This window comes from Corynebacterium gottingense (genome assembly GCF_002285125.1).
GTDB lineage: Bacteria > Actinomycetota > Actinomycetes > Mycobacteriales > Mycobacteriaceae > Corynebacterium > Corynebacterium gottingense.
The window spans coordinates 227,588-281,067 of sequence record NZ_NSGN01000003.1 but is presented as its reverse complement, the minus strand read 5'-3'; the positions used below and the strand labels follow the sequence as shown (position 1 = coordinate 281,067).

At 67.3% G+C, this 53,480-nt stretch carries 60 protein-coding genes (1 of these 60 cut by a window edge); 46 read left to right on the top strand and 14 right to left on the bottom strand.

Annotation, left to right across the window (positions count from 1 at the left end; genetic code table 11):
- A partial coding sequence (locus tag CKJ82_RS04915) for an ATP-binding protein (RefSeq protein ID WP_165765385.1) occupies window positions 1-197 on the top strand: 197 nt, incomplete at its 5' end.
- Between the two features lie 170 nt (window positions 198-367).
- Here CKJ82_RS04915 and CKJ82_RS11775 read toward each other — a convergent pair.
- The 6 genes from CKJ82_RS11775 to CKJ82_RS12015 all read right to left on the bottom strand — a co-directional run bounded on the left by CKJ82_RS11775 (window position 368) and on the right by CKJ82_RS12015 (window position 5,952).
- Window positions 368-523 carry a hypothetical protein gene (locus tag CKJ82_RS11775; protein WP_165765384.1) on the bottom strand — a complete coding sequence of 52 codons (156 nt, stop codon included), beginning with the start codon at window positions 521-523 and terminating at the stop codon, window positions 368-370.
- Between the two features lie 216 nt (window positions 524-739).
- Complete coding sequence (locus CKJ82_RS04910) at window positions 740-2,365, bottom strand: GTPase (RefSeq protein WP_095537245.1); 1,626 nt, start codon at window positions 2,363-2,365, stop codon at window positions 740-742.
- The gene (locus CKJ82_RS04905) at window positions 2,352-4,241 is read right to left on the bottom strand and encodes a GTPase family protein (protein WP_240510688.1); all 1,890 of its coding nucleotides are present in this window, start codon (window positions 4,239-4,241) and stop codon (window positions 2,352-2,354) included. The genes CKJ82_RS04910 and CKJ82_RS04905 overlap by 14 nt, the downstream gene beginning before the upstream one ends.
- 58 nt (window positions 4,242-4,299) lie before the next feature.
- The gene (locus CKJ82_RS04900; RefSeq protein WP_165765383.1) at window positions 4,300-4,764 is read right to left on the bottom strand and encodes a carboxymuconolactone decarboxylase family protein; all 465 of its coding nucleotides are present in this window, start codon (window positions 4,762-4,764) and stop codon (window positions 4,300-4,302) included.
- Between the two features lie 8 nt (window positions 4,765-4,772).
- Entirely contained in the window at window positions 4,773-5,615 is an 843-nt protein-coding gene (gene fdhD / locus CKJ82_RS04895) for a formate dehydrogenase accessory sulfurtransferase FdhD (protein WP_095537243.1), read from the bottom strand.
- On the bottom strand, window positions 5,602-5,952 hold the full coding sequence (locus tag CKJ82_RS12015; protein WP_240510687.1) for a DUF6457 domain-containing protein: 351 nt from the start codon (window positions 5,950-5,952) through the stop codon (window positions 5,602-5,604). Before CKJ82_RS12015 ends, fdhD begins: the two co-directional genes overlap by 14 nt.
- A 151-nt stretch (window positions 5,953-6,103) precedes the next feature.
- Between CKJ82_RS12015 and CKJ82_RS04885 the strand changes: the two genes are divergently transcribed.
- The 7 genes from CKJ82_RS04885 (at window position 6,104) to rplO (ending at window position 9,795) form a co-directional block, all read left to right on the top strand.
- Window positions 6,104-6,820: a DUF2786 domain-containing protein gene (locus CKJ82_RS04885; protein ID WP_095537242.1), complete on the top strand. Its 717-nt coding sequence runs from the start codon at window positions 6,104-6,106 to the stop codon at window positions 6,818-6,820.
- 302 nt (window positions 6,821-7,122) lie between these two features.
- Window positions 7,123-7,521, top strand: a complete 399-nt coding sequence (gene rpsH / locus CKJ82_RS04880) for a 30S ribosomal protein S8 (protein ID WP_095277910.1) — start codon at window positions 7,123-7,125, stop codon at window positions 7,519-7,521.
- An 18-nt stretch (window positions 7,522-7,539) separates the two neighbouring features.
- Window positions 7,540-8,076, top strand: a complete 537-nt coding sequence (gene rplF, locus CKJ82_RS04875; RefSeq protein ID WP_095535298.1) for a 50S ribosomal protein L6 — start codon at window positions 7,540-7,542, stop codon at window positions 8,074-8,076.
- A gap of 2 nt (window positions 8,077-8,078) precedes the next feature.
- A complete protein-coding gene (gene rplR, locus CKJ82_RS04870) occupies window positions 8,079-8,483 on the top strand; it encodes a 50S ribosomal protein L18 (RefSeq protein ID WP_095277905.1) in 405 nt (134 codons plus the stop codon).
- A gap of 40 nt (window positions 8,484-8,523) precedes the next feature.
- Window positions 8,524-9,147 (top strand): 30S ribosomal protein S5, encoded by a 624-nt coding sequence (gene rpsE / locus CKJ82_RS04865; protein ID WP_095277903.1) that lies wholly within the window; start codon window positions 8,524-8,526, stop codon window positions 9,145-9,147.
- Between the two features lie 5 nt (window positions 9,148-9,152).
- On the top strand, window positions 9,153-9,338 hold the full coding sequence (rpmD, locus tag CKJ82_RS04860; protein WP_095277900.1) for a 50S ribosomal protein L30: 186 nt from the start codon (window positions 9,153-9,155) through the stop codon (window positions 9,336-9,338).
- 7 nt (window positions 9,339-9,345) lie between these two features.
- Entirely contained in the window at window positions 9,346-9,795 is a 450-nt protein-coding gene (gene rplO, locus CKJ82_RS04855; protein ID WP_095537241.1) for a 50S ribosomal protein L15, read from the top strand.
- 321 nt (window positions 9,796-10,116) lie between these two features.
- Here rplO and CKJ82_RS04850 read toward each other — a convergent pair whose 3' ends face one another.
- The 3 genes from CKJ82_RS04850 to CKJ82_RS04840 are packed head-to-tail and all read right to left on the bottom strand — an operon-like array spanning window position 10,117 to window position 12,685.
- Complete coding sequence (locus tag CKJ82_RS04850; RefSeq protein WP_095537240.1) at window positions 10,117-10,803, bottom strand: methionine ABC transporter permease; 687 nt, start codon at window positions 10,801-10,803, stop codon at window positions 10,117-10,119.
- Between the two features lie 2 nt (window positions 10,804-10,805).
- Window positions 10,806-11,852 carry a methionine ABC transporter ATP-binding protein gene (locus CKJ82_RS04845; protein ID WP_095537239.1) on the bottom strand — a complete coding sequence of 349 codons (1,047 nt, stop codon included), beginning with the start codon at window positions 11,850-11,852 and terminating at the stop codon, window positions 10,806-10,808.
- On the bottom strand, window positions 11,849-12,685 hold the full coding sequence (locus tag CKJ82_RS04840) for a MetQ/NlpA family ABC transporter substrate-binding protein (protein ID WP_095537238.1): 837 nt from the start codon (window positions 12,683-12,685) through the stop codon (window positions 11,849-11,851). Before CKJ82_RS04840 ends, CKJ82_RS04845 begins: the two co-directional genes overlap by 4 nt.
- A gap of 364 nt (window positions 12,686-13,049) precedes the next feature.
- On the opposite strand from CKJ82_RS04840, the gene secY reads away from it, so the two are divergent.
- From secY to eccB, 13 genes are all read left to right on the top strand, one after another.
- The gene (gene secY / locus CKJ82_RS04835; RefSeq protein WP_095277887.1) at window positions 13,050-14,378 is read left to right on the top strand and encodes a preprotein translocase subunit SecY; all 1,329 of its coding nucleotides are present in this window, start codon (window positions 13,050-13,052) and stop codon (window positions 14,376-14,378) included.
- On the top strand, window positions 14,378-14,929 hold the full coding sequence (locus CKJ82_RS04830; protein WP_095535304.1) for an adenylate kinase: 552 nt from the start codon (window positions 14,378-14,380) through the stop codon (window positions 14,927-14,929). The genes secY and CKJ82_RS04830 overlap by 1 nt, the downstream gene beginning before the upstream one ends.
- A gap of 96 nt (window positions 14,930-15,025) precedes the next feature.
- On the top strand, window positions 15,026-15,817 hold the full coding sequence (gene map, locus CKJ82_RS04825) for a type I methionyl aminopeptidase (protein WP_095535305.1): 792 nt from the start codon (window positions 15,026-15,028) through the stop codon (window positions 15,815-15,817).
- A 59-nt stretch (window positions 15,818-15,876) separates the two neighbouring features.
- The gene (locus tag CKJ82_RS04820; RefSeq protein ID WP_205691379.1) at window positions 15,877-16,755 is read left to right on the top strand and encodes a L,D-transpeptidase; all 879 of its coding nucleotides are present in this window, start codon (window positions 15,877-15,879) and stop codon (window positions 16,753-16,755) included.
- 183 nt (window positions 16,756-16,938) lie between these two features.
- Window positions 16,939-17,157 carry a translation initiation factor IF-1 gene (gene infA, locus CKJ82_RS04815; protein ID WP_095277878.1) on the top strand — a complete coding sequence of 73 codons (219 nt, stop codon included), beginning with the start codon at window positions 16,939-16,941 and terminating at the stop codon, window positions 17,155-17,157.
- A gap of 179 nt (window positions 17,158-17,336) precedes the next feature.
- Window positions 17,337-17,705 (top strand): 30S ribosomal protein S13, encoded by a 369-nt coding sequence (gene rpsM, locus CKJ82_RS04810; protein WP_038588440.1) that lies wholly within the window; start codon window positions 17,337-17,339, stop codon window positions 17,703-17,705.
- A 3-nt stretch (window positions 17,706-17,708) separates the two neighbouring features.
- The gene (gene rpsK, locus CKJ82_RS04805; RefSeq protein ID WP_095277876.1) at window positions 17,709-18,110 is read left to right on the top strand and encodes a 30S ribosomal protein S11; all 402 of its coding nucleotides are present in this window, start codon (window positions 17,709-17,711) and stop codon (window positions 18,108-18,110) included.
- Between the two features lie 27 nt (window positions 18,111-18,137).
- Window positions 18,138-18,743 carry a 30S ribosomal protein S4 gene (gene rpsD / locus CKJ82_RS04800; RefSeq protein WP_095277872.1) on the top strand — a complete coding sequence of 202 codons (606 nt, stop codon included), beginning with the start codon at window positions 18,138-18,140 and terminating at the stop codon, window positions 18,741-18,743.
- 114 nt (window positions 18,744-18,857) lie between these two features.
- Window positions 18,858-19,871: a DNA-directed RNA polymerase subunit alpha gene (locus tag CKJ82_RS04795; RefSeq protein WP_095537237.1), complete on the top strand. Its 1,014-nt coding sequence runs from the start codon at window positions 18,858-18,860 to the stop codon at window positions 19,869-19,871.
- A 66-nt stretch (window positions 19,872-19,937) separates the two neighbouring features.
- Window positions 19,938-20,414, top strand: coding sequence for a 50S ribosomal protein L17 (rplQ, locus tag CKJ82_RS04790; protein ID WP_095277866.1), 477 nt, complete (start codon window positions 19,938-19,940; stop codon window positions 20,412-20,414).
- Window positions 20,415-20,717: 303 nt separating this feature from the next.
- Entirely contained in the window at window positions 20,718-21,569 is an 852-nt protein-coding gene (truA, locus tag CKJ82_RS04785; RefSeq protein ID WP_240510686.1) for a tRNA pseudouridine(38-40) synthase TruA, read from the top strand.
- A 50-nt stretch (window positions 21,570-21,619) separates the two neighbouring features.
- Window positions 21,620-23,791: a DUF6541 family protein gene (locus CKJ82_RS04780; RefSeq protein ID WP_095537236.1), complete on the top strand. Its 2,172-nt coding sequence runs from the start codon at window positions 21,620-21,622 to the stop codon at window positions 23,789-23,791.
- A gap of 57 nt (window positions 23,792-23,848) precedes the next feature.
- On the top strand, window positions 23,849-25,126 hold the full coding sequence (gene eccB, locus CKJ82_RS04775; protein ID WP_095537235.1) for a type VII secretion protein EccB: 1,278 nt from the start codon (window positions 23,849-23,851) through the stop codon (window positions 25,124-25,126).
- Between the two features lie 80 nt (window positions 25,127-25,206).
- On the opposite strand, the gene CKJ82_RS04770 is transcribed toward eccB, so the two are convergent.
- Together CKJ82_RS04770 and eccD are read right to left on the bottom strand one after the other, a co-directional pair.
- Window positions 25,207-26,400 carry a S8 family serine peptidase gene (locus CKJ82_RS04770; protein ID WP_240510685.1) on the bottom strand — a complete coding sequence of 398 codons (1,194 nt, stop codon included), beginning with the start codon at window positions 26,398-26,400 and terminating at the stop codon, window positions 25,207-25,209.
- Between the two features lie 3 nt (window positions 26,401-26,403).
- The gene (gene eccD / locus CKJ82_RS04765) at window positions 26,404-27,723 is read right to left on the bottom strand and encodes a type VII secretion integral membrane protein EccD (RefSeq protein WP_165765382.1); all 1,320 of its coding nucleotides are present in this window, start codon (window positions 27,721-27,723) and stop codon (window positions 26,404-26,406) included.
- 152 nt (window positions 27,724-27,875) lie between these two features.
- Here eccD and eccCa point away from each other — a divergent pair, with 152 nt between their 5' ends.
- From eccCa to CKJ82_RS04715, 10 genes are all read left to right on the top strand, one after another.
- The gene (eccCa, locus tag CKJ82_RS12090) at window positions 27,876-31,535 is read left to right on the top strand and encodes a type VII secretion protein EccCa (RefSeq protein WP_095537233.1); all 3,660 of its coding nucleotides are present in this window, start codon (window positions 27,876-27,878) and stop codon (window positions 31,533-31,535) included.
- Window positions 31,532-32,566: a type VII secretion-associated protein gene (locus tag CKJ82_RS04755; RefSeq protein ID WP_095537232.1), complete on the top strand. Its 1,035-nt coding sequence runs from the start codon at window positions 31,532-31,534 to the stop codon at window positions 32,564-32,566. Before eccCa ends, CKJ82_RS04755 begins: the two co-directional genes overlap by 4 nt.
- Before the next feature lie 113 nt (window positions 32,567-32,679).
- Window positions 32,680-32,997 (top strand): WXG100 family type VII secretion target, encoded by a 318-nt coding sequence (locus CKJ82_RS04750; protein WP_095277829.1) that lies wholly within the window; start codon window positions 32,680-32,682, stop codon window positions 32,995-32,997.
- Between the two features lie 36 nt (window positions 32,998-33,033).
- On the top strand, window positions 33,034-33,318 hold the full coding sequence (locus CKJ82_RS04745) for a WXG100 family type VII secretion target (protein ID WP_095277827.1): 285 nt from the start codon (window positions 33,034-33,036) through the stop codon (window positions 33,316-33,318).
- 252 nt (window positions 33,319-33,570) lie between these two features.
- Window positions 33,571-34,014, top strand: a complete 444-nt coding sequence (gene rplM / locus CKJ82_RS04740) for a 50S ribosomal protein L13 (protein WP_038588493.1) — start codon at window positions 33,571-33,573, stop codon at window positions 34,012-34,014.
- A complete protein-coding gene (gene rpsI, locus CKJ82_RS04735) occupies window positions 34,014-34,562 on the top strand; it encodes a 30S ribosomal protein S9 (protein WP_095277824.1) in 549 nt (182 codons plus the stop codon). Before rplM ends, rpsI begins: the two co-directional genes overlap by 1 nt.
- A gap of 130 nt (window positions 34,563-34,692) precedes the next feature.
- Window positions 34,693-36,036 carry a phosphoglucosamine mutase gene (glmM, locus tag CKJ82_RS04730; RefSeq protein ID WP_095537231.1) on the top strand — a complete coding sequence of 448 codons (1,344 nt, stop codon included), beginning with the start codon at window positions 34,693-34,695 and terminating at the stop codon, window positions 36,034-36,036.
- 167 nt (window positions 36,037-36,203) lie between these two features.
- On the top strand, window positions 36,204-36,536 hold the full coding sequence (locus CKJ82_RS04725) for a hypothetical protein (protein WP_095537230.1): 333 nt from the start codon (window positions 36,204-36,206) through the stop codon (window positions 36,534-36,536).
- On the top strand, window positions 36,533-38,146 hold the full coding sequence (locus CKJ82_RS11770) for a hypothetical protein (protein ID WP_165765381.1): 1,614 nt from the start codon (window positions 36,533-36,535) through the stop codon (window positions 38,144-38,146). Before CKJ82_RS04725 ends, CKJ82_RS11770 begins: the two co-directional genes overlap by 4 nt.
- A complete protein-coding gene (locus CKJ82_RS04715) occupies window positions 38,146-38,427 on the top strand; it encodes a hypothetical protein (protein ID WP_133064017.1) in 282 nt (93 codons plus the stop codon). Before CKJ82_RS11770 ends, CKJ82_RS04715 begins: the two co-directional genes overlap by 1 nt.
- A 53-nt stretch (window positions 38,428-38,480) precedes the next feature.
- Here CKJ82_RS04715 and CKJ82_RS04710 read toward each other — a convergent pair whose 3' ends face one another.
- Entirely contained in the window at window positions 38,481-39,335 is an 855-nt protein-coding gene (locus tag CKJ82_RS04710; RefSeq protein ID WP_095537263.1) for a poly(ethylene terephthalate) hydrolase family protein, read from the bottom strand.
- Window positions 39,336-39,441: 106 nt separating this feature from the next.
- On the opposite strand from CKJ82_RS04710, the gene CKJ82_RS04705 reads away from it, so the two are divergent.
- The 10 genes from CKJ82_RS04705 (at window position 39,442) to groL (ending at window position 47,374) form a co-directional block, all read left to right on the top strand.
- Window positions 39,442-40,101 carry a hypothetical protein gene (locus tag CKJ82_RS04705; protein ID WP_095537229.1) on the top strand — a complete coding sequence of 220 codons (660 nt, stop codon included), beginning with the start codon at window positions 39,442-39,444 and terminating at the stop codon, window positions 40,099-40,101.
- A gap of 30 nt (window positions 40,102-40,131) precedes the next feature.
- Window positions 40,132-41,268: an alanine racemase gene (gene alr, locus CKJ82_RS04700; protein WP_095537228.1), complete on the top strand. Its 1,137-nt coding sequence runs from the start codon at window positions 40,132-40,134 to the stop codon at window positions 41,266-41,268.
- Window positions 41,269-41,288: 20 nt separating this feature from the next.
- A complete protein-coding gene (gene tsaE / locus CKJ82_RS04695; protein WP_240510684.1) occupies window positions 41,289-41,798 on the top strand; it encodes a tRNA (adenosine(37)-N6)-threonylcarbamoyltransferase complex ATPase subunit type 1 TsaE in 510 nt (169 codons plus the stop codon).
- A 10-nt stretch (window positions 41,799-41,808) separates the two neighbouring features.
- A complete protein-coding gene (locus CKJ82_RS04690; RefSeq protein WP_095277808.1) occupies window positions 41,809-42,342 on the top strand; it encodes a hypothetical protein in 534 nt (177 codons plus the stop codon).
- A complete protein-coding gene (tsaB, locus tag CKJ82_RS04685; RefSeq protein WP_095537227.1) occupies window positions 42,342-43,058 on the top strand; it encodes a tRNA (adenosine(37)-N6)-threonylcarbamoyltransferase complex dimerization subunit type 1 TsaB in 717 nt (238 codons plus the stop codon). The genes CKJ82_RS04690 and tsaB overlap by 1 nt, the downstream gene beginning before the upstream one ends.
- A 9-nt stretch (window positions 43,059-43,067) precedes the next feature.
- Window positions 43,068-43,580, top strand: coding sequence for a ribosomal protein S18-alanine N-acetyltransferase (gene rimI / locus CKJ82_RS04680; protein WP_095537226.1), 513 nt, complete (start codon window positions 43,068-43,070; stop codon window positions 43,578-43,580).
- Window positions 43,577-44,629, top strand: a complete 1,053-nt coding sequence (gene tsaD, locus CKJ82_RS04675) for a tRNA (adenosine(37)-N6)-threonylcarbamoyltransferase complex transferase subunit TsaD (protein ID WP_095537225.1) — start codon at window positions 43,577-43,579, stop codon at window positions 44,627-44,629. Before rimI ends, tsaD begins: the two co-directional genes overlap by 4 nt.
- Before the next feature lie 126 nt (window positions 44,630-44,755).
- The gene (locus CKJ82_RS04670; protein ID WP_233125644.1) at window positions 44,756-45,250 is read left to right on the top strand and encodes a hypothetical protein; all 495 of its coding nucleotides are present in this window, start codon (window positions 44,756-44,758) and stop codon (window positions 45,248-45,250) included.
- Between the two features lie 177 nt (window positions 45,251-45,427).
- The gene (gene groES, locus CKJ82_RS04665; protein WP_038588532.1) at window positions 45,428-45,727 is read left to right on the top strand and encodes a co-chaperone GroES; all 300 of its coding nucleotides are present in this window, start codon (window positions 45,428-45,430) and stop codon (window positions 45,725-45,727) included.
- 21 nt (window positions 45,728-45,748) lie between these two features.
- Window positions 45,749-47,374 (top strand): chaperonin GroEL, encoded by a 1,626-nt coding sequence (gene groL / locus CKJ82_RS04660; protein WP_095537224.1) that lies wholly within the window; start codon window positions 45,749-45,751, stop codon window positions 47,372-47,374.
- A gap of 76 nt (window positions 47,375-47,450) precedes the next feature.
- Here the strand turns inward: groL and CKJ82_RS04655 are convergent, their stop codons facing one another.
- Window positions 47,451-47,768 (bottom strand): WhiB family transcriptional regulator, encoded by a 318-nt coding sequence (locus tag CKJ82_RS04655; RefSeq protein ID WP_095537223.1) that lies wholly within the window; start codon window positions 47,766-47,768, stop codon window positions 47,451-47,453.
- Window positions 47,769-48,154: 386 nt separating this feature from the next.
- Between CKJ82_RS04655 and CKJ82_RS04650 the strand changes: the two genes are divergently transcribed.
- Both CKJ82_RS04650 and CKJ82_RS04645 read left to right on the top strand, forming a co-directional pair.
- Window positions 48,155-48,742 carry a sigma-70 family RNA polymerase sigma factor gene (locus CKJ82_RS04650; RefSeq protein ID WP_095537222.1) on the top strand — a complete coding sequence of 196 codons (588 nt, stop codon included), beginning with the start codon at window positions 48,155-48,157 and terminating at the stop codon, window positions 48,740-48,742.
- On the top strand, window positions 48,726-49,721 hold the full coding sequence (locus CKJ82_RS04645) for a hypothetical protein (RefSeq protein ID WP_095537221.1): 996 nt from the start codon (window positions 48,726-48,728) through the stop codon (window positions 49,719-49,721). Before CKJ82_RS04650 ends, CKJ82_RS04645 begins: the two co-directional genes overlap by 17 nt.
- An 18-nt stretch (window positions 49,722-49,739) precedes the next feature.
- Here the strand turns inward: CKJ82_RS04645 and CKJ82_RS04640 are convergent, their stop codons facing one another.
- Window positions 49,740-50,111: a DUF5319 domain-containing protein gene (locus CKJ82_RS04640; RefSeq protein ID WP_205691377.1), complete on the bottom strand. Its 372-nt coding sequence runs from the start codon at window positions 50,109-50,111 to the stop codon at window positions 49,740-49,742.
- A gap of 124 nt (window positions 50,112-50,235) precedes the next feature.
- On the opposite strand from CKJ82_RS04640, the gene guaB reads away from it, so the two are divergent.
- The 3 genes in view from guaB to CKJ82_RS04625 are tightly spaced (at most 41 nt apart) and all read left to right on the top strand, a layout consistent with a single transcriptional unit that may run on beyond the window.
- The gene (guaB, locus tag CKJ82_RS04635; protein ID WP_095537220.1) at window positions 50,236-51,759 is read left to right on the top strand and encodes an IMP dehydrogenase; all 1,524 of its coding nucleotides are present in this window, start codon (window positions 50,236-50,238) and stop codon (window positions 51,757-51,759) included.
- A 20-nt stretch (window positions 51,760-51,779) separates the two neighbouring features.
- Window positions 51,780-52,925, top strand: a complete 1,146-nt coding sequence (locus tag CKJ82_RS04630; RefSeq protein ID WP_095277787.1) for a GuaB3 family IMP dehydrogenase-related protein — start codon at window positions 51,780-51,782, stop codon at window positions 52,923-52,925.
- A 41-nt stretch (window positions 52,926-52,966) separates the two neighbouring features.
- Window positions 52,967-53,480 carry the beginning of a PAS domain-containing protein gene (locus CKJ82_RS04625; protein WP_095537219.1) on the top strand. It continues 779 nt past the right edge of the window, so 514 of the gene's 1,293 nt are visible here — the first part of the coding sequence; the start codon lies at window positions 52,967-52,969; the stop codon falls past the right edge of the window.

The following is a 53,480-nucleotide window of genomic DNA, read 5'->3' as shown; positions in this document are numbered from 1 at the left end:
CCACCGCACACCAACTGTTGACCATCATTGCGGAACGAGAAAACCGAGGAGCGACCATCGTGACATCCCAGTTCGCCCCCATCGAATGGTGCAAGTCCATCCCCGACGCTGTCATCGCTGAGTCGATCCTCAACCGGCTCGCCGTCGGCGCCGAGATCATCACACTAGAAGGAGACAACATGCGCCTAACCCACTAACCCCACCCAACCCCAAACGCCCGGGTGTTACTGGATACTCACCCGGGCGTTACTCGATCCTCACCATGGCGTTACTAAATCAGTGGTCTGAACAGCTTGGTCAGCTGAATAGCGAACAGGTCAACGCCACCTTAGCCGTCGATGATGAGAGACGGTTGCTGGGCTGGACGTCAAAGTGGGCCGAGCTCCTTATGAGCGGTAAGGTCGGCGAGATGGAGGTCCACTGCGACGTTCAGCGACACGCCAATAGTCGAATTGTCCGCGTAATCGACGGTAACCGCGACGTATCCCGCGTCGCCGGTGTTGCGCGCGCCGACCTCTGTCACCGTGTCGCGCGATTCGTTGTAGCCGAGTTTGGGGAGTTAGACGAGTCGAGTGCACGAGTCATACCGTGGTGCTGCAGTGTGACCACCGGGTTGAGCCCAGCGGTGTGGGCGCTGATAGGACTTCGTGGGCTGCGGGGCAGGGAGAGCGTCGATAAGCTTCTTGGCCTCTGACCCGGGGGTAGGACGTACATGCTAAAACCCCCGCATGTACGTCGCCTACGCGCGGGCGAGCGCCACCCGGTCTGCGAAGCGGGCGTAGTCCTCGCGGATCTGGCCTAGCGGGGCAACTACAGTCTCCTCGCTGGCCACCGCGATCTCGCGCCTGAGCGCAGCCTTGGTGCGCCGCCGCACCCCGGAACCGAGCACCCCGCCGAAGACCGCGCTGACCAGGCCGATCACCAGCCCCGTGAGCAGCCCCGACATGATGAGGAGGGTCGGGATGGGCCAGCCCTCGACATCCGGGACCAGGTCGCCGCCGAGCAGCGGCGTAAGGACGCCGGGGACGAGGGCGACAAGCAAGTACCAGAGGACGCCGACGAGCGCGGCGACGAGCGCGAGCCACTGGATCACGGTGAGCAGCGACCACGCCTTCGACGGTTGCGCCGGGACGCGCGTGCGGGCGACGGCGCGGTCGAGCTCCGCGGGGAGCTGGTCGGCGACCTCACCGGCCCGATCCGTCACGGCGGCGGCCCACTGGCGTGGCAACCCCCGCGACACCGCCTCCGCGTACTCGCGCACGCCGCGGTTGGACACTGCCTTCGAGGCCGCGTCCAGTTCCGGGAGGGAGGAGCGGTGGACGCCGAGCTCGTCGGCGTCGTCACGCACCCCCATCCGCCTGAGCGGGTCCGGCCTAAAGCGGGTGATCCAGGAGGTCAGCAGCCAGCCGGTGCGCTCGTGCAGGCGCTTGCGGTACGCCGCGGCGGCCTTGTCGGCGATGCGGTCGGCGCCCGCCGCCTCGGCGAGCGTGGCGTCCATGTCGCGCTTTGCGTGCTTGTCCGGCCGCGACTGCTTCTCCTGCTTGGCCAGCTGCTTGCCGGAGGCGGCCGGGATCAGGTCCGCGGTGGCGGAGTGGATGTCGGCCTCGATGCGGGCGGACTGCGCCGTGTGGGCGCGGGCGACGCGGGTGATAGCGTCGCGTAAGTTGTCCAGGCCAGCGCCGGTCCGGGTGGAGGTGGGGATGACGTGGGCGTTGGAGAGGCCGTCGTCAAGCAAGAGGCCCTTGAAGGAGGCGCTGACGGTGGGGATGTCGCCCTCGGCCAGCAGATCCGACTTGTTCAGCACCGCGAGGGTCACCGCGGCGTGGTCCGCGTGGGGGCGGATGAACTGCTCGTGGATGACGCTGTCGGCGTACTTTTCGGGGTCAGACACCCAGACGAGGACGTCGACCTGGCCGGCGAGCCGCTCCGCGATCTCCCGGTTGGAGGCCTCAACGGAGTCGAAATCGGGCAGGTCGAGCAGGATGAGCGGGCCCGCGCCGGGGGCGAACTCGCCGCTGCGGGCGCGGCGGTCTTCCACGCCGAGCCAGTCGAGCAGCTCCTCGGAACCGGCGGGCTCCCACACCGCGGCGAGCGGCGAGGAGGTGGTGGGGCGGCGCGCGGCGGCCTTGCCCAGGTCCTCGCCGACAATGGCGTTGAACAGCGAAGTCTTGCCCGAGCCGGTCGCGCCGAAGAAGCCGACGACGGTGTGTTCGGCGGACAGGGCGCGTCGTTCAGCGCCGGCGCGGGCGACCTTCTCGAGGCGCTCGCGCTGCGCGGGGGAGAGGTAGGGGCGGCCGATCTCCGCGGCCTGCCCGAGCGCGTCGAGCCGCTCTCCGAGCGGTGCCTTCGAGCTAAACAGCGCCATCGGTGCCCCCGTCCTGCCCGTCCGGGCGCGTGAACGTGCCGCGCAGCTGGTCCAGGAGGCCGCGCAGCTTCGAGTCGGCCTCGCCGGAGCTTTGTTGCTTGTCGACGCCACGCTCACCGCCCGCAACCGCCGGGAGGTTCGCCGGGGCGGGCAGGGCCTCCGGGAAGCGGACGCTGGCCTGCGCACGGGCCTGGCCTGCCGCCTCGCGCAGCTGGTCCGCGGTGGCGCCGCGGTGCAGCGGGGCGGTGACGTCGCGGTAGCGGTTGCGCTCGGCCTCCATGAGCACCTCGAGGCGCTCGTTGAGGTCGGCCTTCGCCTCGGCGGCCATGCGGCGCACCGTGTCCTCGCCGAAGATGGTTTCCAGCATCTTCTGTCCCACTACTGCGGAGCCACCGGCGACGGCGACTTCGCCGCCGGTCAGCCCCGCGGTAGAGGCGAACACGACGAGCATCAGCGCGACGGTGAGCACGTTGAGGCCCAGCGACATCGCGCGTGCCCGCTGGCGCTTCTGGCCGGCGGTGTCCTGGATGCGTTCCAGCATGGCCTGCTGCCAGTCGCGGACGAGGCGGGCCGCGTCGTCGGAGACGGTGGCGCTGGCGCGGGCCAGCGAGGGGTCCGCCTGGGCGCGCAGCTCCGGGGCGACCGTGCCGACGTGGGACCAGGAGCGTGCGGCGGCGGTCTCGGCGGCGTCGATAAGCACTGCGTGCAGCCCGGTTTCAATCTCCGTTTCCACCTCGCGCAGCGGGGCGGGTTGGCCCGTGAAGAAGCTGCCCACCTTGTCTACTGCCTGGGAGAACCAGCGCTCGACGCCGCGGAAGACGTCCGAGGTGCCCACGACGTCCTGCCAGCGGTCCATGACCTCGGTGCGCAGGAGCTTGCCGTCGCTGGTCGCCTCGATGACGTGCTGGCTGGCGGCGCGGTACTGCTCTGAAATCGCCTGGTCCAGCTGGTTCGCAAACGCCTCCTGCTGCCCGCGGGCAGCAGTGAGCTTGTCGACGCGCCCGAGCGCCCCCGCCAGCGCACCCGCGACCGTCTTGCCGGCCACGTCGCGGCGGGCCGCGGTGTCGTTGGCCAGGGTGGACAGGTAGTCGCGCAGCGGGGCTACCACCTCGTTGGGCAGGAACTCGTCCGTGCCGGTGACGAAGGGGACGGTGAACACCGTCGCGCTCGTCAGCCCGGCCTGGTCCATCATGCGGCGCAGGTCCGCGGGGACGGTCTCGGCGGAGGACTCGTCGAGGCGGTTGAGCACCACGACCACCTCGATGCCGCGGCCGGCGGCGTCGTTGAGGAAGTTCCACACCAGTTGGTCCGCGTAGCGCGCGGGCGTGGTGACGAAGATCCACAGGTCCGCGGCCGCCAAGAGCTGGGAGGCCAGGGCCCTGTTGTGGTCGTCGATAGAGTCGAAATCGGGGGCGTCGACGAGCGCGAGGCCCTCGGGGATCTGTTCGGTGCGCACGATGCGCAGCGTGGTGGACTGCTCGTCGCCGGCGCCGTGGGAGCGGGCGAGGCCGGGCAGGACCTCCGGGGAGTTGAACCAGTCCGCGTTGGCGGGGTTGGCCACCAGGATCGGCTGGCGTGTGGTCGGGCGGATCACGCCCGGGTTGGATACGTGCTCCTGCAGGACCCCGTTGACCAGCGTGGACTTGCCGGATCCGGTAGAGCCGCCGATGACGGCCAGCAGCGGCGCGTCGAGGTTGCTCAGGCGGGGCAGGATGTAATCGTCGAACTGGTTGACCACGGCGCGGGCGTCGGCGGCTGCGGCGCTGTCGGTGGGGACGTCGGTGTCGGCGACCGCATCGCGGAGGTCACGGACGGCGCCGAGCAGAGCGGCGGCATCCGTCCCGTCGGCGGGAGCGGGGGAGTGGGGTGTATTCACGCCCACCATCTTGGCACAACCTTGGCGTGACGCCGGGTGCGCTGCCGGTGCTTTTGGGCTACTGCAGGTCGAAGTCGGTGACGCGCGCGACGTCGCGGGGGTCCTGTTTGAAGGCGATGCCGAGGCGGTTGTAGCTGTTCACGCCCACAATTCCTACGATGAGCGCGCGGGTGACTTCCTCTCCGAGGGCGTCCAGCGCGCGGTTCCACAGGTCTTCCGGGAGGGAATCGGGGGCGTCATCGAGCTCGGTGATCGTATCGGCGAGCTCGAGGATGAGCGCCTCGGTCTCGCTGAACTCGCTGGCGTGGCGGGTCCACTGCTCGACCTTGAGGATGTAGTCCTCGCTCCAACCGTGCTCGCGGGCATTGCGACGGTGGATGGCCGTGCAGACCGTGCAGCCGTTGATGGCGGTGGCGCGGACGGCGGCGAGGTGCCCGAAATCGGGGTCGAGTTTCTCCCGCATGTACTGCATGGGCGGGTAGAACATGTCAATGATCTCTTGGGGGACTTCGCGCGCGGTCATGCTGGGGATCATACCGAAGCGAGGGTGCCGGCGTACAGGTTAAAGTGACGGTCCCTGACAAAGCCTGCGAGCGCCATGTTGGTCTCGCGCGCCAGCTCCACTGCCAGCGACGACGCGGCGGAAACCGCCACCAGCGCGGGGAATCCCGCCATGGCCGCCTTTTGGACGAGCTCGAACGAGGCGCGCGAGCTCATCACCAGCACCATGTCGTCCGCGGGGAGGCAGCCCTCCAGCAGCAGGTGGCCGATGACCTTGTCCGCGGCGTTGTGGCGGCCGATGTCCTCGCGCACGACGATCGGGTTGCCCGCAAGGTCGAACGCGCCCGCGGCGTGGATCCCGCCTGTCTTTCTGAACTGCTTCTGCTCCGCGCGCAGCGCGTCGGGCAGCGTCACCACGAGCTCGGGGTCCAGCTCGATCGGGGTGATGGGCATGTGGACTTTGTGCAGCAGCTCGCTAATAGACTGCGTGCCGCAGACACCGCACGCGCTGGTAGTTGGGGTGAGACGGATGAACTCCGGCGTGACCGGCTTTGCCGTCTCGGCGAGCTCCAAGTCAAGCAGGTTATAGGTGTTCTCGCCGCCAGATCCGACGGCGCCTGCACAGTAGCGGGCCGTGCGCACATCCTGCGGCGCGGTAATCAGGCCTTCCGCGTAGCACCAGCCGTGCGCGAGCTCCACGTCGTGGCCCGGGGTGCGCATTGTGGTGGTGAGCGTCTCCCCGCCGGCGCGGATCTCCAACGGCTCCTCGGTGGTGACGGTATCCGCGCGGGTGTCTGTGAACACCCGCCCCGCCTGCTCGCCGTCGCCGAGGGTGACCTTGGTGACGGCGAAGCGCTGGTTAATCCTGCTCATCGCCCGCGTGGCTCCCGTCGTTGTTGTCGCTGTTGTCGCTGTTGTCGTTGGTGCCGTAGCGCTCGAGCAGCTGCGTGGTCGCCTCAATGAGTTTGCGGGTCGCCGACTCCGTCGCGTCCGGCGTGGCGTCCGGGCCCAGCTGTTGCCCCGCCGCGAGCCCGACAAGAAACGCCGTGGTGGGCGCCGCCGGGCGCGACGGCCCGTTGTGGGCCACAGCGGCGGTGAGGTCCAGCACGTCGCCCACTAGCGAGCGCACCGCCTCGGGCGCGACGCCGAGTTCTTTCGCCACGGCGGCGAGCCATTCGTGGGTGGTGTGCAGTGCATCGTCCTTCGCCATGAGTTCTCCTTTCGGTGTTGGGCCAGGATAGCGCGTTGCGTCAAATGCGGAGCGCGGTCTGGCCATTCGCGGATCCCCAATCGGGTAGCGGAAGCAAACGACGTGTAGTAAAAATAACCGTACTATACAAAATGCACGAAAGGCAATGGCAATGCAAGATAACACCAAGGTAAAAGAGCGTGTGCAAAAGCTGCTCAACCAGGCTAAAGATCGCGAGGGGACACCCGAAGGGGACTCGTTTTACGCGAAGGCCTTTGACCTGATGGCTGCGTACGGTTTCTCCGAGCGCGACCTGTCGCAGCCGGAAGCGGAGAAGACAGCGACCTACCGAATCTTTAAGATCGCCGGAGCATACACCGATATGCAGGCAAAACTTCTGCTCTGTATCGCGCAGGCGCTGCACTGCGTCGGTTTTTACCAGCGCGTGTACAACTCCACGCGCGTCAACCAGGTCACGGTGTTTGGGCTGGAGAGTCATCTCGAGCGCGTGAGTCTGCTGTACTCCATGCTCCGCGTGGTCATGCTGGACGGCGCCGGCCAGCTCAGGGCCACGAGTCTTGCGGAATCCATCGTGGTCACGCGCCGCTCGTACATGATGGGCTACGCCACCCGTATCGGCCAACGCCTCGCCGAGGCAGAGCATCGCGTCACCGAGTCATCGAGCGAGTATGCGCTGGTGCTTATCGACGATGCCGAGCAGGCCCGCAACGCCCAGGCGGAATTCGCCGCCGCACACGGCCTGTACATCCACGCCGATTCATCGAACCGTTCCTTTGACCCCGCTGCGTTCGTCCAGGGGCAGCAAGCGGGCGATGCCTCCGACATTGGGCAGACGCGCGTCGCTCCGCGGCCCGCGTTGCCGTTCTGAGGGGAAGGTTGGGTGGCGGGCGAGTGGGTGTCGAAAAGCGATTTGCCCTGGAAGGGGCGCAAGGTATAGGGTTATCGGTCGGACTTGTGTGAGGAACACAAGCCGAAAGACCAACTGTACATCCAACTTTGTTGCAGGCCCCCCGCCAGAATGCGGACCGCGTGCAAGGGAGGCGGCGAGCGCCCCACGTTACTGAGCGTGGGGAGCGTGAAGTAGCCCCCGACAGACCACACGGCAAACGCGACCTTTCAGGGTCAGGTGGGCTTAGGGAACCGCAACGAGAAAGGAACCGGTCACTCACTATGACCATGACTGATCCGATTGCGGACATGCTGTCCCGCGTGCGCAACGCAAACAATGCGCAGCACGACAGCGTGTCCATGCCGTCCTCGAAGCTCAAGGCGAACATCGCCGAGATTCTGAAGCAGGAAGGCTACATCGCTGACTACAAGGTTGAGGACACCAAGGTGGGCAAGGAACTCACCCTGGACCTCAAGTACGGCCCGACCCGCGAGGCTTCCATCGCTGGTCTGCGCCGCGTTTCCAAGCCGGGTCTGCGCGTGTACGCAAAGTCCACCGACCTGCCGCAGGTCCTCGGAGGCCTGGGCGTGGCCATCATCTCCACGTCCCACGGTCTTCTGACCGACCGTCAGGCCCAAGAGAAGGGTGTAGGCGGGGAAGTCCTCGCTTACGTCTGGTAAAGGGAGGTTGAAAAGACTATGTCGCGTGTAGGTAACGCACCCATCGCAATCCCGAACAACGTTGAAACCAAGATCGACGGCCAGACCGTCGAGGTCAAGGGCCCGAAGGGCACCATGACCGTCGAGGTTCCGGCCCCGATCACCGTTGCGGTTGAGGAGAACCAGATTGTGGTGTCCCGCCCGGACGACCACCGCAAGAACCGCTCGCTGCACGGCCTGTCGCGTTCGCTGATCAACAACCTTGTGATCGGCGTGACCGAGGGCTACAAGATCAACATGGAGATCTTTGGCGTCGGCTACCGCGTGCAGCAGAAGGGCAAGGACCTCGAGTTCTCCCTCGGCTACTCGCACCCGATCCTGATTGAGGCGCCCGAAGGCATCACCTTTGCTGTCGACGGCAACACCAAGCTCTCGATCGAAGGTACCGACAAGCAGCAGGTTGGCCAGATTGCGGCGAACATCCGCCGTCTGCGTAAGGATGACCCGTACAAGGGTAAGGGCATCCGCTACGCGGGCGAGCAGGTACGTCGCAAGGTCGGAAAGACGGGTAAGTAATCATGAGCAATACTGCAGAGAACACCAAGCGCACCCCGATTGGCAAGGACATCTCGTCCCGCCGTCGCGAGGCTCGCGCACGTCGCCACAACCGCATCCGCAAGACCCTGCGTGGCACCCCGGAGACCCCGCGTCTCGTCGTGCACCGCTCGTCCCGCCACATCCACGTGCAGGTCATCGACGATCTGGCTGGCCACACTCTCGTGGCCGCTTCCTCCATGGAGCCGGACGTCCGCAACCTGGACGGGGACAAGAAGGACAAGGCAGCCAAGGTCGGCGCACTCGTCGCAGAGCGCGCCAAGGCAGCTGGCATCGAAGAGATCGTCTTCGACCGCGGCGGCTACAAGTACCACGGCCGCGTTGCGGCTCTTGCTGAAGCAGCTCGTGAAGGTGGTCTGAAGTTCTAATGATCACCGCAACCATCACCATCAACGGAAGGATCGCGTAATGGCCGAACGTGAACGGCGTGACGGCGGACGCTCCGCCGACAACCAGAACAACAAAGGCAACAAGAACGAGCGCGGTGGCCGCGGCCGCCGCAACCAGAACGACGAGCGCGACAAGTACATCGAGCGCGTCATCACCATTAACCGCGTCGCAAAGACCGTTAAGGGTGGCCGCAACATGTCCTTCACCGCACTCGTTGTGGTCGGCGACGGCCAGGGCATGGTCGGCGTCGGCTACGGCAAGGCGAAGGAAGTTCCCGCCGCAATCCAGAAGGGTGCCGAGGAAGCTCGCAAGAACTTCTTCCGCGTCCCGATGATCGGCGGCACCATCCCGCACCCGGTCCAGGGTGAGGAAGCTGCGGGCGTCGTTATGCTTCGCCCGGCTGCTCCCGGTACCGGTGTCATCGCCGGCGGCGCTGTCCGCCCGGTGCTCGAGTGCGCAGGCGTCCAGGACATCCTGGCCAAGTCCCTCGGTTCCGACAACGCCCTGAACGTCGTTCAGGCAACCGTTGCCGGACTGAAGGAACTGGTGCGCCCCGAAGAGGTCGCCGCGAAGCGTGGCAAGGACGTCGAGGACGTTGCCCCGGCCCGTATGCTGCGCGCACGCGCAGGACAGGAGGCGTAAGCACAATGGCACTGAAGATCACACTGCACCACGGTAAGGTCGGCGAGAAGCCGCAGACCATCCAGAACCTCGAGGCTCTGGGCCTGCGCAAGATCGGCCAGTCCGTGATCAAGAAGGACAACGCCGCGACCCGCGGCCAGGTGCTCAAGGTTCGTCACCTTGTCACCGTAGAAGAAGTTGCAGGGGAGTAGAGAGAACATGGCTGACATCATCAAGCTTCATGATCTGCGCCCGGCAAAGGGTGCAAACAAGCCGAAGCACCGCGTAGGCCGCGGTGAAGCCGGCAAGGGCGGCAAGACCGCCGGCCGCGGTACCAAGGGCACCAAGGCTCGCTACCAGGTTTCCGCAGCGTTTGAGGGTGGCCAGATGCCGCTGCACATGCGTCTGCCGAAGCTGAAGGGCTTCAAGAACCCGAACCGCGTTGAGTTCCAGGTAGTGAACGTCAACGATCTGGCCAAGGCCTTCCCGAACGGCGGCGCCGTGTCCATCGAGGACATCGTTGCAGCTGGCCTGGTTCGCAAGAACCAGCCCGTGAAGGTTCTGGGCAACGGTGACATCGACGTCAAGCTCGACGTCACCGCCAACAAGTTCTCCAAGTCCGCAGCGGAGAAGATCCAGGCTGCAGGCGGTACCACCACCGAGGCGTAAAGCCTTTGCGGCGGTAGTCCGGAGGACTGCTTGCAAGCGGCCCGCCACCCCTCACTGCAGGGGTGGCGGGCCGCTTTTTGCGTGCCGTTGTGGCTGGGAGTGGGGGCTGGGCGGGGTTCGGGGTGGCGGGGCAGGCCCGCAGATGACGAGAATGCGTAAAATTTCCCGGTCCCATCGGCATATCCCCAGGTCGCTTGAAACCACCGCGGACGCGAGCGGGAAATCTGTCACTCGCACCTCGCCGTGCATTCGCACTTTGCCGTCCGCGCATGCAAAAACCACCGAACCAGAGTGAAGGCTCGGCGGCTGTTGTTTTGGAAGCTACGCCCGCGCGCGGTGTGCGAGCCTGTTGCCGATGGACTGGATCGCCTGCACCACGACGATCAGGATGATCACGGTGGTGAGCATGGCGACGGAGTCGAACTGCTGGTAGCCGTACGAGATGGCGAGGTCGCCAACGCCACCGCCGCCGATGGTGCCGGCCATGGCGGTCGCGGAGATGAGACCGACGGTCGCCGTTGTCACCGCGAGGATGATCGAGGACTTTGCCTCCGGCAGCAGGAAGTGCCGGATGGTTTGGCCCATCGTGGCGCCCATGGAGTCGGCCGCCTCGGTGATGCCGGGGTTGACCTCCAGGAGCGACTGCTCGATGAGTCGCGCGATGAATGGCGCGATGTACAGGGTCAACGGCACGAGCGCCGCCGTGGTGCCGATCGCGGTGCCGGCAATCACGCGGGTGAAGGGCGAGATCGCCACCAGCAGGATGATGAACGGCAGCGAGCGAACCACGTTGACCAGGACGTTGAGGACGCCGTAGGCAATCGGGTTCGGCTTCAGCCCGCCCGGGCGCGTGATCACCAGGGCGAGCGCCAGTGGGATGCCGATGAGGGCGCCGACGAAGAGCGCGATGCCGACCATGTAGACGGTCTCGCCAAACGAGTCGATGTACATGGATGGGGTCACGCGCGACCCTGTCGTGTCGCGCCACCAGGAGTTCAGCTGATCCATGGTTATGCGTCCTTTCCGCTACGAATGCGATTGACGGAAACTCCATCGAGCCTCTCCAGCCACGCCACGGCGTCGGTTGCGTCCTGCGAGGCGCCGCCGCGAAGGCCGAGCACGGTCGCGCCGACGGTCGTGCCGGCGAGGTCGGCGTCCGAGGAGGACAGCAGCTGCGCGTCCAGGCCGAAGCGGTTGATCAGCTCGGTGAACACGCCGGAGGCGGCGCGCCCGGAGTGAATGAGCTGGACCACTTGGTCGAAGGCGCTGGCGTCGATAGTGGCCCGAACGCTCTCGGGGATTTCCCGGGGGATCACGGTCTCGACGAAGCGCTGCGTCAATGCCGCCTGCGGGTCGGCGAAGACCTCCGCGACGGGGCCGGACTCGACCAGCTTGCCGGAATCTAAGACCGCAACGGAGTCCGCGAGCCGGGCGACAACATCCATTTGGTGCGTGATGAGCAGGATGGTCACGCCGAGTTCGGCGTTGATGGCACGCAGGAGGTCGAGGATCTGGGTGGTGGTCAGCGGGTCGAGGGCGGACGTGGGTTCGTCGCAAAGCAAAATGCTCGGATTGGTCACCAGCGCACGGGCGATGCCGACGCGCTGGCGCTGCCCGCCCGAAAGCTGGCGCGGCTTGTGGTCGGCGCGGTCGGTCAGGCCGACGAGCTCGAGGACCTCGTTAACGCGGCGAGTGATCTCCGCCTTCGGCGTCTTGGACAGCAGCAGGGGAGTGGCGACGTTTTGCGCGACGGTCTTGGTTTCCAGCAGGTTGTAGTTCTGGAAGACCATCGAGACCTCGCGGCGCAGCTCGCGCAGCTCCTTCGGGCTCAGCTCGGACGGCTGGCGGCCGAGCACCGTGACGGTGCCGGAGGTGGGCGACTCAAGGCCGTTGACCGTGCGGATCAGTGTGGACTTGCCCGCACCAGACGTGCCGACGACACCGAAGATCCCGCCCGTGGGGACGGCGAACGTGATGTCGTCGAGCGCGGCGAACGTGCCTCCGGAGGTATCAAAGACCTTGGAGACGTGGTCGAAGGCGACGGCGGGGCCGGTCACTGCAGCGACTCCGGGAGGAACCAGTAGTTGTTCTCGTTGTGCTCGTTCAAGTAGTCCTTGAACTCGTCGGAACGGTAGGCGTCAGCCACGGCCTTCGCCCACGGCTTGTCGGCCTTGTCCTCGGTGGTCACGGCCACGAGGATCAGTTCCGGACGCAGGTTCTCCTGGAAGAGCTGCAGGTTCGGGTCCAGGCCCGCGGAGTAGGACATGGAGCCCGGGATCACGGCCCAGTCCAGGTCGGGCAGGGAGCGCGACAGGTTTGCAGAGTCCATCGGCTGGATGTCCAGGTTGTGCGGGTTCTCCGCGATGTCGGCCTCAGAAACGAGTGCCTCGTCGGCGTCGTCGCGGAGGGTGATCCAGCCGGCGTCGACAAGCACGTGCAGGGCGCGCGACTTGTTCGAGCCGTCCATCGGGACGCCGACGGACTGGCCGTCGGCGACCTCGTCAATGCTCTGGTGCCGCTCCGAGTACACGCCGGCGGGCACGGTCGGGACTTCGGTGATGGAGGTGAGGTCCGCGCCCTTCTCGTTGTTAAACACGTTCATCCAGCCGGTGTGCTGGTCCACGTTGAGGTCCGCGGAGCCCTCGGCCAGCGCCGTGTCGGCCTGGGTGAGGTCGGTGAACGACTGATAGTCCACGTTGTAGCCCTCCTTCTCCAGGATCGGCCCAACGGCGTCCTCGAACAGCTCCGAGTACGGGCCGGGCGAGGTGGCCACGCGGATGGTCTCCAGGTCGCCGTCGGCAGTGGTGTTGTCGCTCGACTCGCCCGAGCAGGCGGTCAGCCCCAGCGTGAGTGCGGCGGCTGTGGTCAGTGCTGCAAACTTCTTCAGCATGACGGTCCTTTCGATCAGGATTAATCTCGACAAATCAGTACTTTAAACCTATCGGTTCAGAATTTCAAGACAGATTTGTCTATCGGCGGGGCTCGATGCCTATCGACGCCACGCCCCGCGGCCGAGTGGGTGAGCTGTGTCTGGGCTGGAAAGGTGCTAGGAAGGTGCGAATCTCCTTGTGGTGACATTGGAGCAACCCGCTAAGCCTCATGCGAGTCGAGTGTTCGCAAGATGGGCTGCTAGGGTAGTGGGGTCAAATATGTACGGGTGAGCTTTAGCGTGCCTTTTGGCAGGTAGGGCGGCTCGTAGTTCATACTGTTCGCAATCTCCTGCTTATTTTTTGCAGTGGGAGCCAGGAGGCTTTGTGTCCGCTATTCTTCAGGCGTTTAAAGATCAGGATCTACGCCGCAAGATCCTGATCACGCTCGCCCTTATGATCCTGTACCGCGTCGGTGCCCAGATCCCCACGCCAGGCGTGGATTACGGCCTGATCCACTCTCGCCTGGAGGAGATCTCCCAGGGCGATCAGGCGACGATGTTCTCCATCATCGGGCTCTTCTCCGGCGGCGCGCTCCTGCAGCTGTCCATCTTTGCCATCGGCATCATGCCGTACATTACGGCGTCTATCATCGTGCAGCTGCTCACCGTGGTGATCCCCAAGTTTGAGGAGCTGAAGAAGGAGGGGCAGTCCGGTCAGGCAAAGATGACGCAGTACACGCGTTACCTCACCGTGGCGCTGGCGCTCCTCCAGTCCGCCGGCATCGTCGCGCTGGCTGACCGCGAGCAGCTGCTCGGCCAGGGTATGCCCGTGCTGGTTGAGGACCGCAATGTGTGGACCCTCATCATGATGATCATTGTGATGACGTCGGGCGCCATCATCATCATGTGGCTCGGCGAGATCATCACGGAAAAGGGTGTGGGCAACGGTATGTCCCTGCTCATCTTCGCCGGCATTGCCACCAAGCTCCCGTCCGAGGGCGCGATCATCTTCCAGAACTCCGGCGGCGTCGCACTCGCGGTGGTTATCGCGGCCATCATCGTCCTCGTCGTGGGCATCATCTTCATCGAGCAGGGCCAGCGCCGTATCCCGGTGCAGTACGCCAAGCGCGTTGTGGGCCGCCGCCAGTACGGCCGCACCGCGACCTACCTGCCACTGAAGGTGAACCAGGCCGGCGTGATCCCGGTCATCTTCGCATCCTCGCTGATGTACGTGCCGGTGCTGATCACCCAGATCGTGAACATGAACAAGCCGACCCCGCCGGACAACTGGTGGATGAACCACGTCATGGCGTGGCTGCAGAACCCGGGCTCCTGGCAGTACATCGTGGCTTACTTCATCATGATCATCTTCTTCGCGTACTTCTACGTCTCCGTGCAGTACGACCCGGTTGACCAGGCTGAGAACATGAAGAAGTACGGTGGATTCATTCCGGATATTCGTCCGGGCCGCCCGACCGCGGAGTACCTCGGTTACGTGATGAACCGTCTGCTGGTGGTCGGCTCGCTGTACCTCGCTGTGATTGCGATCCTGCCGAACCTGGCGCTCGACGCCGGTCTGGCTGGCTCCGGCCGCATGGGGATGAGCGCGTTCGGCGGCACGGCTATCCTGATTATGGTGTCCGTGGCCCTGACCACGGTCAAGCAAATTGAATCCCAACTCCTGCAATCCAACTACGAAGGACTTTTGCGATAATGCGTCTCGTACTTCTTGGCCCTCCCGGTGCCGGCAAGGGCACCCAGGCGGCGATCCTCTCCGAAAAGCTGGGGATCCCGCACATTTCCACCGGTGACCTGTTCCGCGCCAACATCGGCGAGGGCACCCCGCTCGGCGTTGAGGCGAAGAGCTACATCGACGCCGGCAAGCTCGTGCCTACCGACGTCACCGCGCGCATGGTCGAGTCGCGCCTCCAAGAGGACGACGCTAAGGATGGCTTCCTCCTGGACGGCTTCCCGCGCACCGTCGAGCAGGCCGAGATCCTTACCGAGCTGCTGGAGAAGGCCGGCGCGAAGCTGGACGGCGTGCTCAACTTCGTTGTCGATGAGGACGTGGTCGTCGAGCGCATGCTCGCCCGCGGCCGCGCCGACGACAACGAGGAGACGATCCGCACCCGTCTCTCCGTCTACCGCGACGAGACTGCGCCGCTGATCGACCACTACGGCGATCAGATCATTTCTATCGACGCGGTCGGCGACGTTGATGAGATCAACGCCCGCGCGATGGAGCAGCTGCAAAACCTCAAGTAAGGGCGGACGACGAAGAGGGCCGGTGTGCGTGGCGCACCGGCCCTCTTTCTGCGCACAGCACGTCTTGCCCCAAGAACTCGAAGAAAGGCCCGACCGATGGGTTTTAGAAGACGCAAGATCCCCGCCAAAACACCAGCGGAACTCGACTCCATGGAGGCCGCCGGCCGGATCGTCGGCGAAGCGCTGACGGAGGTCCGCGCCGCCGCCCGCCCGGGAATGAGCACCCTCGACCTGGACCGGATCGCGGAGTCCGTGATCCGCGACCACGGCGCGACACCCACGTTCCTGGGCTACCAGGGGTTCCCGGGCTCCATCTGCGCCTCGGTGAACGCCGTGGTGGTGCACGGCATCCCGAGCGAGAACGTCGTGCTTGCAGAGGGCGACCTCGTCTCCATCGACTGCGGTGCCACGCTCAACGGATGGGTTGGCGACTCTGCGCTGAGCTTTGGCATTGGTGAGTTGGCACCGGAGGTAGACGCGCTGAACAAGGCCACCGAGTGGGTCCTGGAGCAGGGCATGAAGGCGATGCGTCCGGGCAATCGCCTCACCGACGTATCGTCCGCGCTCGAGCAGGCGACCTGCACCGCCGAGGACCGCTTCGGAGTAGTGGTGGGCATCCTTGACGGCTACGGAGGCCACGGCATCGGCCGCACCATGCACGAGGAACCCTTCCTGGCCAATGAGGGGCGCCCCCACCACGGGCCGGTCATCCAGGAGGGATCCGTCCTGGCGATCGAACCGATGCTCATTCTCGGCGGAGAGTATGACTCCTATGTGCTTGGCGACGGCTGGACGGTCGTCAGCGCCGACGGGTCACCTGCGGCGCACTGGGAGCACACCGTCGCCGCGACCTCCGGCGGGCCGCGGGTGCTTACCCCGCGCAAATAACACACCGTTTATGCGTGCCTGACTATCAAAACTTGGCGGAAGTAGTTAAACTGCTGTCTATGTCTTACCAACCCCGCCACGCAAAGCCGTCGGCAACCAAGCGCCGTGCGGCTGCCGTTGCCGCCGCTGCAGGCGTCATTGCTTCCCTGGCCGCCAACCCGATCGCAGCCAACGCGGCCCCGGCCGCACCGGCTCCGCAGCCCGCGCCGAATGCGGGTTCTTCCTTCGCCTCGCTGTCTTCCGAAGCCGGCCTGGACGGCTTCCTGAAGAGCGCGAACATCCAGCTGCAGAACCTGGGCACAAGTGCCGATCAGGCAGTGCGGGACGCAGCTTGGAACCTGCGCACCACCCTGCGCACCCAGGCAGACAGCCTGGCCGCGCTGAACCCGGACCTGCCCGCGCAGGCAAAGGAGTCCATCGACCAGATGGTTGAGGCGCTGTTCCCGGGCCTGATCGAGGAGCGCACCCCGAAGCCGGCTCCGGCACCTGCCCCCGCTCCGGCCCCGGCCCCGGCTCCGGCACCCGCCCCGGCTCCGGCACCCGCCCCGGCTGAGCAGCCCGCACCGGCACCGGCCCCGGCCTTTGACTACGGCTCCTGCCCGAAGGACGCGAAGGCGTGCGTGGACGTTGACGGCCGCCGCTCCTGGCTGCAGAACAACGGGGAGATGTACTACACGGCCGACCTGGTCGGACCCGGCCGCCCGGGTCAGGAGACCCCGCGCGGTACCTTCTACGTCAACCGCAAGGTGAAGGACGAGATCTCGTACGAGTTCAACAACGCGCCGATGCCGTACGCCACCTACTTCACCAACAACGGCATCGCCTTCCATCAGGGCGATCCGTCGATCCTGTCCGCTGGCTGCGTCCGCATGTACCGCGCTGACGCGCAGCGATACTTCAACGATCTGCAGATCGGCGACAAGGTTTACGTCTACTAGGACAACGTAGCGTCGATAAGCGCTGCACCCCGCTCTCCACTTGATGGAGGCGGGGTTTGTGTTTGTGCAGGTAGTTGGCTAACATAGTCGTTTGGTGTGCAGGCATTCCGTCTGCGCGCTCTGTAGCACACGTGAAATACGACTAGTACCTGCGGAAACGCGGGGCTGTAGGAAGTGGATTGAATGGCAAAAGAAGGCGCAATTGAGGTTGAGGGCCGCGTAATCGAGCCCTTGAAGAACGCAACGTTCCGTGTCGAGCTCGACAACGGGCACCAAGTCCTTGCCCACATCAGTGGCAAGATGCGCCAGCACTACATCCGCATCCTTCCTGAGGACCGCGTCGTCGTGGAGCTTTCCCCGTACGACCTGGACAAGGGTCGTATCACCTACCGCTACAAGTAACTACGTAAGCCTCCTTGCCCAGACGCGCGGGTTTGCCCGCGGCGTCGACTACCTCCGGCCACGGTGGCTGGAGCCGCGCGAGTCTCAACCCATCCTCCGGCTCGGTCCGGACAAAGCGTTGTTTGGCGTGGGCGGGTAGGGAGAAAACCACCGTAACAACCCGAAAGGAACGTAGCCACATGGCACGTCTCGCTGGTGTTGATCTCCCGCGCAACAAGCGCATGGAGATCGCGCTCACCTACATTTACGGCATCGGGGCTACCCGTGCCAAGGAACTGCTCGAGAAGACCGGCATTTCTCCTGACCTGCGCACGGACAACCTGAGCGACGATCAGCTCGCAGCCCTGCGCGACGCAATCGAGTCCTCCTACACCGTCGAGGGCGACCTGCGTCGTGAGGTGCAGGCTGACATCCGCCGCAAGATTGAAATCGGCTCCTACCAGGGTCTGCGCCACCGTCGTGGCCTGCCCGTCCGCGGCCAGCGCACCAAGACCAACGCGCGTACCCGCAAGGGCCCGAAGAAGACTATCGCAGGAAAGAAGAAGTAACATATGCCTCCGAAGACTCGTTCCGGCGCGCGCCGCGGTCGTCGCGTCGTAAAGAAGAATGTGGCCGCTGGCCACGCGTACATCAAGTCCACCTTCAACAACACCATCGTGTCCATCACGGACCCGAACGGTGCTGTCATCTCCTGGGCCTCCTCCGGCCACGTCGGGTTCAAGGGCTCCCGTAAGTCCACCCCGTTCGCCGCGCAGATGGCTGCTGAGAACGCCGCCCGCAAGGCGATGGATCACGGCATGAAGAAGGTTGACGTCTTTGTCAAGGGTCCCGGCTCCGGCCGCGAGACCGCTATCCGTTCGCTCCAGGCCGCCGGCCTGGAGGTGTCCTCGATCTCGGACGTGACGCCGCAGCCGTTCAACGGCTGCCGTCCGCCGAAGCGTCGTCGCGTTTAAGGCAGAAAGGAAAAGAGGTAAAACACCATGGCTCGTTATACCGGCCCTGCTACCCGTAAGTCCCGTCGCCTCCGCGTCGACCTCGTCGGCGGTGACATGTCCTTCGAGCGTCGCCCGTACCCCCCGGGGCAGGCTGGCCGCGCTCGCATCAAGGAATCTGAGTACCTGCTCCAGCTGCAGGAGAAGCAGAAGGCTCGCTTCACCTACGGCGTGATGGAGAAGCAGTTCCGTCGCTACTACGAGGAGGCCAACCGCCTCCCGGGTAAGACCGGCGATAACCTGCTGATCCTCCTGGAGTCCCGTCTGGACAACGTCGTCTACCGCGCAGGTCTGGCTCGCACCCGCCGCCAGGCCCGTCAGCTGGTTTCCCACGGTCACTTCACCGTGAACGGCAAGCGCGTCGACGTCCCGTCCTACAAGGTCACCCAGTACGACATCATCGATGTCCGCGACAAGTCCCGCAACATGCTCTGGTTCGAGGACGCGCAGGATAACCTGCTCGACTCCGTCGTTCCGGCTTGGCTGCAGGTCGTTCCGGACACCCTGCGCATCCTCGTGCACCAGCTGCCCGAGCGCGCTCAGATTGAGGTGCCCCTGCAGGAGCAGCTCATCGTCGAGCTTTACTCGAAGTAACCCAGGTTGCTTCGCCCCGCGCTCGTTGCTTATCGACGCTTTCGTGCGCGGAATCTTCCAAACACATCCGTTCCTACCGGCTTCAAATAGCGGGAGCCGATAAAGGAGAAGTTCATGCTCATCTCTCACCGTCCGCAGTTGACCGAGGAGTACATCGACACCAACCGCTCGAAGTTCGTCATCGAGCCGCTCGAGCCTGGTTTCGGCTACACCCTCGGTAACTCCCTGCGCCGCACGCTGCTGTCGTCCATTCCGGGCGCGGCCGTGACCTCCATCAAGATCGATGGTGTGCTCCACGAGTTCACCACCATCGCTGGTGTGAAGGAGAACGTTTCCGAGATCATCCTCAACATCAAGGACCTGGTGCTGTCCTCCGACTCCGACGAGCCGGTTGTCATGTACCTGTCCGTCGAGGGCCCGGGCAACGTCACCGCGGGCGACATCGAGCCGCCGGCTGGCGTGGAGATCCACAACCCGGATCTGCACATCGCATCGCTGAGCGAGCTGGCTCGTCTGGAGATGGAGCTTGTTGTCGAGCGCGGCCGCGGCTACGTCCCGGCCATGCCCAACGCGGGCGGGGAGCCCGGCCGTATCCCGGTCGACCAGATCTACTCCCCGGTGACCCGCGTCGCCTACAAGGTTGAGGCGACCCGTGTTGAGCAGCGCACCGACTTTGACAAGCTGATCATCGACGTGGAGACCAAGAACTCCATGGCAGCGCGCGACGCCCTGGCTTCCGCAGGCTCCACCCTGGTGGAACTGTTCGGCCTGGCCCGCGAGCTGAACACGGCGTCCGAGGGCATTGAGATCGGCCCCTCCCCGCAGGAGACCGAGTTCATCGCCGCGTACAACACGCCGATCGAGGACCTGAACTTCACCGTGCGTTCCTACAACTGCCTGAAGCGCCAGGAGATCCACACCGTCGGTCAGCTCGCAGAGTGCACCGAGTCCGAGCTGCTGGACATCCGGAACTTCGGCCAGAAGTCCATCAACGAGGTCAAGATCAAGCTCGCTTCGCAGGGCCTGACCTTGAAGGATGCTCCGGAAGATTTCGACCCGACACAGATCGAGGGCTACGATGCCGAGACCGGCGACTTCGTCGATCCCAGCGGGGATGAGACCGAGTAACACTCGCGTAAAGCCGAGTAACACGTAAGAGCACGCGCTCAACTAACGCACACGAGGAGTACGAAAATGCCTACCCCTAAGAAGGGTGCCCGTCTCGGAGGGTCCGCCAGCCACCAGAAGCACATTCTGTCCAACCTGGCTATCTCCCTCTTCCAGCACGGCGCAATCAAGACCACCGACGCGAAGGCACGCATGCTGCGTCCCTACGCCGAGAAGCTGATCACCAAGGCAAAGAAGGGCACCGTGGCAGACCGCCGCGCAGTCGCCGCTGAACTGCCGAACAAGGAGATCGTTGCTTACCTGTTCAACCAGCTCGCGCCCCTGTTTGAGGGCCGCGAGGGCGGCTACACCCGCTCCATCAAGCTGGAGAACCGCGCGGGCGACAACGCCCCGATGACGCAGATCTCGCTCGTCCTCGAGCAGACCGCGTCCACGGAGGCTGAGCGCACCGCACGCGCTGCCGCTTCCAAGCAGGCAGACGCCGAGGCAGCTGAGTCCGCTGAGGCTCCGGCAGCCGAAGAGGCTGAGTCCGAGGAGAAGTAGGACTAGCCACGGCTAGCTCCCGCGCCTCCGGGCCCGCGGCGGCCCCTCCCGATTCGTTCGGGAGGGGCCGTTTTGCGCGTTCCGGGGGGTCGGGCCGGGGTGTATCGGTAGATACCGATAGTAAGACCCCGATGACGCCGTCCTGGAGCGTCTTGTCGGTATCTTAGTATCGGTATCTGCAGTGATTGGGCCGGTGATGGGCCGACGACGTGGCCGGCAGCACGGCCACGGCAGCGCGGGGCCGCCGCGGCCCATGCCAGCGCCAGCACGGCCACGCCCGCGCTGTTTGCTAGCCTTATGCGAATGAACGACGCAGCGCAGCACGACCCAGACCTGATGCGGGTGCGGCTGGACATCGCGTACGACGGCACAGAGTTTCACGGTTGGGCTCGGCAAACGTCGGGCGTGCGCACCGTGCAGGCCACCATTGAGGACGCGTTGTCGCTGGTCCTGCGCACGCCGATCACGCTCACCGTCGCTGGCCGCACCGACGCCGGCGTCCACGCCACCGGCCAGGTCGCGCACGCCGACATCCCGCGTGCCTCGCTCGAGCAGCGCTCGCTCGGCGGCGACCCGACGCGCCTGGTGCGCCGCCTGGCCAAGCTCCTTCCGGAGGACGTGCGCGTTTTCGGGGTCCGCGAGGTCAGCCCGCTTTTCGACGCCCGCTTCGCCGCCCTTTCCCGCTCCTACACCTACAAGGTGACCACCAACCCGGCGGGTGCGGTGCCGACCCGGCGCACCGACACCGCCGTGTGGCCGAAGCCGGTGGACCTCGCGCGCGTGCAGGAGGCGGCGTCGCAGCTGGTGGGGCTGCACGACTACGCGGCGTTTTGCAAGCCGAAGGAGCACGCGACGACGATTCGGCAGGTGCAGGAGTTTGGGTGGGCGGAGGCGTCGGCAAGCGTGCTCGAGGCGCGCATCACCGCGGACGCCTTTTGCTGGAACATGGTGCGCGCGCTGGTGGCAGCGTGCCTGACGGTGGGGGAGGGGCGTCGTGAAGCGGAGTGGGTCACGGGGCTGCTCGGGGAGCGCGCGCGGAACCCGGAGGTGCCGCTGGCGCCGGCGCGCGGGCTGACGCTGACGCGGGTGGACTATCCGCACGAGAGCGCGTTTGCGGAAAGAATTGCGACGACGCGCGACCGGCGCACACTGTAGCGAACCCAAAGGCCTAGAATGCTAGCGAAGTATCAGAGCGAGGAGGAACGATGACACCAGTTGCAGCCGCGTGGTTCGCCGTCCCGTTCTTCCTGCTGCCCGGGTTCCTGTTCAACCTCATCGCGGGCGCGAAGGGGCCGCGCGCGCTGGCCGCGGCGCTGCCGGTGAGCTTTGGCATCTTCGGCATGAGCGCCTGGGTGTGGGGGATTACGTCGGCGCCGCTGGACCTGTGGACGCTCGGCGTGAGCCTGGTCGTCGCGTTCGGGGCGGCGGCGGTGTGGCGGTACGCGTTTGCTCGCAAGGCGCGGCGCGGCGGTGCCGTGACGTGGCGGCGCGCGCTCTTCCCCGGGGACTGGCGGAAGGGCAGCCTGCTGGACCTGTACTGGCTGCTGCCCACCGCGGGCGTGGTGGTTGGCGCGTGGCTGCTCATTAGCGAGCGCCTCGGCTGGCTCGTGCGCTCGCCGCACGGCGTGTACAACATCGTCCAGGGGTGGGACGTGCAGTGGCACGCCAACCTGGTGCGCTTCATCATGGATGAGGGGATTGCCTCGCCAACCAGGCTGGGCGAGCTGCAGAACGTGGAGACGCACGCGCAGCTGCTCTACCCGTCGGCGTTCCACACCGGCATCGCGATGTTTGGCAAGGTGGCCGGGCTCGACCCGATCCCCACGCTGAATATCGGCATGATTGTGCTCACAGGGCTGGCGCTACCGGCGACGGCGGCGTGCATGGCCTTCGCATTCCTGCGCTCGCGCGGGCTGACCGCGCAGATTGCGGGCGGGCTCGCGGCGATCCTTGTGACCGTCGCCCCGCAGCTCATCTGGGTCGGCGACTACGTGGGCATGTGGCCGTACCTGTTTGCCATGTCGCTGACCGGCATGGTCATCTGGCAGTTCGTGCGGGTCCCCGCCGAGCGCATCACGGCGCTGCCCGCGCTGGTGGGGCTGCTCGGCGTGCTCACCGCCCACCCGGCGGCGGTGACCGTGGTGGTCATCGGCGTGGGCCTGTACTGGCTGACCTCCACGCTGGTCACGCCCGAGCGCGGCCGGATCAGCGATACGCTGTGGCTGGCGGCCCCGGGCATCATCGGCGCGGTGCTGTACCTGCCGCAGGTGTTCGCCGGCTCGGCGCAGGCCGAGGAGGTGTCGGGCTGGAAGCCCGTGGAGAGCGAGGACCTGGACAGCGGGTGGGCGACCGCGTTTCTGATGGACACCCGCCACGTGCACCAGCTGTTCCCGGGGTTCGACCCGACCGTGCTGCTGTGGCTGGCGGGGCTGGGCGCGGTGGCGCTGGTGGTGTGGCGCCGCCAGGTGTGGGCTCCGCTGTTCTACGCCATCTGGCTCGCCATCGCGGCGAACGCGCTCGCACCAGTGGGTGGCCCGCTTTCCGGGCTGCTCACGCTGGTGGGCAACCTGCACTACAACACGGCGCACCGCTTGATCTTCCCGGTGGCGCTGTCGGTGGCGGTCGGCGCGGCGATCGGGGTCGCGGTGATGATCCGCCTGTTCACGCTCGCGCCGGTGGCCGCGCGGCTGGGCTCCCGGGGGTGGGAGAAGGGGAGCGGGGTGGCGTCGATAGGCATTGCCCTGGTGCTCGCCCTGATTGGCACGCCGATGGTGCAGGTCGGCGCTGTGGACGGCGAGCGGCGCGCGTTTGACGGCGGGCGCAATGATGACCGCATGGTTAATGACGATGACCTCGCCGCCTGGGATTGGCTGGCCACCCAGCCCGCGGCGTGGGACGGCACGATCATGGGCGATCCGGCCGACGGCCACTCGTGGGCCTACGCGTACAACGGGCTGCCCACGCTGTCGCGCCACTACCTGTGGCCGACCGGCGGGTTGGGCTCCAACATGGACATCACCTACTGGGCCGCCCGCGAGATCGGCGAGGGCCTGCGCGGCGACCCGACTGCGAAGAACATTGTGGACGAGGGTGCGGAGGCGCTGAACATCAAGTTCTACATGCTCAGCCCGGGCGCGTTCTGGCCGATCCAGCTGGAGCGCCTGCAGATGCAGCGCGGCTTCTGGACCTCGCGCGGCCTCACGCCCGTCTATCGCAAGGGCGATGTGGTGATCTTTGCCGTCAACGAGCAGTTCTCCCGCGCTGAGCTCGAGGGCATGATTAACGACGCCCACGAGCACGGCTCCGACACGCTCTACCAGCTCGAGCCCGCGAACGGCGGGGCGGGTTACGCTGCGGGGACAGCGCCTTTGCAGTAGCCTGAAGCGGTCCGGTTCGGGGGAGCCGGGTTCAGACCGCTGGAGGGGGATGCACACATGGCGCGTTTGCTGCCAACGACAAAGACGCAGGTGTCCGGGCACCGGTTCCTGCGGCGCAGGGTGGAGCACGGCCTGATTCTCGGCGACATCCGCATGATCCACGACCCGCTGTCCTCGCGCCGCCGCGCGATGATTTTCGGTCTGGTGGCGGTGCTGATGATCTCGGGCGTGATGGGGCTGTTTGCGTGGATGCGCCCGAACCCGGACCCGGGCGAGGCGGCGGTGATCCGCGCTGCGGACGGCAGCCTGTTTGCGCGCGTGGACGACACCGTGCACCCGGTGACCAACCTGACGTCGGCCCGCCTGATCGTGGGCGGGCCCGAGGAACCGGTGCGCGCGGGCGACGAGCACCTGGCTGCGCTTGCCCGGGGCGTGCCGGTGGGGATCGGGGTCGCGCCGTCCGTGTTCGCCCCCGAGGACGCCGAGGACACGCACTGGTCGGCGTGCACCGCGCCCGGCGACGCCGTCGTGGTGCTCGCCGTGCCCGCGCAGGCGCCCCTGCTTGCCGAGGACACCGCGCTCCTCGCCGAGGTCGACGGCCGCGAATGGCTGGTCACCCGCGACGGCCGCACACAGTTGCCGCCGCCGGCCACGCCGGAAGGCCGCGTGATCCGCCGCGGGCTCGGCATCGACGCCACCACCCCGCGCTGGCGCCCGCCAGCCCCGGTCCTCGGTGCGCTCCGCGAGCACCCGCCGTTCGCCCTACCCAACCCACTGCCGCGCGTGATCCGCACCGGCACCAGCGACTGGGCGGACACCTCCCGCGGCGTGCAGGAAATCACCAGCGCCCAGGCACAAATGCTTATCGACGCCGGCGCCATCCCCTCCGAACTCACACCCCAAGCAGTCGCCGACCGGCCCGACGCCGAGCCCGCGGTGGACATCCGCCTGCCCGGGCGCCTGGTGCGATTCCTCGACCCGGCGGGCGCGGTTGCCGGGGATGATGGCGCTGATGGAGCGCTTGCGACCTGCGCCACCGAAAGCGGTGGGGCCGCTCACCTGCCTGCGAGCGAAGCGCTCGAGGGGAGTGTGTTGCTGTCCGGTGAGGGCCCTGCCACCCGCTTCGCGGGCCTCCCGAGTGGTGCGGTGGCCGTGGACACCGGGCACGGCTACCACGTCGTGGACCAAACCGGGCTGCGCTACGAGGCGCCCGACGCGGGCACGCTGGAGACCGTGGGCGCTGCGCGGACCGAGCAGGTGCCGTGGTCGATCGTGCAGCTACTGCCGGCGGGGGAGCGGCTTACTCGCGAGGCCGCGCTGACGGCGACCTACTAGCCGGTAGCTTTTTACTCTGCGGTGGCAGAGTGGACTCGGCCTCAACCAGTACCACCCCCGGCCCGCCTCAGCCCGACCAGCTAGTTACGCTGCCGCCGCATCCCACGAAGCCCACGCAGCCGCGCCACCCCAACCAGCGCGATGAGCAGTAGGGAAGCGGCGAGGAGGACTTGGCCCAGCCGGCCGACGGACGGTGAGGTGTGTTCGGTGGCGGGGGTGAGGGTGAGTGGTGGGGCGTCGAGAAGCGATTGAGGCTCGAGCTGGGTCACGGCGGCGTACGGGTCGAGTGCGCCGCCACTGGGCTGGGATGCGGCGTAGAGGTGTGCGCGCAGCTCGGCGGGGCCCAGGTGCGGGTGGCGCTGCTTGAGCAGGGCCGCGGCACCGGTGACGGCGGGGGCGGCGAAGCTGGTGCCCGCGTAGGGGGCGGGGCCGTTGCTGTCCACGGTGCCGGTGGCATAGCCGGTGCCATCGGAGGCCAGCGCCAGCGGGACCGTGCCCGCCGCGGAGAGCGAGGGGCCCGGGACGCGGATGGAGTATCCCGCCAGGTCGTGGGCGGTGTCGCGCGCGCTGACGGCGAGCACGGTGGGCGAGTGCGCGGGGTAGACGGCGAAGCCCTGCTTGCACTCGCCGGATTCGTTGCCGGCGGCGGCGACAACGAGCACACCTTCGGCTTCGGCGCGGGCGAGTGCGGCGTCGAGCGGGCCGGTGTCGATGCGCGCCGCGAGCTCCGGCGGTTGGCAGGAAACGACGGAGGCGTTGATGATGTGGGCGCCTTCGTCGATGGCGTTGTGGATGGCGCTGGCGAGCGTAGCGAGCGATCCCGCGGTGGGGTCCTCGCCCTCCTGCGCGTGGTCGCGGTAGTGCGCGGAGGTCTGCCGGATGGAGATGAGCTCGGCGTCGGGCGCCACACCCAGCTCCGTTCCGGCGATGATGCCGGCGACGACGGTGCCGTGCGAGTCGCAGTCGCGAAGCGGGTCGGGGGCGTCGTGGTCTACAAAGTCGCGGCCCGGCCGCAGCTGGTCCAGCTGCGGGTGTGGGTGCACGCCGGTGTCGATGACGGCTACGCGCACCCCGCGCCCGGTGGCAAATGCGTGTGCTTTGGCCAGCGGATCGGTCGCATCGAGCCGCGCGCGTTCGTCCGCGGTGCGCGCGGGAGGCGGGGGTGCGTGGACGGGAACCGTGCAGTCATAGTCCTGGGCGTGTGCAGGCGGGACAAACGTCACCGGGGTGGCGACACAGAGCGCGACTCCCGCGGCCCAACTGATGCGGCGCATCGGTCACAGCCCCCGAATCATGGAAAACGCGCCGGTCAGGTGCACGGCCAGCGGGATCGCCGCGATGATGGCCGCGGTTTCGGCACGCTCGAACCACACGACGGTGGTCGGCTCGAGCTCGGGCACGCGCGGGATCCACAGGCTCGCCGTCGCTGCCACCAGTGCCAACAACACGACGAGCGCGATGCACACCGGGTGCGGGTGGGCACTGCGTGCGACGGCGACGGCGCAGGCCAGCACCGCCCCGAGCGCCGCGGCGGTGAGCGCGGCCCGCGGCACCGGGTAGTGATTGCGCCCCGCGTAGATGGCCAGCGCGCCCGCGGTGCACACCGCGAAGGCGAACGGCCAGGCCCCGCCGTCCCACACGGTCGCGAGTATCGACGGCACCAGGCAGGCCGCCACCGCGCAGGAGATCGCGGCAACGATGGTCACAGCACGGGCACTTCGCTTATCGACGTCCACCTGGTACCCGTCCGCGGTGGTGAACGCTTCGCCGGCGGTGGGCACGCGCGGCACCTTCAGCCCGGCGGCGCGGGTGGCGATGGCGGGCGTGGAAAGCACTGCGATGAGGCAGGCGAGGACGGCGAGCGCCGCGGGCGCGTGGCGCGCGGGCAACCACGCGCCGCACGCCCCCGCGCTGAGCAGCACGGCCAGCGCGGCGGTGAGCGTCGCCGGGAAGGTGGCGGCCAGCCCTGCGACGGCGCCGCCGGCGAGCAGCACGCACGCGGTGGCGGCTCCAGCGAGCACCCCCAGCGCCGGGTCGGCGCCACCGTCCCACTGCGCGGGCGCGCCCGCCACCCAGAGGGCGACGGCGGCACCGGCGAGCGCGGGAAGCGGTGCGAACAGGGCCCGCGAACCGGCGCCCATGGAGAGGGCGAACAGGGCGAGCACGCCCAGCCCGAGCGCGACTGGGGTGGATACGAACATGCCAGCCACCACGGCGAGCCCGGCGCAGCCGGCGAAGGAGGCGAACACGCTCAGCCCGCGCGTATCCCGGGCACCGGCGGCGGCCACGTCGAGGGACTCCGCGGCGTCGCGCACCATGGGCGGTTCGGTGACCTCTTGGGGTCGGAGGACGGCGACGCTGCCGTCGCGAAGCTTCAGCTTGTGCAGCGGCGTCACCATGTCCAGGGGCTCGCCGCCGACGGTGGTGGCCTCCCACGGGCGATGGATGCGCGGCAGCTCCACATACGTGGCGAGTTCCGGGAGGATCTCCGCGAAGGTGGACGAGGTGGGAAGCGTCAAGTCGATGTCGCGGTGGAACGAGACGGCGCTGACGCGGACGGTCATGCGCACGATGTGGTGCGCGGACGTGGCTACCAAGGTATAAACCCCCGTGAATCTGGCGCGGACCCCCATTTGCCGCGCGGTGGTGCCAAGTATGGCGTAAACTGCCGGGCACGTCCACAGCTCGGGGGCTGGTTCGGGGGAACCAGCGGCTGTGGCCAGCAACGATAGGGGGGGGGATTCGTCCCGTGCTCGGAGTCGACCACAACCCGGTGCTCGCGCCAGCGCCGACGCAGCTGGGAGAGGCGCCTGCGCTGCCAGCTGGCGCGCTGCACGCCGAGGCCGTGCCGCAGGCGCAGAAGCAGCAGCCGATGCCCATGCTGCGCATTCTTATGCCCGTGATCATGATGGTGGCGGTCGGCGCGGTGATGGCGCTGATGATGCTTTCGGGGCGCGCCGTGGGGCCGATGATGCTCATCTTCCCGCTCATGATGGCGTTCGGGTTGCTCGCCATGTTCCAACCGCAGGAGCAGCAGGGCGATATGGACGAAACGCGGCGCGTTTATCTGCGCCACCTTGACGCGCTGACGCGTCGGGCGCGCACCAATGCGGTCCAGCAGCGCGAGCACTTCACCTACGTGCACCCTGAGCCCGCGCTGCTGCTCACGGGCGTGCCCACCTACCGGGTGTGGGAGCGCACCGCCGCGAGCCCGGAGGCGCTGCAGGTGCGGCTGGGCACCGGCAACATGGCGCTGTGCACGCCGGTTGAGGTGGAGGACCCGGGCTCGCCCGAGGACTTGGATCCGGTGTGCGCGGTGAGCCTGCGACGTGCCGTCGCGGCGGTGAACACAGTGGCGGGCATGCCGATCGTGGTGCAGCTCGCCGCGTTTCCTTCGGTGACGCTGGCGGGCCCGCGCGCCCGCGAGGTGGCTCGCGCGATCGTGTCCCAGCTGGCGTTCTTCCACGGCCCGGAGCTGGTAGGGCTGGACCTGGAACATTCCGGGATGCGGTGGGCGAAGTGGCTGCCGCACACCAGGGAGCCGGAGCAGGCGGAGTTTCGCGTCGCGGTCCTTGATGCGCAGGCGGAGCCGGAGGGAGCGGGGCAGCGGGGGCACGCGGCGTCGATAGCCCAGACTGCCCAGGCCGCGGACTGCGTGATCACGGTGCACCCAGACGCGGACGCGTTTGTGGACGAGCACGCCTTTCACGTTGTGTGCGAGGACACGCTGACGGCGATGACGGAATCTGGCTCCGAGCATCTCGGCACGCCCGACCGGTTCGCGGACGAGGAGGCGCAGATCATCGCCCGCCACCTGGCGTTTTACCGCCGGCCCGACGACGGCACCGGGGCGCGCAAGACGGGCGGGGACCTGCTGGCCATGCTGGGCTATGACGACGTGCAGACGCTGGATATGCACACCATGTGGCCGGGCCGGGAGGGGACCAGGCAGCGGCTGACGGTGCCGATTGGGGCCACGCCGGACGGGCAGGCGGTGTACCTGGACCTCAAGGAGGCGGCGCACGGCGGCATGGGCCCGCACGGACTGTGCATCGGTGCGACGGGCAGCGGTAAGTCGGAGATGCTGCGGAGCTTGGTCGCCGCCCTCGCCGCCACCCATTCGCCTGATGAGCTGAACCTGGTGCTCGTGGACTTCAAGGGTGGCGCGACCTTCCTGGGCTGCGACGCCTTGCCGCACACGTCCGCGGTGATCACCAACCTGGAAGATGAAGCCGTGCTGGTGGAGCGCATGTACGACGCCATCTCAGGGGAGATGAATCGACGCCAGGAGCTGCTGCGTACCGCCGGGAACTTTGCCAACATCACCGACTACACTGCGGCCCGCCTGCGCGGAGAGGCGCTGGACCCGCTGCCGGCGCTGGTGATCATCGTGGACGAGTTCTCCGAGCTGCTCACGCAGCACCCCCACTTTGCTGACCTGTTCGTGGCGGTGGGCAGGCTGGGCCGCTCGCTCGGCGTGCACCTGCTGCTGGCCTCCCAGCGGCTGGACGAGGGCAAGCTGCGCGGGTTGGATTCGCACCTGTCGTACCGCATCGGCCTGAAGACGTTTAGCGCGGGTGAGTCCCGCCAGGTCCTGGGCGTGCCGGATGCCTACGAGCTGCCGGGCGAGCCCGGGTCCGGATTCCTCAAGGCGGGCTCGCCCGATCTGGTCCGGTTCCGCGCCTCCTACGTGTCTGGCCCGCTGACCAGGCGAGTCGTGGAGGGGGCGTCGGCGGAGGCACCGGCGGTGCGCCTGTTCGAGGGCTGGGAGCCGCCCGCGCTGGAGGCGCTGACGAAGGTGGACACGGACGCCACGACGACCACGCTGGACGCGGTGGTGCAGCGGGCCCGCGAACTCGCGGATGCGGCGGGGATGCGCGCGCACCAGGTGTGGCTGCCGCCGCTGCCGGACGCGCTGGAGCTCCACACCGTCAGCGGGACCGGCGCGGAACGGCTCCGGGCACCCGCCGGGCTTATCGACGACCCCTACCGCCAACGCCAAGACCCGCTCATGGTGGACCTCTCCGTCTCCGGCGGGCACATCGCGATCGCCGGCGGGCCGCAGACCGGGAAGTCGTCGGCGCTGCGCACCATCGTGGCCGCCCTCTGCCTGCACCACACCACCGAGGAGCTGGCGGTCTACGGAATCGACGCGGGCAGCGGCGGCCTCGACGACCTGGAGCGCCTGCCGCACGTCGCGGGGGTGGCGCTGCGCAGCGACGAGGAGCGCGTGCGCCGTGTGGTGGATGAGGTGACGGGGGTGATCGAGGTGGCGTCGGCAAGCATGCGCCCCGCGCGCGAGACCATCCTGCTCATCGACGGCTGGCACACGCTGACCGCGCCGGACTCCAAGTTTGAGGACCTCAAGGAGCCGCTCGCGCGCATCGCCTCGGAGGGGCCGGCCGCGGGCGTGCACCTGCTGGTCACGACGCAGCGCTGGAACGCGATCCGCCCCAACGTGCGCGACCTCATTGGCACCCGCTACGAGCTGCACCTGACCGAGCCGATGGACTCGCTCATTGACCGCAAACTCCAACAAAAACTGCCCGCCAAGCCCGGCCACGGACTCACGCCCGGCGGCAAGCACATGCTGCTCGCCCGCGCGAACACGCAGGACCTCGCGCACATCGCCGCCCAGGCCGCTGACCAAACGCCGGTCCCCAGGCTCAAGGTCCTGCCCGCCCACGTCACCACAGGGGCATTGCTTAACGACGCCACGCCCACCCCACCCACGATCCCCCTCGGCATCGGCGGCCCGCACCTGGCGCCGGTGCGCTGCGAGTCGGGCCACGTCCTGGCCATCGGCACGGGCGGGTCGGGCAAGTCCACCGTGATTGCCAGCGCGATCACCGCGATCGAGGCGATGGACCGCGAGCAGGCGCGCATGGTCATCTGCGACCCGCGCCGGGCCCACCTGGGCCGCGCGTCGGACGAGATGACTGCGGCGTACGCGGCTTCGTCGACGGCGATCGCGGACGCGACCAAGGCGCTGGTGACCACGATGCGGTCCCGCCTGCCCGGCGCGGACGTCACACAGGTGCAGCTGGCGCAGCGCTCCTGGTGGTCCGGGCCGGACATCTACCTGGTCATCGACGACCTGGAGCTCGTCGGCGACGAGCACTTGCGCGACGTCGTAGCGCTGCTTCCGCACGCCCGGGACATCGGCCTGCACGTGGTGGCCGCCCGCAAGTTCGGCGGCGTTTCGCGAGCCCTGTTCGGCGGCTTCCTCGGCGCGATGAAGGACGTGCACCCGGATGTGCTGGTGATGGACGGCACCCGCGACGAGGGCGCCTTGTTCGGCGTGAAGCCGACGCCGCAGGCCCCGGGGCGGGCGACGCTGGTGCAGGCCGGGACCACGGTGGGCACGGTGCAGCTGTGTGCCCCGTATGAGGAAGGAGAACACCTATGACCAGTACCTTTACTTCTCAAGACACGCCGACGCTGCGCGTGGTCATCACGAAACAGGCCACCACCTTTTCCGGCGCGGCAAACCTGCACCGCCTGGACGCGCCGACACCGGCTGAGGTGGCGCGCAACGTGCGCAGCATCTTCGGGCCCGACCCGGGCGGGGCGCACGTGCACCTCGTGGCCCAGGAGTCTGTGATCCACGCGGTGGACCAGGCGCTCGCAGATTATGACGTCCACCTCACCGGCGAACTCGCCACGGACGAATGGGAGCACAGCGACGCTCACGAGCCTGAGCAGGCTAGCGCAGCGCCAGAGCCGCGGCACCGGCTCCGGGAGGAGCCCGACGGCATCGGGCCCGCCGAGGCGTACCCGGCGCGGCCTTCGCCGGTGCGGCGACCACAGCCGGAGCAGGGGCTTGCGGGCGAGCTGGCGCCGGACACGAACCGCCGCGGCACGTGGGTCCTCGCCGGCGTCGTCGGGGTGGTTGTGCTCGCGTGCGCCGTGGCGGTATGGCTCACCGTCCGGGGCTTGTTTGGGGAGACCGGGGTGGATGGAGCCGGGGGAGGGGGCGTCGATAAGCATGAAGCCCCTGCGCCCGAAGTGATTGAGCAGGAGGGTCTGAGCGTCGAGCTGCCCGCCGGGTTTACGTTGGAGCAGGACGGCGACATGTGGCGTGCGGTCGGGCCCGACCCGAACTTCCGATTGCAGCTGAGCGTGGACGATCGGTTCAACCTGCCCCCGGAGACGCTTGCGGAGCAGCTGCGCAAGGATATTGCGCTTGACGACGACGTCGAGCTGGTCACCACCGACGGGCACGCAGTGACTTACCTGGAACGGGCGGCGGACGGCTCGCAGGCGCTGTGGAAGACCTGGCCCGAGGGCAACGTGCAGCTCTCGGTGGGGTGCCACACGCGCGAAGCACCGACGCAGATCCAGGAAGCGACGTGCGCGATGGCAATGAATTCTGCACGCTTTGATGGGGGAAACGTGCAGGTAGAGGCGGATAAAGGGGTGGTTGCCTTGGAAGGGTAGAAAACTTTTTTCTCAACCGAGGGAACCGACGGGCATCTTTTTACGTCCAATATATGAACAGCACAACACAGTGACTGTTTGCCAACCAGACACTCTTGATACGAGGGGGAACCATGAGCAACTTTCAGACTGAAGCCGATGTGATGCGCTCCACGGCAGACCACGCTGACTCCGTCAATGCGGACGTCAACCGCGAGATCGACCGGATCCAGGGGGTCGCCGAGTCCGTCCGCACGTTCTGGCAGGGCAGCGCGCAGCGCAGCTTCGACGGCTTGATGATGCGTTACGACGACGCCCAGCGCCGACTCACCGAGGCGCTGACGGACATCTCGCACAACATCCGCGACAACGCCAAGCACTACGAGAACACCGATGTGACCACCACCGAGAGCCTGGACCAGCTGTCCGGCTCCGCGGGACTGGCGCTGTAACCACAACTCACACACCACCGAAAGGACACCACTGACATGCACATCAAGTACGACTTTGGCCAGATCGGCAGCACTGCCCAGGACATCCGCACCTCCGCCGCCACCATCAACGGCCAGCTCAACGAGCTCAAGGAGGTCATCCGTCCGATGACGGCGACCTGGGAAGGCGAGGCCGCGACCAGCTACATGGCGCACCAGGCCAAGTGGGATCAGGCGGCGGCGGATCTCAACGAGATCCTCAATCAGATCGCCAACACCGTCGAGGACGGCAACAACACCATGAGCGCCGTTAACAACGCCGCAGCAAACAGCTGGGGCTAACAGGGGGTCTCGGGGGAAGATTCGGGGGAATCAATACAGGGGGAAACGTGAGCGCCGCTGCGGGATTGGGGGATCCTGCGGCGGCGCTTCGCTGTTTTGGAGCTGAGGTGGACATCGCGTATGGTTATACCCCTGTGTGTCCTGCCGGTTTGAACCGGCGACGCGCCCATCGGGTCTCCACCGGCCGCCGTTGGGGGCGCGGGCACCGAAGTATGGCCGGCAGCCATCTAGACAGACTTTAAGGAGTCATGCATGTCTACTTACCACCCGAAGAGCGGTGACATTACCCGTAAGTGGTACGTCATCGACGCAACCGACGTGGTGCTGGGCAAGCTCGCTTCCACCGCAGCGGACATCCTGCGTGGCAAGCACAAGCCGCAGTTCGCACCGAACGTTGACACCGGCGATCACGTCATCGTGATCAACGCCGACAAGATCCACATCTCCTCGAACAAGCGCGATCGTGAGATGCGCTACCGCCACTCCGGTTACCCGGGTGGTCTGAAGTCCATGACCCTGGGCCGCGCCCTGGACGAGCGTCCGGACCGCGTGATCGAGGAAGCTGTGAAGGGCATGATGCCGCACAACAAGCTTTCCCGTCAGTCCATCAAGAAGCTTCACGTCTTCGTCGGCGACGAGCACCCGTACGCTGCGCAGAAGCCGGAAACCTACGAGTTTAAGCAGGTGGCACAGTAATGACCGAGCCGAACACCAACGCAGAGAACAACGTTGCAGACGCTGGCGACATCGACGCCGCCACCGCCGCAACCGAGGAATTCAACTACACCATCGGCGACGCAGTTGCGCCCGAGGTTGACGAGTCCGAGGAGACCGTCGCCGAGCCGGTGAACCTGCACGAGGGTCCGATCCAGACCGTCGGTCGCCGTAAGCGCGCAATCGCTCGCATCACCGTGACCGAGGGCGAGGGCAAGATCACCGTCAACGGCCGCGAGTTCGAGGAGTACTTCCCGAACAAGCTGCACCAGCAGGACATCCTCCTGCCGCTGACGCTGCTCGAGCGCGAAGGCCAGTTCAACATCAAGGCCAACCTCAACGGTGGCGGCCCGACCGGCCAGGCAGGCGCACTGCGTCTGGCCATCGCCCGCGCACTCAACGTGTACAACCCGGCTGAGCGCCCGACCCTGAAGAAGGCCGGCCTGCTCACCCGTGACGCACGTGCCGTCGAGCGCAAGAAGGCAGGTCTGCACAAGGCCCGCCGCGCACCGCAGTACTCCAAGCGTTAATCGCTTCCATTACTGCAAGGCTTTACGCCGTCGCCCCGTTCACCTGGGGTGGCGGCGTTTTGTCATTGGTGGGGGGCTCGGGCAGGCCCCGCACCTGTGCGCCGCCGGGGTGTGCTGCATAATTGTCCGTATGACTCGAATGTTTGGAACTGACGGCGTCCGTGGACTTGCAAACGAGAAGCTCACGGCGTCCCTGGCAATGAAACTTGGCGCGGCGGCCGCGACCGTGCTGACGCGCGACCGGCGCTCCACCAAGCGCCGCCCGACCGCCCTGATTGGGCGTGACCCGCGCGTTTCCGGCGAGATGCTGGCGGCGGCGATGGCGGCGGGGATGGCGTCGAAAGGCGTGGACGTGCTCCGCGTCGGCGTGATTCCTACGCCGGGCCTGGCGTTCCTGACTGATGATTACGGCGCGGACATCGGCGTGATGATTTCCGCCTCCCACAACCCGATGCCGGATAACGGCATCAAGTTCTTCTCCGCGGGAGGCAAGAAGCTGCCGGACGACGTTGAGGACGAGATCGAGCGGACCATGGCCACGCTGGAGGAGACCGGCCCCACCGGCACCGGCATCGGCCGCGTGATCGAGGAGGCGCCGGACGCGCAGGAGCGCTACCTCGCGCACCTCGCCGAGGCGATGACCACCGACCTCAGCGGTATTAAAGTCGTGGTGGACTGTGCCAATGGCGCGGCGTCGGAAGTCGCCCCGAAGGCGTACGAGGCCGCGGGCGCTGAGGTGACGGCGATCCACAACGCTCCGAACGCCTTCAACATTAATGACGGCTCCGGCTCGACCCACATGGACCAGATCCAGAAGGCCGTGGTTGAGCACGGCGCAGACATCGGGCTGGCGCACGACGGCGACGCGGACCGCTGCCTGGCCGTGGATGCGGAGGGCAACATTGTCGACGGCGACCAGATCATGGCCATCCTGGCCACCGGCATGAAGGAGCGCAGCTCCCTGGCGGACAACACCCTCGTTGCCACCGTGATGAGCAACCTCGGCCTGAAGCTTGCGATGCAGCGCGAGGGCATCGCCGTCGAGGAGACCGCGGTGGGCGACCGCTACGTGCTCGAGGCGCTCAATCGCAGCGGCTTCTCGCTCGGCGGCGAGCAGTCGGGCCACATCGTCGTCCCGGCCCACGCCACCACCGGCGACGGCACCCTGTCCGGCCTGCTGCTCATGGCGCGCATGGCGGAGACCGGCAAGACGCTCGCCGAGCTGGCGCAGGTGATGCAGGTGCTGCCGCAGCAGCTGATCAACGTGCCGGTGTCGGATAAGTCCGCCATTCTCAAGGACCCGGAGGTCATCGCCGCGAAGGAAGCCGCGGAGGAAGAGCTGGGAGACCAGGGCCGCGTCCTGCTGCGCGCCTCCGGCACCGAGGAGATCTTCCGCGTGATGGTGGAGGCTTCGGACGAGAAGCACGCACGCGAGGTGGCCGGTCGCCTCGCCGCCGTGGTCGCGGCCGTGTAGTCTGCGAGCAGGCGTCCCGCGCAGTCGGTTCCCGCCCCCGGAAACAGGGGGTTTGAAAAAGTTTCCGGGGAGAGGGAACCGGAGGGGGTGTAGCTGCGTCTAATAAGGGGACAACAAAAACAGCGGCCCGCGCACGCGGGTCGGGGGACATCATGGGGGTGGAAACAATGAGCGTATCGCAGCACGGCGTCGACGTCGATGTTCAGGCGGTTCGCGAGCATTACACGCAAGCCATCGGCGCGTACCAGGCGGCGGGGGAGGCCATCGCGGCGCATCCCGCGCGGGTTGAGCCCGCGAGCTTTGGCCAGGGGTTTGCGAGTCAGGGGGCGCGGATCGCGGCGGCGCTCGAGCTTATCGACGCCACCACGTCCGCCTACTTACGCACCCGCACACACAACTGGGAACGCATCATGCAGCTCGCCTCCGACGTGGCGCGCACGGACGAGGGCAACGCGTCCGGCTTTGGGCCGGGGATTAGCGCCGGGGAGGTGCTCTCGTGACGGCGGTGGAGGCAGAAGTGCAGCGGATGATGTCGCTGATTTCGGCGGCGCCGGTGGCGTGTCCAAGCAAACGTGCGACCGCGCAGGGGATGGCGAACGAGCTCCTCTGCAGCATCGACAGGTTGCGAGGCCAGAACCTTAGCCAGTTCGCGCAGACGGGTGCGCAGCTGCGCGGCCGGTGCGGTGGCACGGGCAGTGTGAGCGCGGGCGGGAGCCTGGGGACTGACATCTTCGGACCTCCCGGCGGCGGCCGCGGTCCCACAGGCGAGCCGATCTGCGGGCCCTGGTTCGACGAAGTGGGCATCACCGCGCGTGAGTCCTCGGACGCCGAGCGGGAAGCCGAGCACTTCACGCAGGTCGATGAGGTCGGCGGGCAGATCGAGGAGTGCTGCAAGGCCATCGAGGACGTGTGCGCGACGGGCGACATTGCGATGCAGGAGATGCTCTCCCCGGTGTGCACCATGCTGGAGATGATTGTGAAGTTCGGGTTCCCGCAGCTCACCGACCAGGTCATTGACGTGGCGATTGGTGCGCTCACGCAGGCGAATGCGACCGCGTCGGACCGCAACTGCGTGATCGAGGACTGCCTGGACACGATTGCGAAGTGCGTGGAGCAGGTCGCTGAGCGGCAGCCGGCACCCGAGGTGGAGTACGGCGGCGGTGCCTGTGACGCGGGCGCGGCGGGAGGCGTGGGCGCGGGCGCGGCCGGGACGGTTGCTGCGCAGTGCGCGGAACCGGTTCAGGCTCCCTCCCCGAAGCCGACGCCGCAGCCTGTGGCGCCGCCGGCTGTCGCACCGGAGCCCGCGCCGGTACCGGAGCCCCCGGCCCAGCGCGAGTGCCCCCGCTTCGAGTCGCGGTGCGTTGAGCGCCCCGCTCCAGTGGGCGTGGGCGCAGCGAGCCTCTCTGCGTCACAGGCCGCGACGTCGGCGGCGTCCGCCGCGTTGGGCGCTGGCGCCGGGGTGTTCCCGCAGGTGGTCCAGCCGCCAGCGCCGCAGATGCCGCCGATGAACATTGAGGTGAACTTCAACTACGCGCTCGACGGCGCCGTCAACGCGGGGCTTGAGGCGGTGGACTGCGAGACGGTGTCGCAGTTCCAGCCCCCGGTGCAGCAGGTTTCCTCGGATTCCTCTGCGTGGGTCGGCACGTTGGTGCAGGTCGGCGCCGCGGCAGTGCTCGAGGGGCTCGACTGTTTTGCGGCCTCGCTCGACGCGGTGGCGGAGTGCCCCGGGGCGGAGTGCTGTACGCACGAAGTCACGGAGCCAGAGCCAGAGCCGGTGCCCGAGCCAGAGCCTGAACCGACGTCGGAGCCCGAGCCCGAACCGGTGCCCGAGCCCGAACCTGTGCCCGAGGACGGCGTGATCCCGCCGCCACCTGAGCTTGCGCAGGTGGAGGAGCCAGCCCCGCCGCCGGAGAAGGTCGCGCACCTGGAGGGCGCGCCGACCGAAGCGGCCCAGGCTCCCGAGCCACCGGCTGCCGCTGACCCGGGCGTCGAACCGCAACCGGAGCAGCACGAAGGACAAACCGAACACACAGCAGAGCCTGAACACACCGAGCAACCAGCGCAGGACGCGCATGAACCGTGGGCAATCAAGAAGACAGGGGAATGGTGATGGATTTCGCAGAGTTTGCCGAGCAGTACCGGCGACGTACCCAGAAGCGCATGCTGGATTTCGAGGCCATGCTCAGAGACAACCAGCGCAAAATGGCGCAGACCGCGAAGTACCACGCGATGGCGCAGGCGAACCCGAACAAGCCACCGCTGGTCGTGCCGCGCGGAGAGTACAGCTACCCGCTCAAGACATCCAAGCTGCTACAACCGCCGGAGGACGGGCAGAAGCCGATCCGGGCGGTGCTGCGCCGCGAGCCACCGAACGGGAGGCGCCCACGGTAGGGATGATCGCGAGGCTGCGCCTAAAACGTGCCTAAAACGGGCCTAGTACGCGCCTAGAACAGCGAGAACCCGCTGTCGTCGCGGCTCAGCCCGGCGGCCTCTGCCAGGTCGTCGCCCACCAGCGACTTCACGCTGCCGCCCGCGGCCTCCGGGTCGGAGTAGGCGGAGTACTTGTTCTCCCCGCCGAGCTGGTGCAAGAGGAATCCGGTGACCAGACCGCGCGCGGTCTCTTGGATGCTGCGGTTGGACTTGCCCAGCCCGAGGACGCGCTTGAGCAGGCCGTCCTCGGAAAACTCCTGCTGGTCGCCCTTCTTGATGGTGCGGTAGCACGCGTCACCGGCCCAGTTGTAGGCCAGCTTCGCGGGGTTGCCCGGATCAAACAGTGCGTCGCCCTCGGGGCCTGGGCCGATGATCATCGCGGGCACGAACGTGGAGCGCGCCGCCTCCGTGGAGGAGGGAGCCACGTTTGCGGGGTAGATCGACGCAACGGCGCGAACCTGCGGGTTGTCCACGGAGGCGAGCACCGCGGCGCCGCCGCCCATGCCGTGGCCGACCATGCCGAGCTTGCCGGAGGAGACCGTAATGTTGCCGTTGCCCAGGCGCACGCCCGCGCAGATCTGCAGCGCCGTTTCGAGGTCGGCGGCGAAGCCGCGGTGGTCGGGCGCCAGCCCGGTTTCCGTGTTCGGCGCGGCGACGACGATGCCCCAGCTGGCCAGGTGGCGCAGGAAGCGGTGGTAATCGCCGACCTTCTTGGTCCAGTCGTGCCCGAAGGCCACGGCGGGCAGGTCCTTGCCTTCCACCGGCGCGTACACCTTGCCAGGCAGGCCGGTGTAGCCCAGGTCGCCCTCGAGGACGCGGTGCGGGCCGCGCTTGGACAGTTCGGAAAGATTCTTCAACTTCGCAGACACGCCGACAATGGTACTCGAGCAGTGCGTCGTACGTGCGCAGTCCACGGCTTCGGCCACGCGCGTCGTTTCCGCTAGGGTGAGCCGGGAACAATTAGGAGGTGGCAGGATGCTCGGCGCACTCTCGCTCGCATTCGTCGATTCGGTGAACCTACTGCTTATCGGCGTCATCGTGGCGGTAGGCATCATGGTGCCCCGCCACAGCCGCACCTACGCAGCCATCACGGCGCTGCTCATCGCGGGCGATTGGCTGGGTGTAGCCAGCCTCGCCCTGCTCATGCTCGCTATTTTCGACGGCCTCGGGCCCCTCGTTCACGACTTCGTCGACGGCCCTATCTTCGGCGTGCTCCTCCTGGTCACAGGCTTGGCTACCGCGGTGCTCGCGCTGAAGGGCGGGGACAACAGCAAGCTTATCGACGCCATCTTGAAACCGCTCCGCAAACCAAACGCCCTGACGGTGGTCACCGGCTTCATCCTCGGCGTGGTGCAATCGGCCACCTCGATCCCGTTCTATGGCGGGCTGGCCCTGCTCTCCACGGCGGGCATTCCGCCGGAGATCCGCTACACGTCGCTGGTCCTCTACGCAACCGTGGCCCTGTCGCTGCCAACCCTGTCCGCGCTGCTGGTCGGCTGGGTCCGCGCGCGCCCGGAGAGTCTGGCGGGCCGCGGGTTTGCGTGGGCGCGTGCGAACCCCCACACGGTGACCCTGGCCGCGACGTGGGCGGTGTCCGCCTTGCTCATCCTGCTCGGCGTCCTGCACTTGCTTTAAACCGAACCCGAGTGGTGCACAATAGCGTGCATGAGCCCAACACGTCCGCAACCCCTGGTCACCCGCATCGACCTTGATGCCATCGCGCACAACACTCGCGTCCTCGCAGCACAGGCGGGTCCCGCGCGCCTGATGTGCGTGGTGAAGGCGGACGCCTACAACCACGGCGTGCAGCGCTGCGTGCCGGTGATGGACCGCAACGGCGCGGATGCGTTCGGCGTCGCCACCTTCGCGGAGGCCCGCCAGGTCGCCCAGCTCACCGACAAGCCGGTCCTGGCCTGGCTGTGGACCCCGGGCGAGGAGATCCCCGCCGGCATCGAGGTCGGCGTCCCCTCGCTTGCGCACCTGGGCATGCTTCTCGACGCCCCCGCGACCCCCACCCCCACCCGCGTCCACCTCATCGTGGACACCGGCATGAACCGTTCCGGGCTGGACGAGGACGCGTGGCCCGAGGCCTTCGCACGGGCGGCGCGCGCCGAGGCGGAAGGGGCGATCCGCGTCGTCGGCCTGATGAGCCACCTGGCCTGCGCAGACGACCCGGGCAACCCGTTTACCGCGGAGCAGCTCGCCGCGTTCGCCCGCGCCCAGGCGCAGGCGCGGGCGGCGGGCCTGGCCCCGCGGGTCAACCACATCGCAAACTCGCCGGCCCTGTGGACCTGCCCGGAGGCGCACTGCGAGCAAGTACGCCCGGGGCTGAGCTTGTACGGCGATGAACCGGTGCCGGGCCAGACCCACGGGCTGCGGCCCGCGATGACGTGGGCGGCCCGCGTGGTGGCGGTCAAGCCGATCGCGCGCGGCGAGTCCGTGAGCTACGGCTTGACCTGGCAGGCGCCGGAGGACGGGTACACGGCGCTGGTCCCGGTGGGGTACGCGGACGGGGTGGGCCGCTCGTGGCAGGAGCAGTTCGGCGCCACCATCGGCGGGCAGTGGTATCCGCAGGTGGGCAGGGTGTGCATGGACCAGATCGTGCTGTGGCTCGGCGCGGCTGGCGCCACCGGCGCCAGCCCCGTGCGCCCGGGGGACGAGGCGGTGCTCTTCGGCGACGGCGGCGTGAGCGCGGACGAGCTGGCGGGCGCGGTGGGCACGATCAATTACGAGGTGCTGTGCGCGCCCAAGGGCAGGACGGTGCGGGAGTATGTTGGGGAGGGAAGAGAGGGGCGTCGATAAGCGAAAGGCGAGGGAGACACGTGCAACGAGTGTGCGAAACTGCGGCTGAGACGAAGGCGCTCGGCCGCGAGCTCGGCGCGAACCTGCGCGCGGGCGATGTGGTGATTCTGGACGGGCCGCTCGGCGCCGGGAAGACGACGCTGACGCAGGGCATTGCGGACGGACTCGGCGTGAAGGGGCGGGTGACCAGCCCGACGTTTGTGATTGCGCGGGAGCATCGGTCGCTGTCCGGCGGCCCCTCGCTGATTCACGTCGACGCGTACCGGCTGCTCGGTGAGGGCTCAAGCGGCGACCCGCTCGGCGAGCTTGACGCGCTGGACCTGGATACGGAGCTGGACCGGGCCGTGGTGGTCGCGGAGTGGGGCGGCGGGCTGATCGAACAGCTCGGGTCGCGCTACCTGCTGGTCACGCTGGACCGCGAGACGATGGTGCGCGAGGACCCCGACTCGGAGGGGCGCATTATTGGCTGGAAGTGGCGCGGCGGCGAGCCGGGTGAGGGGCAAACTGGCGATCCTGGTCAGTCAATGTAGGCTTTAGCCCATGCTGAAGCTCTCCAACACCAACCGCGGATGGGTTGCGCTGGCCTGCGCTTTGTGGGTCGTGCTGCTCGTCGCGATGATTTTCATCCCCATGTCCCGCTCGAATGCGCAGGCGGCCTCCGCGACGCCGACGAACTCGCTGCAGGACTCCATCGAGGAACTCAACCCTAGCGGCGACGCGCTCATGGGGCAGATGCTGGACCCGAGCCAGATTTACGACGCAGAGCAGTACATGGGCTTTACCACCCTGTGCCCGACTGAGCCGCCGGAGCTGCTGAACAGCAAGCTGGAGGCGCTGCACCTCTCCCAGGACGACCTGGAGATGAGCGCCGACGAGAATGCCAGCGATGACGAGAAGAACACCGCGTACGTCGCGCTGCTGAAGCAGGATGAAAACGCCGAGCCGGGTCTGGACAAGGTGGATCTGCGCTACGTGGACATCTGCCAGGCCCCGGCCACCACTGCGTACCCGCTGCAGACCCCGATCATCGTGGGCAAGCAGGGCGGCAAGTGGTTCATGATGCCGGCGCAGTAATGCTTGTACTCGCACTCGACACGGCAACCACAGACCTGGTCGCGGGCCTGGCGGAGGTCTCCGACCCCGCTGACCCCGCCAGCGCTACTTCCTGCGAGGTAATCGCGGAATCCGTGACCGCCACCCGCGCCCACAACGAGTTGCTCGTCCCCACGGTGACGCAGCTCCTTCAGGGCGCGGGTCGCGCGTTTGCGGATCTCGACGCCATCGTGGTGGGCTGCGGCCCCGGCCCGTTCACCGGCCTGCGCGTGGGGATGGCAACGGCGTCCGCGTTCGGCCAGGCCCTTGGCGTCCCCGTCCACGGCGTGGTCACGCACGACGCTGTCGCCGCTTTGCTGGACGCCCCCTCGGCCCTCGTGGTCACCGACGCCCGCAGGCGCGAGGTGTACTGGGCGCGTTACGACGCCGGCGCGCGCGTGGACGGCCCCGACGTGGTGGCCCCGGCGGCGTTGAAGTGCCCGCCGGCGGCGAGCTGCTCGGTCCCCGGGCAGCTCGCCGAGCAGCTCCCCGAACGACTCACAGCGCAGGCGGAGCGGGTGACCTACCAGGCGCCCACCACCGCCGGTCTTCTCGCCGCGGCCGACCTCACCGCGACTCCCGGCCCGCTGGTGCCGCACTACCTGCGCCGCCCGGACGCCGTCCCGCCGAAGGCGACCCCGAGGTCGCCCGCCCTGCCGGAGGTGGACCTCTCCCAGTTCCGCGCGCCGGGGAAGTAAGGGGAGCACGTGCAGTTTCGGGAACTGGTCCCGGCGGACGCCGTACGCGTGGCCGAGCTGGAGCAGGCCCTGTTTGCGGGCGATCAGCCGTGGACCGAGAAGATGCTGCTGGCGGAGTTTGCCCAGCGCCACACCTTCTACGTCGGCGCCTTCGATGACGGCGACACTGACGGTGGCGTGCTCATCGGCTACGCCGGCCTGGCCATGCTGGGCCCGCGCGAGGACCCCGAGTTTGAGATCCACACCATCGGCGTCGACCCGGCGCACCAGCGCCGCGGCGTCGGCCGAGCACTGATGGACCAGCTCCTGCACACCGCCGACCTGCTCGACGGGCCCGTGTTCCTCGAGGTGCGCACAGACAACGCCCCCGCGATTGCCATGTACGAGCGCTACGGCTTTGCCACCACCGGCGTGCGCAAGAACTATTACCAGGCGTCGGGCGCGGACGCGTACGCTATGATGCGCCCCTGCAGGACCGCGCGGGGAAGTCATACATCACCAGAAGGGGAGCAGGAAGCATGATCGTGCTGGGGATTGAATCGTCGTGCGATGAGACCGGCGTGGGCATCGTGGACCTGCACCCGGACGGGACGATGGAGGTCCTCGCGGACGCCGTCGCGTCCTCGATGGAGCAGCACTCGCGCTTCGGCGGCGTGGTGCCGGAGATCGCCTCGCGCGCCCATCTCGAGGCCATGCCGCAGGTCATGGAGGCCGCGCTGCGCGAGGCCGGCATTGCCAAACCCGACGCCGTCGCCGCGACCGTCGGCCCGGGCCTCGCCGGCGCGCTGCTGGTCGGCGCGTCCGCGGCGAAGGCGTACGCCGCCGCCTGGGGCGTGCCCTTTTACGGCGTGAACCACCTCGGCGGCCACGTCGCGGTGGCCAATCTGGAGGGCGAGTCCGAGCTGCCGCACTCCATCGCCCTGCTGGTTTCCGGCGGCCACACCCAGCTGCTCGAGGTCCAGGCCGTGGGCCGCCCGATGCGGGAGATGGGCTCGACGCTTGACGACGCCGCCGGCGAGGCCTACGACAAAGTCGCCCGCCTCCTCGGCCTCGGGTACCCGGGCGGACCCGTGGTGGACAAGCTGGCGGCGCAAGGCGACCCGAACGCCATCGCGTTCCCGCGCGGCCTGTTCAAAGCGCAGGACCTGCGCGGGGAGCACCGCTTCGACTTTTCCTTCTCCGGGCTGAAGACCGCGGTCGCCCGCTACGTGGAGGCCGCTGAGCGAGAGGGGCGCGTCATCAGCATGGAAGACGTGTGTGCCTCCTTCCAGGAGGCGGTGTGTGACGTGCTCACCGCCAAGGCTGTCATGGCCTGCGAGGACACCGGTGCGCGGACGCTGCTGCTCGGCGGCGGCGTGGCGGCCAACTCGCGGCTGCGCGGGCTCGCGCGCGAGCGCTGCGAGGCCCACGGCATCGAGCTACGGGTTCCGAGCTTCAAGCTGTGCACGGACAACGGCGTGATGATCGCTGCGCTGGCCGGCCAGCTCATCCACGAGGGCGCGCGGCCGTCCCCGCTGTCCACTGCCACCGACACGTCGCTCGAGGTGGAAACGCCGCTCGTCGGCGCGTGACCCCTGGCCCGGAGGAGCTTTCGCTCCTGCACAAACGCTGGGGAGTGACTATGTTGGTGGGCGAGAGTAGAGCCAAGAGTAGATCACTGCACCAGAGCAGCACTGCGCCAGGGAGGATTGCTGACCATGACTGATGCATCACACGCCACGGGCCACACGCCGGAGACCACGACGAATCCGGAGCAGGCGGACCGGGAGCGGTTCGGCTTCCTGGTGTCGCCGGACCTGAGCTACCGCCGCATCGTGTTTGATGAGGACACGGCGCGTGACTTCCTTGGCGGGATGCACGACGACTTTGTTGACGTCGCATTTGAGCAGGAAGGCAACCGCTTCCACGCGCTGTTCAACCCGGAGGCTCGCGCTCAGGGCGCGGAGCCGAACCCGGTGGCCTCTTTGGCGCGCAACACCGCGGCGACGAACAACCCGGCGTTTCTCACGGACCCGACCCGCGCGATCTGCGGACCGGTCATCTTTACCAACCGCGAGGGCAAGAGCGTGGAGGAGCGCACCATCGAGTCTGTGGATCAGGCGATCCGCGCGGTGCAGAACTACCGTGAGGACAATCCGGAGGAATACGAGCTCTGGCGCAACGCGGTACTGAACGCGGATCACGCGCAGTAGCGATTTCGGGGGGCCGTGTTGTTGTGACTTAGCACTCGTGTGGGTAGAGTGCTAACCAGGTTGTGTAGAGCACAGTTGTTTACCCGCGACGACGGCTGCGCATCGAGACAATCGAGACAACTGCAAAACCTGCAAGATTGCAACGCAACATCACGAAAGGTCACCAAGGTACCGATTATGGCAAACGTCAATATCAAGCCGCTGGAAGACAAGGTTCTCGTCCAGATCGCAGAGGCTGAAACCACCACCGCCTCCGGCCTGGTTATCCCGGACTCTGCCGCTGAGAAGCCGCAGGAAGCCGTCGTCATCGCTGTTGGTCCGGGTCGTCTGGACGACAACGGCAACCGCGTCGCCCCGGACGTCAAGGAGGGCGACACCGTCGTGTTCTCCAAGTACGGCGGCACCGAGCTGAAGTACAACGGCGAGGAGTACCTGCTGCTGTCTGCTCGCGACCTGCTCGCTGTCGTCGAAAAGTAAGCGAAGGGGGCTTAGCCACCAATGGCAAAACTTATCGCTTTTGAACAGGAGGCCCGCGAGGGCATCCAGCGCGGCGTGGACATCCTCGCCGACGCAGTCAAGGTCACCCTCGGCCCGCGCGGCCGCAACGTGGTCCTCTCCAAGTCCTGGGGCGGCCCGACCGTGACCAATGACGGCGTGACCATCGCGCGTGACATCGACCTCGAGGATCCGTTTGAGAACCTCGGCGCGCAGCTGGTCAAGTCCGTCGCCGTCAAGACCAACGACATCGCTGGTGACGGCACCACCACCGCGACCCTGCTCGCGCAGGCGCTCGTGTCCGAGGGGCTGCGCAACGTCGCCGCCGGTGCGAACCCGATCGAGCTGAACAAGGGCATCGCCGCCGCGGCGGAGAAGGTCGTCGAGGAGCTGCGCGAGCGTGCGACGCCGGTCTCGGCATCGTCGGAAATCGCGAACGTGGCCACGGTCTCCTCCCGCGACCCGGAGGTCGGCGAGATGGTCGCCGGCGCGATGGACAAGGTGGGCAAGGACGGTGTGCTCACCGTCGAGGAGTCCCAGTCCATCGACTCCTACGTGGACCTCACCGAGGGCATCTCCTTTGACAAGGGCTTCCTGTCGCCGTACTTCATGACGGATCCGGACGCCGGCCAGGCCGTGCTCGAGGACGCGCGCGTCCTGCTGGTCCGCAACAAGATCTCGTCGCTGCCGGACTTCCTGCCGCTGCTGGAGCAGATCGCGGAGTCTTCCGTGCCGCTGCTGATTATCGCGGAGGACGTCGAGGGCGAGCCGCTGCAGGCCCTCGTGGTCAACACGATGCGCAAGACCCTGAAGGTCGCCGCCGTCAAGGCGCCGTACTTCGGCGAGCGCCGCAAGGCGTTCATGGACGACCTGGCCGTGGTCACCCAGGCCACCGTCATCGACCCGGAGGTCGGCGTCAACCTCAAGGACGCCACCCTCGACCAGCTCGGCCGCGCGCGCCGCGTCACCGTGACCAAGGACGACACCGTGCTTGTCGACGGCGCGGGGACGGCCGAGGCCATCGAGGAGCGCCGCAACCAGATCCGTCGCGAGATCGAGTCCACCGATTCCACCTGGGATCGGGAGAAGGCGGAGGAGCGCCTGGCCAAGCTGTCCGGCGGCGTCGCTGTCATCCGCGTCGGCGCTGCCACCGAGACCGAGGTCAACGAGCGCAAGCTGCGCGTCGAGGACGCCATCAACGCCGCGCGCGCCGCGGTGCAGGAGGGCGTGATCGCCGGCGGCGGTTCCGCGCTCGTGCAGATTGCGAAGGAGCTCGAGTCCTACGCCGAGCAGTTCGCGGGCGAGCAGAAGGTCGGCGTGCTGGCCGTCGCCCGCGCGTTGCGCAAGCCGGCGTATTGGATTGCTGACAACGCGGGCCTGGACGGCTCCGTTGTCGTCTCCAAGATCGCCGAGATGAACAACGACGAGGGCTTCAACGCCGCCACGCTCGAGTACGGCAACCTCGTCGAGCAGGGCATCATCGACCCGGTGAAGGTGACTCACTCCGCAGTGGTCAACGCCACCTCCATCGCCCGCATGGTGCTCACCACGGAAGCGTCCGTGGTGACCAAGCCGGCCGAGGAGGACGAGGCCGCAGGTGCCGCTGGCCACGCAGGCCACGCGCACTAGCGGTAGATTCACCGCGCGCCGGTTGGACCGGCAAAATGCCCCGGGACTTAAAGTCCCGGGGCATTTTGTGTGGGCGCTACTTTGCGGAGGCCGCAGCAGGCACCTTCACGCTGCTGCCGTGCCCGCCGCGCAGGATCATCTGGCGCTCGGACTCGCTCATGCCGCCCCAGATGCCGTACGGCTCAGCGACGCGGAGCGCGTGCTCGCGACACTGCTCGAGGACGGGGCAGGTGTAGCAGATCGCCTTCGCGCGGTTCTCGCGCTGTGCGCGGGCGCGTCCGCGCTCTCCATCCGGGTGGTAGAACACCTCGGAAGCTTCGCCACGGCATGCGCTGTGGAGCTGCCAATCCCAGAAGTCTGCGTTCGGTCCGGGAAGCTGATGCGGCAGGGACATTATCGTAGAGGCTCCTTGTAGAGAATGTGCTGAAGAGAAAGCGTGTGAAGTTGTGCAGGCGGGCCGCGCGGGGCGTCACCGATTTCGAAGTGTCCACCGCCTTGGTAAACGATAGGTTTCCCATGGGTGTCCCACAGCTGTATTCGCGCAAGCAACGCCGAAAAAATGCGCTGTGAGCAGGGTGGATGATAAAGGTAAAGCGCTGGTGAACTTTAAGGGAACCTTGGAAGAGGTGCGGAAAATGCCGGGGAGGTGGCGTCGATAGGCGCTCTGCGTGCTTGTGTGCCTACTGGACCGCGGTGCAACATTATGGTCTGCGACCTATTACACTTCCTACGGTTACTTAAAACGGTGGACCTTAAGCCGGCGAGCGAGCAAGGAGCGAGATGACGACTCCCCACGATGAGGACGAGCTGCAGCGGCTCGTCCCCCTCGCCGCAAACGGGGACAAGCGAGCACTGCAGCGGGTGCTGGCCATCGTGCACCCGATGGTGCTGCGCTACACCCGCGCACGGATTGGCGGGCACCGCATGCCCACGGCGGAGGACGTCGCGCAGGAGATCTGCCTCGCGGTGGCCACCTCGATCCACCGCTACGTGGACCAGGGCAAGCCGTTTATGGCGTTCGTGTACGGCATCGCGTTTAACAAGGTCGCTGACGCGCACCGCGCGCTCTCGCGCGACAAGCTCACCCCCACCGAAGAGGTGCCGGATGCGGAGTTTCACGGCCTGACTCCGGAGGAGTTTGCGCTGGTGGGGGACGGGAGTAACAGAGCGCGCGCGTTGCTCGATGTACTCAATGACAAGGCGCGCGACATCGTCATCCTGAGGGTGTTCGTCGGCCTTTCCGCAGAGGAGACGGCGCAGGCTGTGGGCTCGACTGCGGGTGCGGTGCGAGTTGCCCAGTACCGTGCGCTGGCGACGCTGCGTAAAAAACTGGAGGAAGGGGAGTTGCACAATGACTCGGCGCGATGATGAGGCCACCGAGGAGTTCACCGCGGTAGCCGACGTAGACGCTTGGCTTGATGCGATCGCCGCAGGCGAGGACCCCTCCGGCGGCGAGGATGAGCTCGCGGCACTCTTCCTGGACTTGAAGGGCGAGGTGGATCGTCCCGCGTCGGAGCCGCTGCTTATCGACGCCACGTCGACCCCCTCCGACAACCCCGACGCCTCCGACGCCCCCGACGCTTCCGACGAGACCGGTACAGCAGGTTCCGTCATCACGTTCCGCAGCGCGTCCCGGAAGCCGCGCCGGTCGCGCCGTGGTGTGAGCCCGTGGGTCTCCGGCCTGGTCGGCGCTGCCGCGGCGACCGCCGTTGTCACCGGCAGCGGGGCGGCGCTCTACAACGCAACCCCTGGTTCGCCCCTCTGGGGCCCGGCGACCGCAGTCTTTGGTGACCGCACCGCGGCCGTCGAGCTGGCCGCCACGCTCGACGAGCTCGAGGCGGCCAACGACTCCGGCGACAAGGACGCGGCTTCCGCGCTGTTCGAGCAGGCCAGGGCGCTGCTTGCATCCATGGAGCCGCGGGCAAATCAGGGCCGGGACGGCGAAGAGGGCCGGGCCCCGATCACCACGATGCGTACCAAGGTCTCCACGGTGACGGTCACCCCGCCGCCTGCTGAGCCGCCGGCTTCCGCTCCGGAGCCGCAGACCGTGACGGAAACGGTGGTGCCCTCAGCCAGCCCGCAGCCGCCCCTGGAGCAGCCGGCGTCCAGCGCTGCCGCCCGACCGAGCGCTCAGCCGTCCAGCCAGTCCAGTGCCGTTCGCCCGAACCCACTACCTCAACCGAGCGCGGCTGCGCCAAGCCAGGGCGCAGAGTCCGGGAACGAGGAAAGCGCTGCGGACGGGGCGGTCGCGCCGTCGCAGGTGGATCAGGGTGCAGCCGGGGAAAGCGAGGGTGCCGGGTCGGGGGAGGACCACAGCGACGCGCTTGGTCAGGCGCAGAACTACTAGGAAGCGCCGGGCCCGAAGTTAGCGGGCCTCCAGGCCGTCGAGGAACCCCATGGCGTAGTCCCAGGTGACGTAAGCGTCGTAATCAATCTCCGCGCTCGGTTCGTGCACCGGCGGGAGCTGGTTGCGCAGGGTAGCCAGCATGTTGTGTTCCATGATGGCCCAGTCGTAGTAGTGCCATTGCTCGCAGTCGTCGCACATGAAATAGATGCCGCGGATGCCGCGGGGCTGCAGGCGGCGGATGCAGTCGCGAACGCACTGCAGGTCGCGCAGCACGTCGGCACGCTCCTGCGGGGAGAGGGGTTCCGGGAGCGCGTCATCCTCAATAAACGACGCCGGATCGTTCGGGTCATCCGCGAACGGGTCCTTGGGCATCATGTCATCTAAGTTCACACCACCAACCCTATGTGCTTTGCGGGCCCGTGCCAATTCCCCCGCCTTACGTGAAACGGCGCTGACGATATATCATGACGGAAAGTAAACGGTGTGACCCGCGCGGGAGAGGAGACGCAGCAATATGGCAAATGAACGAGTTCTCACAGGTGGCGACGACCCGAACAAGGTGGCGCTGCGGGGCCTGACTTTCGACGATGTGCTGCTCCTGCCGGCCGAGTCCCACATCGTGCCCGCCGAGGTGTCCACGACGTCCAAGTTCAGCCGCAACATCACCCTCGGCATGCCGATTGCGTCGGCGGCGATGGACACCGTCACCGAGTCGCGCATGGCCATCGCCATGGCCCGCCAGGGTGGCATTGGCGTGCTGCACCGCAACTTGAGCGCGCAGGACCAGGCGGAGAACGTCGACGTGGTCAAGCGCTCTGAGTCTGGCATGGTGACCAACCCGGTTACCGCGCGCCCGGACATGACCGTGAACGACGTGGACGCGCTGTGCGCCCGGTTCCGGATCTCCGGGCTGCCGGTCGTGGACGAGGGCGAGCGCCTCGTGGGCATCGTTACCAACCGTGACATGCGCTTCGAGCGCGACTTCCAGCGCAAGGTCGCCGAAATTATGACGCCGATGCCGTTGGTCGTGGCAGAAGAGGGCGTGACCAAGGAGAAGGCGCTCGAGCTGCTTTCCGCAAACAAGGTGGAGAAGCTGCCGATCGTGTCCAAGGACGGCAAGCTGGTCGGACTGATCACCGTGAAGGACTTTGTGAAGACGGAGCAGTACCCGAACGCGTCCAAGGACGCGAACGGCCGCCTGCTCGTCGCCGCCGGCATCGGCACCGGTGAGGACTCTTACGACCGCGCCGGTCTGCTGGCCGAGGCCGGCGTCGACGCCCTCGTGGTCGACTCCGCACACGCGCACAACAACCGCGTGCTGGAGATGGTCGCGCGCGTGCAGAAGGACTTCGGCGACCGCCTCGACGTCATCGGCGGCAACCTGGCCACCCGCTCCGCGGCGCAGGCGATGATCGACGCCGGCGCGGACGCCATCAAGGTGGGCATCGGCCCGGGCTCGATCTGCACCACCCGCGTTGTTGCCGGCGTCGGCGCGCCGCAGATCACCGCGATCATGGAGGCCTCCGTGCCGGCGCACAAGGCGGGCGTGCCGATCGTTGCAGACGGCGGCATGCAGTTCTCCGGCGACGTGGCCAAGGCCCTGGCCGCCGGCGCATCGACCGTCATGCTCGGCTCCATGCTCGCCGGTACCGCCGAGGCCCCGGGCGAGATCGTCGTGGTGGGCGGCAAGCAGTACAAGCGCTACCGCGGCATGGGCTCCATGGGCGCCATGCAGGGCCGCGGCCTGACGGGGGAGAAGCGTTCCTTCTCCAAGGACCGCTACTTCCAGGCCGATGTGACCAGCGAGGACAAGCTGGTGCCGGAGGGTGTTGAGGGGCGCGTGCCGTTCCGCGGCGAGCTCGACTCCATCACCCACCAGATCGTCGGCGGCCTGCGCGCAGCGATGGGCTACACCGGCTCCGCCTCGATCGAGGAGCTGCAGACCAAGCAGTTCGTTCAGATCACCACGGCTGGCCTGCGCGAATCCCACCCGCACGACATCACCCAGACCGTCGAGGCACCGAACTACCGCCACTAGGATCGAGTTGTAACAACACCATGCACGAATACGTGGAAATTGGCAGCGGCCGTGAGGCGCGCAAGGCCTACGACCTCCGCGATCTGTCCCTGGTCCCGGCGCGCCGCACGCGCTCGTCCAAGGACGTCGACACCACCTGGCATATCGACGCTTACACGTTCGACCTGCCACTGTGCTCGCACCCGACGGACGCGCTGGCCAGCCCAGAGTTTGTCATTGAGATGGGCAAGCAGGGCGGCCTGGGCATCCTCAACGCGGAGGGCCTGCTGGGCCGTCACGCGTCGTTCGCGGACTCCGTGGCCAAGGTCGTCGGCGCGGCGAGCACCGACTGGCACGAGATGGAGACCATGCTGCAGTCCCAGTCGCGCGGCACCGCCGTGCTGCAGGAGCTGCACCAGGCGAAGTTGGACATGGACCTGTTTGCGGAGCACATGGCGCGCGTGCGCGACTCGGGCGCGACCGTCGCGGTGCGCGTGAGCCCGCAGAACGCGCGCGAGCTGGCGCCGCACCTGATCAAGGCGGGCGCAGAGATCCTGTTTATCCAGGGCACCATCATCTCCGCCGAGCACGTGCAGCAGGGCGGCGAGCCGCTCAACCTGAAGGAGTTCATCGGCTCCCTCGACGTCCCGGTGATCGCCGGCGGCGTCTTTGATTACAGCACCGCGATGCACCTCATGCGCTCGGGCGCGGCCGGCGTGATCGTCGGCTCCGGCCAGTCGAACCAGAACATGGCGCTGGACGTCCCGCTGGCCACCGCGATCGCCGACGTGGCCGCGGCGCGCCGCGACTACCTGGATGAGACTGGTGGCCGCTACGTCCACGTCCTCGCTGACGCGGACGTGCGCACCTCTGGCCAGATTGCCGTTGCGCTCGCGCTGGGCGCGGACGCGGTCATGGTGGGCGAGCCGCTCGCTCGCGCCGCGGAGGCCTCCGGCGAGGGCATGTACTGGGAGTCGGTGCTGGGGCACCCGCGCTTCCCGCGTGGTGAGATGCGTCGGGTGGTTGCTGCCGAGGAGCGCCAGCCGCTGGAGATTGTGCTGCACGGACCGTCGCACGACCCGTACGGCACCATGAACCTGGTGGGTGGCCTGCGCAGGATCATGGCGAAGTGCGGTTACACGGACACCAAGTCGTTCCAGAAGGTGAATCTGACCGTCCGAAATTAATCGGATATTGCGCAGAAATACCTGATAGATTGAGACCCACTATGGCCTACGACGTGATTCTGGACCGGGATGTGACGGACGGCCCGCAGCACCTGGTCGAGGTGGATGACATCTTCTTCTCGGTCACGGATGCCAAGGGCATCATGACCGACGTGAACGAGGTGTTCATCTACTACGCCCAGTACCCGCTGGAAGAGATGATCGGCAAGCCGCACAACCTCATCCGCCAGGACGAGATGCCGGGCGGCGCGTTCAAGGCCATGTGGGACTGGATCCAGGCCGGCAAGCCGTTCGCCGCCTACGTGCGAAACTTGGCCAAGAGCGGTTCGGCGTACGACGTCTTGGCCACGGTCACCCCGCTGCCGGGGGACCGCTATCTGTCGGTGCGCACCCGGCCGATGACGCACTACTTCCAGGACGCCGCGAAGGTGTACCAGGAGGCGAACGTCGTTGAGCACAAGGCGAAGGCCGAGGGGGTCGGACGACGGAAGCGGGCCGAGCTCGGGTGGGAGCGGATCTGCGAGCTCATCCCGGACTACGACGCGTTCATGGCGG

Coding starts and splice junctions, on each gene's coding strand:
- CKJ82_RS04910 (WP_095537245.1), bottom strand. CDS start 2,365: ATGGCGCTGTTTAGCTCGAAGGCACCGCTCGGAGAGCGGCTCGACGCG.
- CKJ82_RS04900 (WP_165765383.1), bottom strand. CDS start 4,764: ATGACCGCGCGCGAAGTCCCCCAAGAGATCATTGACATGTTCTACCCG.
- fdhD (WP_095537243.1), bottom strand. CDS start 5,615: ATGAGCAGGATTAACCAGCGCTTCGCCGTCACCAAGGTCACCCTCGGC.
- CKJ82_RS12015 (WP_240510687.1), bottom strand. CDS start 5,952: ATGGCGAAGGACGATGCACTGCACACCACCCACGAATGGCTCGCCGCC.
- CKJ82_RS04885 (WP_095537242.1), top strand. CDS start 6,104: ATGCAAGATAACACCAAGGTAAAAGAGCGTGTGCAAAAGCTGCTCAAC.
- rpsH (WP_095277910.1), top strand. CDS start 7,123: ATGACCATGACTGATCCGATTGCGGACATGCTGTCCCGCGTGCGCAAC.
- rplF (WP_095535298.1), top strand. CDS start 7,540: ATGTCGCGTGTAGGTAACGCACCCATCGCAATCCCGAACAACGTTGAA.
- rplR (WP_095277905.1), top strand. CDS start 8,079: ATGAGCAATACTGCAGAGAACACCAAGCGCACCCCGATTGGCAAGGAC.
- rpsE (WP_095277903.1), top strand. CDS start 8,524: ATGGCCGAACGTGAACGGCGTGACGGCGGACGCTCCGCCGACAACCAG.
- rpmD (WP_095277900.1), top strand. CDS start 9,153: ATGGCACTGAAGATCACACTGCACCACGGTAAGGTCGGCGAGAAGCCG.
- rplO (WP_095537241.1), top strand. CDS start 9,346: ATGGCTGACATCATCAAGCTTCATGATCTGCGCCCGGCAAAGGGTGCA.
- CKJ82_RS04850 (WP_095537240.1), bottom strand. CDS start 10,803: ATGGATCAGCTGAACTCCTGGTGGCGCGACACGACAGGGTCGCGCGTG.
- CKJ82_RS04840 (WP_095537238.1), bottom strand. CDS start 12,685: ATGCTGAAGAAGTTTGCAGCACTGACCACAGCCGCCGCACTCACGCTG.
- CKJ82_RS04830 (WP_095535304.1), top strand. CDS start 14,378: ATGCGTCTCGTACTTCTTGGCCCTCCCGGTGCCGGCAAGGGCACCCAG.
- map (WP_095535305.1), top strand. CDS start 15,026: ATGGGTTTTAGAAGACGCAAGATCCCCGCCAAAACACCAGCGGAACTC.
- CKJ82_RS04820 (WP_205691379.1), top strand. CDS start 15,877: ATGTCTTACCAACCCCGCCACGCAAAGCCGTCGGCAACCAAGCGCCGT.
- infA (WP_095277878.1), top strand. CDS start 16,939: ATGGCAAAAGAAGGCGCAATTGAGGTTGAGGGCCGCGTAATCGAGCCC.
- rpsM (WP_038588440.1), top strand. CDS start 17,337: ATGGCACGTCTCGCTGGTGTTGATCTCCCGCGCAACAAGCGCATGGAG.
- rpsK (WP_095277876.1), top strand. CDS start 17,709: ATGCCTCCGAAGACTCGTTCCGGCGCGCGCCGCGGTCGTCGCGTCGTA.
- rpsD (WP_095277872.1), top strand. CDS start 18,138: ATGGCTCGTTATACCGGCCCTGCTACCCGTAAGTCCCGTCGCCTCCGC.
- CKJ82_RS04795 (WP_095537237.1), top strand. CDS start 18,858: ATGCTCATCTCTCACCGTCCGCAGTTGACCGAGGAGTACATCGACACC.
- rplQ (WP_095277866.1), top strand. CDS start 19,938: ATGCCTACCCCTAAGAAGGGTGCCCGTCTCGGAGGGTCCGCCAGCCAC.
- truA (WP_240510686.1), top strand. CDS start 20,718: ATGAACGACGCAGCGCAGCACGACCCAGACCTGATGCGGGTGCGGCTG.
- CKJ82_RS04780 (WP_095537236.1), top strand. CDS start 21,620: ATGACACCAGTTGCAGCCGCGTGGTTCGCCGTCCCGTTCTTCCTGCTG.
- eccB (WP_095537235.1), top strand. CDS start 23,849: ATGGCGCGTTTGCTGCCAACGACAAAGACGCAGGTGTCCGGGCACCGG.
- CKJ82_RS04770 (WP_240510685.1), bottom strand. CDS start 26,400: ATGCGCCGCATCAGTTGGGCCGCGGGAGTCGCGCTCTGTGTCGCCACC.
- CKJ82_RS04755 (WP_095537232.1), top strand. CDS start 31,532: ATGACCAGTACCTTTACTTCTCAAGACACGCCGACGCTGCGCGTGGTC.
- CKJ82_RS04750 (WP_095277829.1), top strand. CDS start 32,680: ATGAGCAACTTTCAGACTGAAGCCGATGTGATGCGCTCCACGGCAGAC.
- CKJ82_RS04745 (WP_095277827.1), top strand. CDS start 33,034: ATGCACATCAAGTACGACTTTGGCCAGATCGGCAGCACTGCCCAGGAC.
- rplM (WP_038588493.1), top strand. CDS start 33,571: ATGTCTACTTACCACCCGAAGAGCGGTGACATTACCCGTAAGTGGTAC.
- rpsI (WP_095277824.1), top strand. CDS start 34,014: ATGACCGAGCCGAACACCAACGCAGAGAACAACGTTGCAGACGCTGGC.
- glmM (WP_095537231.1), top strand. CDS start 34,693: ATGACTCGAATGTTTGGAACTGACGGCGTCCGTGGACTTGCAAACGAG.
- CKJ82_RS04725 (WP_095537230.1), top strand. CDS start 36,204: ATGAGCGTATCGCAGCACGGCGTCGACGTCGATGTTCAGGCGGTTCGC.
- CKJ82_RS04715 (WP_133064017.1), top strand. CDS start 38,146: ATGGATTTCGCAGAGTTTGCCGAGCAGTACCGGCGACGTACCCAGAAG.
- CKJ82_RS04705 (WP_095537229.1), top strand. CDS start 39,442: ATGCTCGGCGCACTCTCGCTCGCATTCGTCGATTCGGTGAACCTACTG.
- alr (WP_095537228.1), top strand. CDS start 40,132: ATGAGCCCAACACGTCCGCAACCCCTGGTCACCCGCATCGACCTTGAT.
- CKJ82_RS04690 (WP_095277808.1), top strand. CDS start 41,809: ATGCTGAAGCTCTCCAACACCAACCGCGGATGGGTTGCGCTGGCCTGC.
- tsaB (WP_095537227.1), top strand. CDS start 42,342: ATGCTTGTACTCGCACTCGACACGGCAACCACAGACCTGGTCGCGGGC.
- tsaD (WP_095537225.1), top strand. CDS start 43,577: ATGATCGTGCTGGGGATTGAATCGTCGTGCGATGAGACCGGCGTGGGC.
- CKJ82_RS04670 (WP_233125644.1), top strand. CDS start 44,756: ATGACTGATGCATCACACGCCACGGGCCACACGCCGGAGACCACGACG.
- groES (WP_038588532.1), top strand. CDS start 45,428: ATGGCAAACGTCAATATCAAGCCGCTGGAAGACAAGGTTCTCGTCCAG.
- groL (WP_095537224.1), top strand. CDS start 45,749: ATGGCAAAACTTATCGCTTTTGAACAGGAGGCCCGCGAGGGCATCCAG.
- CKJ82_RS04655 (WP_095537223.1), bottom strand. CDS start 47,768: ATGTCCCTGCCGCATCAGCTTCCCGGACCGAACGCAGACTTCTGGGAT.
- CKJ82_RS04650 (WP_095537222.1), top strand. CDS start 48,155: ATGACGACTCCCCACGATGAGGACGAGCTGCAGCGGCTCGTCCCCCTC.
- CKJ82_RS04645 (WP_095537221.1), top strand. CDS start 48,726: ATGACTCGGCGCGATGATGAGGCCACCGAGGAGTTCACCGCGGTAGCC.
- guaB (WP_095537220.1), top strand. CDS start 50,236: ATGGCAAATGAACGAGTTCTCACAGGTGGCGACGACCCGAACAAGGTG.
- CKJ82_RS04630 (WP_095277787.1), top strand. CDS start 51,780: ATGCACGAATACGTGGAAATTGGCAGCGGCCGTGAGGCGCGCAAGGCC.